The sequence below is a fragment of the Streptomyces sp. NPDC032198 genome, from assembly GCF_040636975.1.
In the GTDB taxonomy this organism is placed as follows: domain Bacteria; phylum Actinomycetota; class Actinomycetes; order Streptomycetales; family Streptomycetaceae; genus Streptomyces.
In genome coordinates this window covers 57,672-113,111 of sequence record NZ_JBEZVL010000002.1, presented here as the reverse complement: position 1 = coordinate 113,111, position 55,440 = coordinate 57,672, and the positions used below count along the sequence as shown (strand labels likewise).

55 protein-coding genes, 5 tRNA genes and 1 other RNA gene (2 of these 61 running past the window's edge) are annotated in these 55,440 nt (G+C 71.0%); 30 read left to right on the top strand and 31 right to left on the bottom strand.

From position 1 onward, the window contains the following. The 5 genes from AB0E78_RS05640 to AB0E78_RS05620 all read left to right on the top strand — a co-directional run. On the top strand, positions 1–343 hold the final stretch of the coding sequence (locus AB0E78_RS05640; RefSeq protein WP_361828732.1) for a HAMP domain-containing sensor histidine kinase. 1,250 nt of this gene lie to the left of the window's left edge; 343 of the gene's 1,593 nt are visible here — the last part of the coding sequence; its start codon lies off the left edge, out of view; it ends in the stop codon at positions 341–343. Positions 344–369: 26 nt separating this feature from the next. Further along, a complete protein-coding gene (locus AB0E78_RS05635) occupies positions 370–1,731 on the top strand; it encodes a bifunctional glycosyltransferase family 2/GtrA family protein (RefSeq protein WP_361828731.1) in 1,362 nt (453 codons plus the stop codon). Further along, complete coding sequence (locus AB0E78_RS05630) at positions 1,728–3,932, top strand: glycosyltransferase family 39 protein (protein ID WP_361828729.1); 2,205 nt, start codon at positions 1,728–1,730, stop codon at positions 3,930–3,932. The genes AB0E78_RS05635 and AB0E78_RS05630 overlap by 4 nt, the downstream gene beginning before the upstream one ends. Positions 3,933–4,083: 151 nt before the next feature. Next, a complete protein-coding gene (locus AB0E78_RS05625; RefSeq protein WP_361828728.1) occupies positions 4,084–5,601 on the top strand; it encodes an MFS transporter in 1,518 nt (505 codons plus the stop codon). 96 nt (positions 5,602–5,697) lie between these two features. After that, the gene (locus AB0E78_RS05620) at positions 5,698–6,468 is read left to right on the top strand and encodes a TetR/AcrR family transcriptional regulator C-terminal domain-containing protein (RefSeq protein ID WP_361828726.1); all 771 of its coding nucleotides are present in this window, start codon (positions 5,698–5,700) and stop codon (positions 6,466–6,468) included. Between the two features lie 7 nt (positions 6,469–6,475). Here the strand turns inward: AB0E78_RS05620 and AB0E78_RS05615 are convergent, their stop codons facing one another. The 4 genes from AB0E78_RS05615 to AB0E78_RS05600 form a co-directional block, all read right to left on the bottom strand. Beyond that, complete coding sequence (locus tag AB0E78_RS05615) at positions 6,476–6,937, bottom strand: PPOX class F420-dependent oxidoreductase (RefSeq protein WP_361828724.1); 462 nt, start codon at positions 6,935–6,937, stop codon at positions 6,476–6,478. Between the two features lie 178 nt (positions 6,938–7,115). Next, complete coding sequence (locus tag AB0E78_RS05610) at positions 7,116–7,934, bottom strand: YceI family protein (protein WP_361828722.1); 819 nt, start codon at positions 7,932–7,934, stop codon at positions 7,116–7,118. A 157-nt stretch (positions 7,935–8,091) separates the two neighbouring features. Beyond that, positions 8,092–10,620, bottom strand: a complete 2,529-nt coding sequence (locus AB0E78_RS05605; RefSeq protein ID WP_361828721.1) for an MFS transporter — start codon at positions 10,618–10,620, stop codon at positions 8,092–8,094. Positions 10,621–10,634: 14 nt separating this feature from the next. Continuing rightward, on the bottom strand, positions 10,635–11,114 hold the full coding sequence (locus AB0E78_RS05600; protein ID WP_361828720.1) for a MarR family transcriptional regulator: 480 nt from the start codon (positions 11,112–11,114) through the stop codon (positions 10,635–10,637). A 172-nt stretch (positions 11,115–11,286) separates the two neighbouring features. Between AB0E78_RS05600 and AB0E78_RS05595 the strand changes: the two genes are divergently transcribed. Continuing rightward, positions 11,287–11,487 (top strand): hypothetical protein, encoded by a 201-nt coding sequence (locus AB0E78_RS05595; protein ID WP_361828718.1) that lies wholly within the window; start codon positions 11,287–11,289, stop codon positions 11,485–11,487. 75 nt (positions 11,488–11,562) lie between these two features. Here AB0E78_RS05595 and AB0E78_RS05590 read toward each other — a convergent pair whose 3' ends face one another. From AB0E78_RS05590 to AB0E78_RS05550, 9 genes are all read right to left on the bottom strand, one after another. Further along, the gene (locus tag AB0E78_RS05590) at positions 11,563–12,372 is read right to left on the bottom strand and encodes a hypothetical protein (RefSeq protein ID WP_361828717.1); all 810 of its coding nucleotides are present in this window, start codon (positions 12,370–12,372) and stop codon (positions 11,563–11,565) included. A 90-nt stretch (positions 12,373–12,462) separates the two neighbouring features. Beyond that, complete coding sequence (locus tag AB0E78_RS05585) at positions 12,463–13,323, bottom strand: RNA polymerase sigma factor SigF (protein ID WP_361828716.1); 861 nt, start codon at positions 13,321–13,323, stop codon at positions 12,463–12,465. A gap of 244 nt (positions 13,324–13,567) precedes the next feature. Next, positions 13,568–14,482, bottom strand: coding sequence for an RNA polymerase sigma factor SigF (locus AB0E78_RS05580; protein WP_361828715.1), 915 nt, complete (start codon positions 14,480–14,482; stop codon positions 13,568–13,570). A 243-nt stretch (positions 14,483–14,725) separates the two neighbouring features. Next, on the bottom strand, positions 14,726–15,019 hold the full coding sequence (locus tag AB0E78_RS05575; protein WP_361828714.1) for a Dabb family protein: 294 nt from the start codon (positions 15,017–15,019) through the stop codon (positions 14,726–14,728). Between the two features lie 52 nt (positions 15,020–15,071). After that, positions 15,072–15,251: a hypothetical protein gene (locus AB0E78_RS05570; protein ID WP_190082868.1), complete on the bottom strand. Its 180-nt coding sequence runs from the start codon at positions 15,249–15,251 to the stop codon at positions 15,072–15,074. A gap of 453 nt (positions 15,252–15,704) precedes the next feature. Next, positions 15,705–15,789: transfer RNA gene (locus tag AB0E78_RS05565), tRNA-Ser, on the bottom strand. Positions 15,790–15,858: 69 nt separating this feature from the next. Continuing rightward, the gene (tadA, locus tag AB0E78_RS05560; RefSeq protein WP_361829513.1) at positions 15,859–16,290 is read right to left on the bottom strand and encodes a tRNA adenosine(34) deaminase TadA; all 432 of its coding nucleotides are present in this window, start codon (positions 16,288–16,290) and stop codon (positions 15,859–15,861) included. Positions 16,291–16,386: 96 nt separating this feature from the next. Next, positions 16,387–16,959 carry a hypothetical protein gene (locus tag AB0E78_RS05555; protein ID WP_361829511.1) on the bottom strand — a complete coding sequence of 191 codons (573 nt, stop codon included), beginning with the start codon at positions 16,957–16,959 and terminating at the stop codon, positions 16,387–16,389. Positions 16,960–17,164: 205 nt separating this feature from the next. Continuing rightward, positions 17,165–17,350: a hypothetical protein gene (locus AB0E78_RS05550; protein ID WP_361828712.1), complete on the bottom strand. Its 186-nt coding sequence runs from the start codon at positions 17,348–17,350 to the stop codon at positions 17,165–17,167. Between the two features lie 138 nt (positions 17,351–17,488). Here AB0E78_RS05550 and upp point away from each other — a divergent pair, with 138 nt between their 5' ends. Further along, on the top strand, positions 17,489–18,124 hold the full coding sequence (gene upp / locus AB0E78_RS05545; RefSeq protein WP_135331553.1) for a uracil phosphoribosyltransferase: 636 nt from the start codon (positions 17,489–17,491) through the stop codon (positions 18,122–18,124). A gap of 3 nt (positions 18,125–18,127) precedes the next feature. Here the strand turns inward: upp and AB0E78_RS05540 are convergent, their stop codons facing one another. Both AB0E78_RS05540 and AB0E78_RS05535 read right to left on the bottom strand, forming a co-directional pair. Continuing rightward, positions 18,128–18,775, bottom strand: coding sequence for a LytR C-terminal domain-containing protein (locus AB0E78_RS05540; protein WP_361828711.1), 648 nt, complete (start codon positions 18,773–18,775; stop codon positions 18,128–18,130). 113 nt (positions 18,776–18,888) lie between these two features. Beyond that, positions 18,889–19,185: a type II toxin-antitoxin system VapB family antitoxin gene (locus tag AB0E78_RS05535; protein ID WP_003955420.1), complete on the bottom strand. Its 297-nt coding sequence runs from the start codon at positions 19,183–19,185 to the stop codon at positions 18,889–18,891. A gap of 258 nt (positions 19,186–19,443) precedes the next feature. On the opposite strand from AB0E78_RS05535, the gene AB0E78_RS05530 reads away from it, so the two are divergent. Continuing rightward, positions 19,444–20,973 (top strand): helicase HerA-like domain-containing protein, encoded by a 1,530-nt coding sequence (locus tag AB0E78_RS05530; RefSeq protein ID WP_361828710.1) that lies wholly within the window; start codon positions 19,444–19,446, stop codon positions 20,971–20,973. 41 nt (positions 20,974–21,014) lie between these two features. On the opposite strand, the gene AB0E78_RS05525 is transcribed toward AB0E78_RS05530, so the two are convergent. From AB0E78_RS05525 to AB0E78_RS05515, 3 genes are all read right to left on the bottom strand, one after another. Then, positions 21,015–21,191 (bottom strand): hypothetical protein, encoded by a 177-nt coding sequence (locus tag AB0E78_RS05525; RefSeq protein WP_361828709.1) that lies wholly within the window; start codon positions 21,189–21,191, stop codon positions 21,015–21,017. A 63-nt stretch (positions 21,192–21,254) separates the two neighbouring features. Next, the gene (locus tag AB0E78_RS05520) at positions 21,255–21,569 is read right to left on the bottom strand and encodes a hypothetical protein (protein ID WP_361828708.1); all 315 of its coding nucleotides are present in this window, start codon (positions 21,567–21,569) and stop codon (positions 21,255–21,257) included. Positions 21,570–21,748: 179 nt separating this feature from the next. After that, entirely contained in the window at positions 21,749–22,333 is a 585-nt protein-coding gene (locus tag AB0E78_RS05515) for an HhH-GPD-type base excision DNA repair protein (RefSeq protein ID WP_361828707.1), read from the bottom strand. Positions 22,334–22,527: 194 nt separating this feature from the next. Here AB0E78_RS05515 and AB0E78_RS05510 point away from each other — a divergent pair, with 194 nt between their 5' ends. Further along, on the top strand, positions 22,528–24,129 hold the full coding sequence (locus AB0E78_RS05510) for an ABC-F family ATP-binding cassette domain-containing protein (protein WP_361828705.1): 1,602 nt from the start codon (positions 22,528–22,530) through the stop codon (positions 24,127–24,129). A gap of 22 nt (positions 24,130–24,151) precedes the next feature. Here the strand turns inward: AB0E78_RS05510 and AB0E78_RS05505 are convergent, their stop codons facing one another. Next, positions 24,152–25,354: a cation:proton antiporter gene (locus tag AB0E78_RS05505; RefSeq protein ID WP_361828704.1), complete on the bottom strand. Its 1,203-nt coding sequence runs from the start codon at positions 25,352–25,354 to the stop codon at positions 24,152–24,154. 165 nt (positions 25,355–25,519) lie between these two features. Between AB0E78_RS05505 and AB0E78_RS05500 the strand changes: the two genes are divergently transcribed. Beyond that, positions 25,520–26,455: a PrsW family intramembrane metalloprotease gene (locus AB0E78_RS05500; protein WP_361829509.1), complete on the top strand. Its 936-nt coding sequence runs from the start codon at positions 25,520–25,522 to the stop codon at positions 26,453–26,455. A 45-nt stretch (positions 26,456–26,500) separates the two neighbouring features. On the opposite strand, the gene AB0E78_RS05495 is transcribed toward AB0E78_RS05500, so the two are convergent. Next, positions 26,501–27,721 (bottom strand): SPFH domain-containing protein, encoded by a 1,221-nt coding sequence (locus AB0E78_RS05495; RefSeq protein WP_361828702.1) that lies wholly within the window; start codon positions 27,719–27,721, stop codon positions 26,501–26,503. Positions 27,722–27,732: 11 nt separating this feature from the next. Continuing rightward, the gene (locus tag AB0E78_RS05490) at positions 27,733–27,987 is read right to left on the bottom strand and encodes a hypothetical protein (protein ID WP_361828701.1); all 255 of its coding nucleotides are present in this window, start codon (positions 27,985–27,987) and stop codon (positions 27,733–27,735) included. A gap of 212 nt (positions 27,988–28,199) precedes the next feature. Here AB0E78_RS05490 and AB0E78_RS05485 point away from each other — a divergent pair, with 212 nt between their 5' ends. Continuing rightward, positions 28,200–28,775 (top strand): GNAT family N-acetyltransferase, encoded by a 576-nt coding sequence (locus AB0E78_RS05485; protein WP_361828700.1) that lies wholly within the window; start codon positions 28,200–28,202, stop codon positions 28,773–28,775. Here AB0E78_RS05485 and AB0E78_RS05480 read toward each other — a convergent pair. Further along, on the bottom strand, positions 28,733–29,662 hold the full coding sequence (locus AB0E78_RS05480; RefSeq protein WP_361828698.1) for a LysR family transcriptional regulator: 930 nt from the start codon (positions 29,660–29,662) through the stop codon (positions 28,733–28,735). The genes AB0E78_RS05485 and AB0E78_RS05480 overlap by 43 nt on opposite strands. Before the next feature lie 125 nt (positions 29,663–29,787). Here AB0E78_RS05480 and AB0E78_RS05475 point away from each other — a divergent pair, with 125 nt between their 5' ends. The 5 genes from AB0E78_RS05475 (at position 29,788) to AB0E78_RS05455 (ending at position 33,802) form a co-directional block, all read left to right on the top strand. Then, on the top strand, positions 29,788–30,276 hold the full coding sequence (locus tag AB0E78_RS05475; protein WP_361828697.1) for a cupin domain-containing protein: 489 nt from the start codon (positions 29,788–29,790) through the stop codon (positions 30,274–30,276). A gap of 14 nt (positions 30,277–30,290) precedes the next feature. Beyond that, positions 30,291–31,004, top strand: a complete 714-nt coding sequence (locus tag AB0E78_RS05470; RefSeq protein ID WP_361828695.1) for an AfsR/SARP family transcriptional regulator — start codon at positions 30,291–30,293, stop codon at positions 31,002–31,004. A gap of 153 nt (positions 31,005–31,157) precedes the next feature. Continuing rightward, complete coding sequence (locus AB0E78_RS05465; RefSeq protein ID WP_361828693.1) at positions 31,158–32,567, top strand: FAD-binding oxidoreductase; 1,410 nt, start codon at positions 31,158–31,160, stop codon at positions 32,565–32,567. Positions 32,568–32,589: 22 nt separating this feature from the next. Next, complete coding sequence (locus tag AB0E78_RS05460; RefSeq protein ID WP_361828691.1) at positions 32,590–33,420, top strand: alpha/beta hydrolase; 831 nt, start codon at positions 32,590–32,592, stop codon at positions 33,418–33,420. A gap of 94 nt (positions 33,421–33,514) precedes the next feature. Beyond that, the gene (locus AB0E78_RS05455) at positions 33,515–33,802 is read left to right on the top strand and encodes a hypothetical protein (RefSeq protein ID WP_361828690.1); all 288 of its coding nucleotides are present in this window, start codon (positions 33,515–33,517) and stop codon (positions 33,800–33,802) included. A 114-nt stretch (positions 33,803–33,916) separates the two neighbouring features. Here the strand turns inward: AB0E78_RS05455 and AB0E78_RS05450 are convergent. After that, positions 33,917–34,004 (bottom strand) — tRNA-Ser (locus tag AB0E78_RS05450). A gap of 153 nt (positions 34,005–34,157) precedes the next feature. Between AB0E78_RS05450 and ffs the strand changes: the two genes are divergently transcribed. The 6 genes from ffs to AB0E78_RS05420 all read left to right on the top strand — a co-directional run bounded on the left by ffs (position 34,158) and on the right by AB0E78_RS05420 (position 43,705). Next, positions 34,158–34,256, top strand: an RNA gene (ffs, locus tag AB0E78_RS05445) — signal recognition particle sRNA small type. 42 nt (positions 34,257–34,298) lie between these two features. Next, entirely contained in the window at positions 34,299–36,659 is a 2,361-nt protein-coding gene (locus AB0E78_RS05440) for a DNA polymerase III subunit gamma and tau (RefSeq protein WP_361828688.1), read from the top strand. A gap of 662 nt (positions 36,660–37,321) precedes the next feature. Then, entirely contained in the window at positions 37,322–38,575 is a 1,254-nt protein-coding gene (gene purD / locus AB0E78_RS05435; RefSeq protein WP_361829507.1) for a phosphoribosylamine--glycine ligase, read from the top strand. A 425-nt stretch (positions 38,576–39,000) separates the two neighbouring features. Then, positions 39,001–40,824 (top strand): hypothetical protein, encoded by a 1,824-nt coding sequence (locus AB0E78_RS05430; protein WP_361828686.1) that lies wholly within the window; start codon positions 39,001–39,003, stop codon positions 40,822–40,824. Positions 40,825–41,229: 405 nt separating this feature from the next. After that, positions 41,230–42,723, top strand: a complete 1,494-nt coding sequence (locus AB0E78_RS05425) for a N,N-dimethylformamidase beta subunit family domain-containing protein (RefSeq protein WP_361828685.1) — start codon at positions 41,230–41,232, stop codon at positions 42,721–42,723. An 85-nt stretch (positions 42,724–42,808) separates the two neighbouring features. Continuing rightward, entirely contained in the window at positions 42,809–43,705 is an 897-nt protein-coding gene (locus tag AB0E78_RS05420) for a phosphoribosylaminoimidazolesuccinocarboxamide synthase (RefSeq protein WP_361828683.1), read from the top strand. An 80-nt stretch (positions 43,706–43,785) separates the two neighbouring features. On the opposite strand, the gene AB0E78_RS05415 is transcribed toward AB0E78_RS05420, so the two are convergent. The 8 genes from AB0E78_RS05415 to AB0E78_RS05380 all read right to left on the bottom strand — a co-directional run bounded on the left by AB0E78_RS05415 (position 43,786) and on the right by AB0E78_RS05380 (position 48,396). Next, positions 43,786–43,861, bottom strand: a tRNA-Gly gene (locus AB0E78_RS05415). Positions 43,862–43,884: 23 nt separating this feature from the next. After that, complete coding sequence (locus tag AB0E78_RS05410; protein WP_361828682.1) at positions 43,885–44,493, bottom strand: response regulator transcription factor; 609 nt, start codon at positions 44,491–44,493, stop codon at positions 43,885–43,887. Further along, positions 44,490–45,791: a histidine kinase gene (locus AB0E78_RS05405; protein ID WP_361828681.1), complete on the bottom strand. Its 1,302-nt coding sequence runs from the start codon at positions 45,789–45,791 to the stop codon at positions 44,490–44,492. The genes AB0E78_RS05410 and AB0E78_RS05405 overlap by 4 nt, the downstream gene beginning before the upstream one ends. A gap of 58 nt (positions 45,792–45,849) precedes the next feature. Next, complete coding sequence (locus tag AB0E78_RS05400; RefSeq protein ID WP_361828680.1) at positions 45,850–46,644, bottom strand: ABC transporter permease; 795 nt, start codon at positions 46,642–46,644, stop codon at positions 45,850–45,852. Then, positions 46,641–47,594 carry an ABC transporter ATP-binding protein gene (locus AB0E78_RS05395; RefSeq protein ID WP_361828679.1) on the bottom strand — a complete coding sequence of 318 codons (954 nt, stop codon included), beginning with the start codon at positions 47,592–47,594 and terminating at the stop codon, positions 46,641–46,643. The genes AB0E78_RS05400 and AB0E78_RS05395 overlap by 4 nt, the downstream gene beginning before the upstream one ends. Positions 47,595–47,727: 133 nt before the next feature. Next, a tRNA-Gly gene (locus AB0E78_RS05390) sits at positions 47,728–47,803 on the bottom strand. Positions 47,804–47,882: 79 nt separating this feature from the next. Then, positions 47,883–47,954 (bottom strand) — tRNA-Gly (locus tag AB0E78_RS05385). 124 nt (positions 47,955–48,078) lie between these two features. Further along, positions 48,079–48,396, bottom strand: a complete 318-nt coding sequence (locus AB0E78_RS05380) for an Lsr2 family protein (protein ID WP_344522189.1) — start codon at positions 48,394–48,396, stop codon at positions 48,079–48,081. Between the two features lie 344 nt (positions 48,397–48,740). Between AB0E78_RS05380 and purS the strand changes: the two genes are divergently transcribed. From purS to AB0E78_RS05340, 8 genes are all read left to right on the top strand, one after another. Then, entirely contained in the window at positions 48,741–48,992 is a 252-nt protein-coding gene (gene purS / locus AB0E78_RS05375) for a phosphoribosylformylglycinamidine synthase subunit PurS (RefSeq protein ID WP_135332092.1), read from the top strand. Further along, on the top strand, positions 48,989–49,669 hold the full coding sequence (gene purQ / locus AB0E78_RS05370) for a phosphoribosylformylglycinamidine synthase subunit PurQ (protein ID WP_361828676.1): 681 nt from the start codon (positions 48,989–48,991) through the stop codon (positions 49,667–49,669). Before purS ends, purQ begins: the two co-directional genes overlap by 4 nt. After that, positions 49,669–51,918 carry a phosphoribosylformylglycinamidine synthase subunit PurL gene (purL, locus tag AB0E78_RS05365; protein ID WP_361828675.1) on the top strand — a complete coding sequence of 750 codons (2,250 nt, stop codon included), beginning with the start codon at positions 49,669–49,671 and terminating at the stop codon, positions 51,916–51,918. The genes purQ and purL overlap by 1 nt, the downstream gene beginning before the upstream one ends. Before the next feature lie 126 nt (positions 51,919–52,044). Continuing rightward, positions 52,045–52,551, top strand: a complete 507-nt coding sequence (locus AB0E78_RS05360; RefSeq protein WP_361828673.1) for a helix-turn-helix domain-containing protein — start codon at positions 52,045–52,047, stop codon at positions 52,549–52,551. A gap of 24 nt (positions 52,552–52,575) precedes the next feature. After that, positions 52,576–53,415, top strand: coding sequence for a M23 family metallopeptidase (locus AB0E78_RS05355; RefSeq protein ID WP_361828671.1), 840 nt, complete (start codon positions 52,576–52,578; stop codon positions 53,413–53,415). Between the two features lie 5 nt (positions 53,416–53,420). After that, positions 53,421–54,059, top strand: a complete 639-nt coding sequence (locus AB0E78_RS05350) for a TetR/AcrR family transcriptional regulator (RefSeq protein ID WP_361828669.1) — start codon at positions 53,421–53,423, stop codon at positions 54,057–54,059. Positions 54,060–54,068: 9 nt separating this feature from the next. Then, a complete protein-coding gene (locus AB0E78_RS05345) occupies positions 54,069–54,860 on the top strand; it encodes a sterol carrier family protein (RefSeq protein WP_361828667.1) in 792 nt (263 codons plus the stop codon). A gap of 117 nt (positions 54,861–54,977) precedes the next feature. Further along, positions 54,978–55,440, top strand: the 5' portion of a protein-coding gene (locus AB0E78_RS05340) for an META domain-containing protein (protein WP_361828665.1). The gene runs 353 nt beyond the window's last position; only the first 463 of its 816 coding nucleotides appear in the window; its start codon is at positions 54,978–54,980; its stop codon lies beyond the right edge, outside the window.

Genomic DNA, 55,440 nt, shown 5'->3' with positions numbered 1-55,440 from the left:
CACCGCCCGCGTGCGGCGGGCCGGTACCGGCGTCTGCCTGGAGGTCGAGGACAACGGCCCCGGCATCGCCCCCGCCCTCCTCCCCCACGTCTTCGAGCGCTTCGCCCGCGGCGACGCATCACGCTCCCGCAACGCCGGGTCCACCGGGCTCGGTCTCGCCCTCGTACAGGCCATCGTCACGGCACACGGCGGCGGTGTGACGGTGGACAGCGTGCCGGGCCGGACCGTGTTCACGGTGACGCTGCCCGCCGTGTCCGACGATGCGGCGGGCCAGGTCAGCGGCGCCGGAAGCGATGTCGGGAACGGCTCACAGGCGGGCCACAGGCTCACCACACAGCCCTGACAGACCACTTGGCGAATGTCGGTGTCATGCAAACCGACTCTTTCCCGGGCGGCGCTTGCTCGGTCCCTCTGCCGGCGCGGGCCCACCTCCCCGCCGGGCGGCGCGATGTGCCCGTCCTGGACATCGTGATCCCCGTCTACAACGAGGAGAAGGACCTTCAGCCGTGTGTGCGGCGCCTGCACGACCATCTCGTACGCACCTTCCCCTACCCCTTCCGCATCACCATCGCGGACAACGCGTCCACGGACCGCACCCCCGAGGTGGCGGCGCAGCTCGCCGTGGCGAGCGAAGAGGTCCACTACACACGCCTCGAGCAGAAGGGGCGCGGGCGGGCCCTGCGCGCCGTGTGGTCCGCCTCGGACGCCCCGGTCCTCGCCTATATGGACGTCGACCTGTCCACCGACCTCAACGCGCTGCTCCCGCTGGTGGCGCCGCTGATCTCCGGCCACTCGGACCTGGCGATCGGCTCCCGCCTCTCCCGCAGCTCGCGGGTGGTGCGCGGCCCCAAGCGGGAGTTCATCTCGCGCAGCTACAACCTCATCCTGCGCGGCTCCCTCCAGGCCCGCTTCTCGGACGCCCAGTGCGGGTTCAAGGCGATCAGGGGGGACGTGGCGGGGGTGCTGCTCCCGCTGGTCGAGGACACGGGGTGGTTCTTCGACACCGAGATGCTGGTGCTGGCCGAGCGCGCGGGCCTGCGCATCCACGAGGTGCCGGTCGACTGGGTCGACGACCCGGACTCCACGGTCCACCTGGTCAGGACGGCCACGGACGACCTCAAGGGGGTGTGGCGGGTCGGGCGCGCCCTCGCGATCGGCGCGCTCCCGCTCGACCGCCTCGCGCGCCCCTTCGGGGACGACCCGCGCGACCGGCAGCTGACCGGCGTACCGGGCGGCCTCGCCCGCCAGCTGGTCGGCTTCTGCGTGGTCGGCGCGCTCTCCACGCTCTTCTACCTGCTCCTGTACTCCGGCTTCCGTACGTTCTCGGGCTCGCAGGTGGCCAACGCGCTCGCCCTGCTCGTCTCGGCGGTCGCCAACACGGCGGCCAACCGGCGCCTGACCTTCGGGGTGCGCGGCCGGGACCGTGCGATGCGCCACCAGGCACAGGGACTCGTGGTGTTCGGCATCGGCCTCGCCCTGACCAGCGGCTCGCTGGCCGCACTCGGCGCGGCTTCCGGGGACCCGTCGCACTCCACGGAACTCGCCGTGCTGATAGCCGCCAACCTCGCGGCGACGGTCCTGCGGTTCCTGCTCCTGCGGGCCTGGGTCTTCCCCGAGCGGCGGGACGCCGCGGCGGCCCCCGTGCTCCGTTACGAGCAACTCCCGCACGAAGAACAGCAGTTCCGCGTCACCGCAGCCGCGGACACCCACGACCCGAGGAACGCGCGATGACGACCATTCACCCCGATCACCCGGCGCATCCGGCGTCCCCGCCACCGGCCGCACCGCCCCACGAGGGCGCGGGCCACCGACGGGCCGCGGCGGGCGGCTTGCCCGCCCGTGCCTGGCGCGGCCGCCCCGACGACCCGCGCTGGGCGCGACCCGCCTTCCTGGGCCTGCTGCTCGCGACCGCCGTCCTCTACCTCTGGAACCTCAGCGCCTCCGGCTACGCCAACTCCTTCTACTCCGCGGCCGTCCAGGCGGGCAGCCAGAGCTGGAAGGCGATGTTCTTCGGCTCGCTCGACGCGGGCAACGCGATCACCGTCGACAAGCCCCCGGCCGCGCTCTGGCCGATGGCCCTGTCCGTACGCGTCTTCGGGCTCAACTCGTGGGCGGTGCTCGTCCCGCAGGTGCTCATGGGCGTCGCGACGGTCGGTGTCCTGTACGCCGCCGTGCGCCGCCGCTTCAGCCCGGCGGCCGGGCTCATCGCGGGCGCGGTGCTCGCGCTGACACCCGTCGCGGCGCTGATGTTCCGGTTCAACAACCCGGACGCGCTGCTCGCGCTCCTGATGACCGTCACCGTGTACTGCGTCCTGCGCGCCCTGGAGCACGGCCGCACCAAGTGGCTGGTGTGGGCAGGCGTCGCGGTCGGTCTCGCCTTCCTGGCCAAGACGCTGCAGGCGTTCCTGATCCTGCCGCCGCTGGCGGTCCTGTACGCGGTGTGCGCACCGGTGCGGCTGCGCAAGCGCTTCGGCCAGCTCGCCCTCTCCGGGCTCGCGATGGTCGTCGCGGGCGGCTGGTGGGTCGCGATCGTGGAGCTGTGGCCCGCGTCCTCACGTCCGTACATCGGCGGCTCGCAGAACAACTCCTTCCTTGAGCTGACCTTCGGCTACAACGGTCTCGGCCGCATCAGCGGCGACGAGACCGGCAGTGTCGGCGGCGGGGGCGGCCCCGGTGGCGGCGGAGGCGGCAGCCAGTGGGGCGAGACCGGGCTCGGGCGGATGTTCAACTCCGAGGTCGGCAGCCAGATCTCCTGGCTGATCCCGGCCGCGCTGATCCTGCTCGTCGGCGGCATCGTCCTCACCGGGAAGGCCCGCAGGACGGACACCGTGCGTGCGGCGTTCGTGGCGTGGGGCAGCGCGCTCCTGATGACGGCGGCCGTCTTCAGCTTCATGGCGGGGATCTTCCACCAGTACTACACGATCGCCCTCGCCCCCTACATCGCGGCGCTGATCGGCATGGGTGCCACGGTCCTGTGGGAGGAGCGGGCCAAGTGGTGGGCGGGCGCGCTGCTGGGCGCGGCCGTCGCGGGCACGGCGTGGTGGGGGTACGTCCTGCTCGGCCGGACCCCCGACTACCTGCCGTGGCTGCGCTGGGCGGTGCTGATCGGCGGCCTCGTGGGCGCACTCGGGCTGCTGATTGCGGCCCGTCTCGGGCGGCAACTGGCGCTCGTGGCGGTGGGCCTGAGCTTCGCCGCGTCCGTGGCGGGGCCGGTCGCGTACACCCTCTCCACCGTGAACAGCGCGCACACCGGGTCGATCGTGACCGCGGGCCCGGCTTCGGCGGGGCGGATGGGCGGCGGTCCCGGCGGGGGCGGTGGCCCTGGCGGTGGCGGAGGCGGTGGGATGCAGCCGCCCGGCCAGAACGGCCAGCAGGGCGGCCAGAACGGCAGGCAGGGCGGCAACGCCATGCAGCCCCCGACCGGCGGCCAGAACGGCGGCGGCATGGGCCGGCCTCCGGGCCAGAACGGCCAGTCCCAGCTGGGGAAGCAGGGGAGGCAAGGCCAGCAGCAGGGTGCCCGTACCGGTGAGCGCGGCGGCATGGGCGGAGGCGGCGGCATGGGCGGCCTCCTCGACGGCGCCCAGGTCAGCGCCAAGGCGAAGAAGCTCCTGGAGACGGACGCCGGGGACTACACCTGGTCGGCGGCGGCCATCGGCTCGCAGAACGCCGCGAGCTACCAACTCGCCACCGGCGACCCAGTGATGGCCATCGGCGGCTTCAACGGCAGCGACCCGTCCCCGACCCTCGCGCAGTTCAAGCAGTACGTCGAGGACGGGAAGATCCACTACTTCATCTCGGGCGGTGTCATGGGAGGCGGCATGGGCGGCGACAGCGGCACCGGCTCCAAGATCAGTTCCTGGGTGCAGGACACCTTCAAGAAGGTCACGGTCGGCAGCGCGACCTTCTACGACCTGACCCAGCCGAAGAGCTGACGCACCCCGTCGTACGAGGGGCCGGCCGCACCCTGCGGCCGGCCCCTCACGCACGCCTGCCGAAAATCGTCTTGTACGGCGTACAGGAGATGCTCTACGGTGTACATCGCTGACCACTCGTACACCGTATAAGTAGTAGTAAGGAGAGGGTATGACGGCAACGACGACCGCCGGAACCCCCACCGCCCAGCAAGGGCACCCCCAGCGCTGGCTGATCCTCGGCGTCATCTGCCTCGCCCAGCTCACCGTCCTCCTGGACAACACCGTCCTGAACGTCGCCATCCCCTCCCTCACCAAGGAACTGGACGCGTCCACGGCCGACATCCAGTGGATGATCAACGCCTACTCGCTCGTCCAGTCCGGCCTGCTGCTCACCGCGGGCAGCGCGTCCGACCGCTACGGCCGCAAGAAGATGCTCACCGCGGGCCTCGCCCTCTTCGGTATCGGCTCGCTGGTCGCGGGCCTCGCCCAGTCCTCGGCGCAGCTCATCGCCGCGCGGGCCGGGATGGGCATCGGCGGCGCGCTCCTGATCACCACCACGCTCGCGGTGGTCGTGCAGATCTTCGACGACACCGAGCGGATGAGGGCGATCGGCCTCTGGTCGACCGTCAACTCCCTCGGCTTCGCGCTCGGCCCGCTGATGGGCGGCGTCATGCTCAACCACTTCTGGTGGGGCGCGATCTTCCTCATCAACATCCCCGTCGTGATCGTCGCGCTGGCCGCCGTGGTCAAGCTCGTCCCCGAGTCCAAGAACCCGCAGGGCGATCGCCCCGACCTGCTCGGCGCGCTGCTCTCCACCATCGGCATGGCCTCGGTCGTGTACGCGATCATCTCCGGCCCCGAACACGGCTGGACGTCGACGCAGGTGCTCGTCGCGGCCGCGGTGGGCGTGGTCGTCCTCGGCATCTTCGTCGTCTGGGAGCTGCGCATCCCGTATCCGATGCTGGACATGCACTTCTTCCGCAACCAGAAGTTCATCGGCGCCGTCGCGGGCGCCATCCTGGTCGCCTTCGGCATGGGCGGCTCGCTGTTCCTGCTCACCCAGCACCTCCAGTTCGTGCTCGGCTACGAGCCGTTGGAGGCGGGCCTGCGGACGGCGCCGCTCGCGGTCACCGTCGTCGCGCTCAACCTCACCGGCCTGGGCGCACGCCTCCTGAAGAGGACGAGCACCCCCGCGACGATCGCCATCGGCATGAGCCTGCTCTCCGCGGGCCTCGCCGCGATCGCCGTGCTCGGCGGTGACAACTACGCCGGGATGCTGGCCGGTCTCATCGTGATGGGCGCGGGCATCGCGCTCGCCATGCCCGCCATGGCCAACGCGATCATGAGCGCCATCCCGCCGGAGAAGGCGGGCGTGGGCGCGGGCGTCAACGGCACGCTCGCGGAGTTCGGCAACGGTCTGGGCGTCGCCGTCCTCGGCGCTGTCCTGAACTCACGGTTCGCCTCGCTCGTCACCGTCTCCGCGGTCTCGCTGCCCGCCGCGCTTGCCGCGGCGGGGTCGGACGCCGAACGCGCGAAGATCTCCGACGCCTTCTCCTCGGGTCTGGAGACCAGTCAGCTGGTGGGCGCGGTGGCCGTGCTGCTCGGGGGCATGCTGGCGGCCGCGTTGCTGAAGCGCGCGGAGAGGGCAGACTCTGCCAAGGCGGACCCGGCCGCGGCGTCCGCATAGCATCGGCGGGTGGGTGGCGGACTGGCCAATTCCGGTCTGTCGCCCGCCCCGGACGACCGGTATCGGTACAAGAGCTCAGGACCAGAAAGGTGCGCCATGGCGAAGGCAGCCGATCGCGCGAAGCGCCCCGCGCGGACCAGCGTCTGGCTGGAGGGCAAGGCCCCCCGGAACGGCGCGGGCCGCAGGAGCGATCAGCCGTCGGGCCTGGACCGTGAGCGCATCACCGAGGCCACGGTCCGCCTCCTGGACGAGGAGGGCCTCGCCAAGTTCTCCATGCGCCGCCTCGCCGCGGACCTGAACGTCACGGCGATGTCCGTGTACTGGTACGTCGACACCAAGGACGACCTCCTCGAACTGGCCCTGGACGCGGCCGCCGGGGAGATGGCCCTGCCGGACGCCGACGCGGTCACGGCCGAACGGTGGCGCGAGGTGCTGCGTGAACTGGCCGAGGAGTACCGGGGGCTGCTGGTCCGGCACGCCTGGGTGTCACCGCTGGTCGGCAACTTCCTCAACATCGGTCCGAACTGGCTCAAGTTCGCCCTGACCGTGCAGGAGGTGGTGCGCAGGACCGGCCTGCCGGCGGAGAAGCAGGCCGGGGCCATCGCCGCCGTCTTCCAGTTCGTCTACGGGTTCGGCACCGTGCAGGGCCACTACATCGCGCGGTGCGCGGCGGCGGGGCTCACTCCCGGGGAGTACTTCAAGGAGGCCATGGGCGCGGTCCATGACCACCCGGAGGTGGAGAAGACCCTGCACAGCGCCTCCGACATGCTGGAGGCGCGGGGCGGGACCACGGTCGAGGAGATGTGGGAGCTGGACTTCAAGGTCGCGCTCGACCTGCTTGTGGCGGGCATCGAGGCGATGCTCTAGCGGGCGGCTACGCCTTCGCCGCGGGGAAACCGCCCGTGGCCACCGGGCCCCACCGCTCCGGGGTGATCCGGATGATGGACTTGCCCTGCTTCACCATCGCCTCGCGGTACTCGTCCCAGTCCGGGTGCTCGCCCGAGATGTTCCGGAAGTACTCGACGAGGGGCTCCACCGACTCCGGGGAGTCGATGACCTCCGCCGTCCCGTCGATCTGCACCCAGGGCCCGTTCCACTCGTCGCTCAGCACCATGATGCTGACCTGCGGATTCCGCTTGGCGTTCCGCGTCTTGGCCCGCTCCGGGTAGGTGGACACCACGATCCGCCCGGAGTCGTCGACCCCGCAGGTCAGGGGGGATCCCTGCGGGGTTCCGTCGCCACGGGCGGTGAGCAGGACCGCGCGGTGGCGCGGGCGAACGAAGTCCAGCAACTCATCGAGGGACACGGTGGTGTTGGTCGCGATGTTCGGTGCCATGGCTCGCACCCTACGCCGGGGCGGCGCGAGGGAACGTGCCTCTCCCGCCCACCCGCCCGATTGCCCGCAGTCGGCAGCGAGACGCGAGGGGACGTGCCGGCGGACATACCGGCGCGGCCCCGCACCCACAGACGGACCAGCACCGCACCCGGCCCCGGCACCCGCCCCGCCCGGCCCCCTAGACCTGCGGCAGCGCATCCCCCTGGACCGTCTGGATGTCCAGTTCCACCCTGAGCGTCGTGCCGATGGCCGAGATGCCCGCCTGGACCACCTGGTTGTAGTTCATGGCGAAGTCCTCGCGGCGCAGTTCCGCCGTGGCGCGGAACGCCGCCCGGGTCCCGCCCCAGGGATCCGCGCCGGTGCCGAGGTAGCTCAGGTCCAGGTCGACCGGGCGTACGACACCGTGCATGCCCAGCTCGCCGTGGACCGTCCAGCGGTCAGGGCCGGCGGGCGTGAGGCCGGTGGAGCTGAAGGTGAGCTCCGGGTACTGGTCGACGTCCAGGAAGTCGGGCGACTTCAGGTGGCCGTCCCGCATGCCGTTGCCAGTGTCGATGGACGCCGACCTGATGACCGCCTCGACGCGCGACTTCTCCACGTCCTCGGCGATCTCCACCCGCCCGCCGAACTCGGTGAACCGGCCGTGCACGCTGGTGATCCCCAGGTGCTGCGCGGTCGCGCCCACGGTCGAGTGCGCCGGGTCGATGGTCCACGGCCCGGGCGGCGGCAGCTCCGTGCCGCCCTGCCGGGCGAGGACGATGTTGCCGACCTCGGCGCGGCCGCTCGCCGTGACGAGCGCGGTCGAGGCCACGGGGGCGTAGCCGACCGCGGTGACGATGACGGTGTACGGGCCCGGAGGCAGGGCCGTCGCGTCGCGCACGGCTCCCTCCCCGTCCGCCGCGGCCCGCAGCACCTGCGTACCGGTCATGTCGGTGAGGGTGACGACCGCGTGCGATACCGCCCACCCGTCACGTGTGCGGATCCGAGCGCTGAGTCCCATCCCGTTTTCTCCTTGCCAAGCTCAAAAAGAGTGCGGCCCCCGGCGGCGGTGACACGGCCGTCCCCTGCCGTGTACGTCACCGCCAACCCGGGGGCCCTTTCCACAACCGGCCCGTGCGCGCTCATCCGCTCGAAGCGCGCGCACGGGCCGGGGTCGACTACTCGCCCGGGTGGGCGAGTTCGATGTCGTGGTCGCCGACGCCCTCACCGGTGACGGTGAGGCCCGTCGCCACCGGCGGGTAACCGGTCGCGATGACCGTGTACTCGCCGCTGTCCAGGTCGGTGAAGGCGTACGCGCCGTCCGACCCGGTGGTGGCGGAGGCCACGACGTTGCCCGCCGCGTCCACCAGCGTGACGCGGGCGTCGTTCAGCGGACCGCCCTTGGCGCGCACGGTGCCGAGCACCTGCGAACCGGCGTTCAGCTCGACCTCGACCCGGGTGACGCCGACCGCGCCGACCTCGACGGGCAGCGCCATCGGGCGGTGCCCCGCGGCGTTCACCGCGATGGTGACCTGGCCGGGGACCAGCTCGGCGAAGGTGAACTCGCCCTGCTCACCGGTGATCCCGGTGGCCAGGACGTCGCCGCGCACGTCGGTCACGATGACCATCGCGCCCGAGACCGGCAGCTTGCCGTCGGAGGCCCGCACCACACCGCTGAGGCCGCTCGTGCCGCTCAGCAGGATGTCGTACGTGAGCGCCTCGTCGGAGACGACGACCGTGGAGGCCTGCGGCTGGAAACCGTCGGCCGAAGCGATCAGCACGTACGAGCCCGCACCGGGAGCGTCGACCGCGTAGGAACCGTCGGCCTGCGCGACCGCACGGCCGAGCTGGCGTCCCCCGAGGGAGATCAGCGTGACCGCGGCCCGCGGGACCGGAGTGCTCTCGGCGCCGCGGACGAAGCCGTGGACCGGAGTGCCGCCGGTGATCTGCGGCGGGGCGTCACCGGTGGCCGACGAGGCCAGCGCGGCGAGCTTCTGCGTGCCGTCGGGACCCGCTTCGGTGTGCGCGCCGACGGAGGCGAGGACCGGCTGCTCCTCGGTGGCCGCGGTGGCCGCGGTGTTCGAGGGGGCGGCCACGGGGGAGTCCGAGGACTCGGCGGCCTGGGCCAGCGCACCGGACGTACGCAACGGGACCTCCTTGATGAAGATCGTGATCAGGAAAGCGAGGAAGGCCAGCGGGGCCGCGATCAGGAAGACGTCGGCGATGCCGTGCCCGTAGGCGCTCTCCATGACCGTGCGGAACGGGGCCGGGAGCTTGTCCAGGTCCGGGATGCCGCCGCCGCCCGTGCCGCCGTGACCCGCCTGCGCGGCCTTCGGGCCGAGGTCGGCCAGGCCGTCCTTCACATAGTCGGTGATGCGGGTCGCCATCACGGCGCCGAGCGCCGAGACGCCCATGGCGCCACCGAGGGAACGGAAGAAGGTGACGACCGAGCTCGCGGAGCCGAGGTCCTCGGGAGCGACCTGGTTCTGCGTGGCGAGCACGAGGTTCTGCATCATCATGCCGATGCCCAGACCCATCAGGGCCATGAAGATCGCGATGTGCCAGTACTCGGTGTCGTAGCGCATCGTGCCGAGCAGGCCGAGACCCGCGGTCAGGAGCGCACCGCCGGCGACCAGCCAGACCTTCCACTTGCCGGTCTTGGTGATGATCTGGCCCGACACCGTCGAGGAGATGAACAGGCCACCGATCATCGGGATCGTCATGACACCGGACATCGTCGGCGACTTGTCGCGCGCCAGCTGGAAGTACTGGCTGAAGAACACCGTGCCCGCGAACATGCCGACACCCACGAAGAGCGAGGCGAGGGAGGCGAGGGTGATGGTGCGGTTGCGGAAGAGCCGCAGCGGGATGATCGGCTCGCTCGCCTTGGACTCGACGAGCAGGAAGAGCAGGCCGAGGACGATCGAACCGCCGACCATGGCGCCGGTCTGCCAGGACATCCAGTCGTACTTGTCGCCCGCGAAGGTCACCCAGACCAGGAGCAGGCAGACGGCCGCCGTGATGAAGAAGGCGCCGCCCCAGTCGACCTTGACGTCCCGCTTCACGACGGGGAGCTTCAGGGTCTTCTGCAGGACGATCAGGGCGATGATCGCGAAGGGCACGCCGACGTAGAAGCACCAGCGCCAGCCGAGCCACGACGTGTCGGTGATGACACCGCCGAGCAGCGGACCGCCGACGGTGGCGACGGCGAAGGTCGCGCCGAGGTAGCCGGAGTAACGGCCGCGCTCGCGCGGCGAGATCATCGCGGCCATCACGATCTGCGCGAGGGCGGAGAGACCGCCCACGCCGATGCCCTGCACGACACGGCAGGCGATCAGCATCTCGGGGCTCTGCGAGAGACCCGCGACGATCGAACCGCCCACGTAGATGATCAGGGCTATCTGGACCAGGGCCTTCTTGCTGAAGAGGTCCGACAGCTTGCCCCACAGGGGCGTGGTCGCCGTCATCGCCAGGAGCGAAGCGGTGACGACCCAGGTGTAGGCGGACTGTCCGCCGCCCAGGTCGCCGATGATTTCGGGCAGGGCGTTGGAGACGATCGTCGACGACAGGATCGCGACGAACATGCCGAGCAGCAGGCCGGAAAGGGCCTCCATGATCTGCCGGTGTGTCATCGGGGCGTTCTCGTCGTGCGACGCTCCGTGCTTGGCGTGGCTGCCCCGCACACCGGATGGTGTGGTTGTTGCCATGGGCTTCCTCTTCGTTACGCGGGTGTACGGGTGGTCTCTTCGACGGGGAGCCGGGCCGAAGCCGCACGGCAGTCCCCGAAGCTGTCGCGCAGTCGCGCGAGCAGCGTGCTGAGCTGGACGACCTCGTCGTCTGACCAGTCATGCAAGTAGTGGGTGAGGGTCCTGATGGACAGGTCGGACAGCTCGTTGACCTTGGCCTTGCCCCCGGGGGTGAGGCGCAGGATCCGGGAGCGCTTGTCGGCGGGGTCGGGATCCCGCTGGATCCACTCCCTCTCGGCGACATGGGCCACGTGGCGACTTGTCACCGACATGTCCACGGCGAGCAGCTCGGCGAGCCTGCTCATCCGCATCTCTCCGTGCCGGTCGAGCAGGATGAGTACGGCGGCGGACCCTGCCGGGCAGTCGTGCGGAAGACCTCTTCCGAGGCCACGCTTCACGGCACCGATGGCGCTGAGCTGTCGGGCCAGCTCCTCGTAATGACGTTGCGCGGCCACGGCACCTCCTATGTTGTTGCTTAGGGCAACGATAGAGACAGTTGGTTGCCGCAGGCAAACTAAAACCGGACCAACGCCCTAAAGACTCGGTAAAGGTCTGGGACCCTGCTCGTAAAGTCCGTGGTCAGCGGGGGTTGGGCCGACCCCCGATGGTTCGCTAGGGTCCTGCGCTATGGCACACAACCCCCAGGGCCCCCAGAACCCCGACCCCGCCGGCAGCACGCAGATGTTCCGCGCGTTCGTCGACGAGTCCCCCCAGGGCCGAGCCCAGCAGCCGGCGGCGGCGCCCGCGGGCCCGCGCATCGGCCTGATCATCGGCGTCGTACTCGCGATCGTGGTGGTGGCGGGGGTGGCCTGGCTGGCGTTCAAGTAGCCTCCCGGCCGCCCCGCCGGGGGCGCGGACGCGGACGCGTCAGGGAATCCCTGGCGCGGGCGCGTCAGAGAACCCCTACTTCCACTTCACGGAGACGTCCCGCGTCTCCACATGCATCCCCAGCGGCACCCGCCACGCCTCGACGCATACGGTCCAGGTCTTCTGCACGGCCTTCCCCGCGTCGATGGGGGCGGGCAGCTTCTGGGTGGACTCGACCGTCGCCCAGTCCACGCCGAGGGCGCCGATGACGTGCGTGCCGAAGGTGACCGTGCCCGAGCGCACCGGTGATCCACCGGTGTTGCGGAAGGAGACGGTCACTTTCTCGCACCAGCGGTCGGCGGCGGGCTTGCGCCGCGGTTCGCCGACGCCGAGCTTCGCGGGACCGCTCGGCTGCGTGCTCGTACCGCCGCCGGGCGCGGAGGGGGTGCCGCTCGCCCCGCCCTCGGAGGGCCCTGTGGAGCCGCCTCCGGAGCTGCCTCCCGAACTTCCTCCCGAACCGCCGGTGCCGCCGTCGGAACTTCCCGCCGTACGGCCGGGCTTGGCGGCGTCGGTCGAGGGATCGCCGCCGACCGGGGTGTCCGAGGAACCCGAACCGGCCTTGCCGCCAGGGGACTTGCCGTCGGAGCCGTCGGAGCCGGGCTCCGCGGAATCGGAGCCGCCGCCGTCACCCTTGGCGTCGGCCGGCTCCCCGCTCCCGTCCAGCGGTACGAGCTCCACGTCGCCGGTGGGTGCAACTCCCTTGCCGGGCGCCCGCTCAGGCCTCGCGGCGGCCGGGCCGGTGGCCACATAGCCGTCGCCGTCCTCGCTGCCGCACGCGGCCAGCAGGCCGCCCAGACACAGGACCGCCGTGGAGGCGCCCAGTACGTTTCGCATGCCACGTCGCATCGCGCCAGTGTGGCTGACGGGTCGTCAATTAGGAACACCGTCAGCAACACCGGTCACTCCGCGCCCTGTTGAAGCCGGGCAGAGCCCGGATCAGTCGGCGATGAGCCCCTCGCGAAGCTGCGAAAGCGTCCGCGTCAGCAGGCGCGAGACGTGCATCTGTGAGATGCCGACCTCCTCGCCGATCTGCGACTGCGTCATGTTGGCGAAGAAGCGCAGCATGATGATGCGGCGCTCGCGCGGCGGCAGCTTGGCGAGCAGCGGCTTGAGGGACTCGCGGTACTCGACGCCCTCCAGGGCGCTGTCCTCGTACCCCAGGCGGTCCGCGAGGGAGCCCTCGCCGCCGTCGTCCTCGGGGGCCGGTGAGTCCAGTGACGAGGCCGTGTACGCGTTCCCGACGGCCAGGCCGTCGACCACGTCCTCCTCGGACACCCCGAGCGCCTTGGCGAGTTCGGGCACGGTCGGCGAGCGGTCCAGCCTCTGCGCCAGCTCGTCGCTCGTCTTCGTCAGCGCGAGCCGCAGCTCCTGGAGGCGGCGCGGGACGCGCACCGACCAACTCGTGTCGCGGAAGAAGCGCTTGATCTCACCGACGACCGTCGGCATCGCGAACGTCGGGAATTCCACGCCCCGTTCGCAGTCGAAGCGGTCGATCGCCTTGATCAGGCCGATCGTGCCGACCTGGACGATGTCCTCCATCGGTTCGTTACGGCTGCGGAAGCGCGCCGCCGCGTACCGGACGAGGGGGAGGTTGAGCTCGATCAGCGTGTCTCTCACATAGACACGCTCCGGGCTGTCCTGGTCGAGTGCGGCGAGCCGCAGGAACAGGGAGCGGGACAGGGTGCGGGTGTCGATGGCTCCGGAAGCCCCGGAAACTACTGGACTCACAAGCGCGTCGGGCGCTGATTCGCTCTTCGTGAGCGTGAGCACCTTCGAGCTGCCCTGGTCTGCGGACATGCCACCCCCTTGAGGTCGCGGACGGTCACGGCGGACGCTCCCGTCGGAGGAACGCAGCCTCCACCTGAATACCGGACGTGGGACTGCGGCAAACGCGGTTCCAGCAGAATGTCACATGTCGGCAACACGCTGTAGTTACATGTCGACAAAGAAGGGTGACATCGATGCAGGAAAGAGGGGGTCTGAGGCATTTCTGCCCGCGAGATCGTCGGGAACCGCCGTCAGGGCAGTCCACTCGATACGGTTACGCCTCGATACGATTTGCGGATCGAAGTCGCGCGAAGCTTCTGGCCAGCAGTCTTGACACATGCATCTGAGAAACGCCCAATTCGGCGCTGATCTGTGATTGCGTCAGATTGCTGTAGTAGCGCAGCAGCAGGATCCGCTGTTCGCGCTCGGGCAGTTGCACGAGGAGATGGCGGACGAGATCGCGGTGCTCGACGCCGTCGAGTGCCGGGTCCTCATAGCCGAGCCGGTCGAGCAGGCCGGGCAGCCCGTCGCCCTCCTGAGCCGCCTCCAACGACGTCGCGTGGTAAGAACGTCCGGCCTCGATACAGGCCAGGACCTCCTCCTCGGTGATCCGCAGCCGCTCGGCGATCTCCGCGGTCGTGGGTGAGCGCCCGTGCGTGGTGGTGAGGTCCTCGGTCGCCCCGGTCACCTGCACCCAGAGCTCGTGAAGACGGCGCGGCACATGGACCGTTCGTACGTTGTCGCGGAAGTACCGCTTGATCTCGCCGACCACGGTGGGCATCGCGAAGGTCGGGAACTGCACGCCGCGCTCGGGGTCGAAGCGGTCGATGGCGTTGATCAGGCCGATCGTGCCGACCTGGACGACGTCCTCCATCGGCTCGTTGCGGCTGCGGAAGCGGGCGGCGGCGTACCGCACCAGCGGCAGGTTGGCCTCGATGAGCGCACCGCGGACGCGGCCGTGCTCGGGGCTGCCCGGTTCGAGCTCCTTGAGCTCGCCGAAGAGCACCTGCGTCAGGGCCCGGGTGTCGGCGCCCCTGCTGCTGGGAGTGCGCGGGGCGGGGTGGGTGTCCTGCGGGTCGCGGGTGTCGTGTGTGTCGCGTGTGTCCAGGAGTCCCGGCGCGCTCGGTGGGCCGGGGCTGCTCGCCTGTGGGGTCACGGGTGGTGCTTCGGGCGCAGTACTGGCCGGCACGGTCAACGCCACCCCTTCTCGGTCAAGCCCAGTCAAGTCCTGTCGAGCTCAGTCAAGATCAGCCGACCCTGGTCAACTCATCCGTCAAAAGCGGTCATAGCATCACAAGACATGTGCACTGTGTGCAAGCACCCGATAACTACGTGTTGAGGGGCAAGTTGGGCCATAAGACGCAGAAAAGCCCCTCACCGTTCCGGTGAGGGGCCGCTTTGCGCGGGGTGGTCGGCGGCTGAGCCGGGTGGCTCAGAACTCGTAGTCGGCGATCACCCACGTGGCGAACTCCCGCCACAGGGCGACGCCCGCCTGGTGGGCGGGGTGCTCGATGTACCGCTTCAGCGCATCGGTGTCCTCGACCGCCGAGTTGATGGCGAAGTCGTACGCGATGGCCCGGTCGGTGATGTTCCAGTCGCACTCCCAGAACGTGAGCTCCGGGATCTGTCCGCCGAGCGTGCGGAAGGCCTTGACGCCCTCGACGACGCGCGGCTCGTCGCGCTCCACACCGTCGTTGAGCTTGAAGAGGACCAGATGGCGGATCATGCGCACTCCTGTGAAGCGGGGAGAGGAGGGTGAGGACGGCGGGCGACGCCGCTCAGTCCTTGCCCCCGTTGGCGACCCACGTCATGAAGTCGCCGATGCTCCGAGCGGCGTCGGAAACCGCCTCGAAGCCTATCTGGACGTAGTCCGCGGCCTTGGCGGGGTCAGTGATGATCACGTAGAGCATGAAGACCACGAGGGCGAAGAGCCCGATCTTTTTCCACTGCACCGCCATGCTCTCGGCCTCCCCTTACCCGCTGCGTCTGTGGCCCCTGTGACGGCGGTGAGTCTAACCCGGCCGGTGCTCACAAGGTCTTTAAGGACCAACGGCCCGGCAGCAGAGGCCCTTTGCCGCGCCGTTCCGAGTGGCGCGAGGCGCAGGATTGGTGATGTGCCCCAGCGGATCTGGCAGGAATCCGCGGGCAAGGGACTGGCCCCACTGCGGGGTCACGCGCCGTCGGCTTCCCCCCGTATGACGGCGCGGACCGGGGGTTCCAGTCCTCATCGGGGGGAGCGGCTTGTCCCCCCGATGCCGTTCCCCCCGTCCAATCGGGACGGAGCCCCGGTGCTTTCACGGCGCCGGGGCTCTCTCGCGTGCGCTCGGGTGCACTCGCCTGCGCAGCCCTTTCGGCCCGGCCCGGGAACGACGAAGGCCCCGTCCTCGCGGACGGGGCCTTCGTATCAAGAGCGGTAGCGGTGGGATTTGAACCCACGGTGAGTTTCCCCACACTCGCTTTCGAGGCGAGCTCCTTCGGCCGCTCGGACACGCTACCGAGAGGAACTCTAGCCCAAAGAAGGCCGTGGTCAGAAATCCGTTCTTCGGAGGGCCTTCGGAGGGCTTCTCAACGCCCGCGGAAGAAGCGGGTGAGCAGTCCGGCGGTCTCTTCAGCGAGGACGCCCCCGATGACTTCGGGGCGGTGGTTGAGCCTTCTGTCGCGCACGACGTCCCATACGGAGCCAGTGGCCCCCGCCTTCTCGTCCCGCGCTCCGTAGACGACCCGGTCGACCCGGGACTGGACGAGCGCGCCCGCACACATCGTGCAGGGCTCCAGGGTCACCACCAGCGTGCAGCCGGTCAGCCGCCACTCCCCGAGCACGGCCGCGGCCCGCCGCAGGGCGAGCACCTCCGCGTGCGCCGTCGGGTCGCCGGTCGCCTCGCGTTCGTTGTGGCCCGCCGCGAGCACCGTCGTGCCGTCCGGGGACAGCACGACGGCGCCGACGGGCACGTCGCCGCCCTGGACGGCCAGTTCGGCCTCGGCCAGGGCGAGCCGCATGGCGGCCCGCCAGCGGTCGCGTACGGGATCGGGTGGTGCTGGTGCTGGTTCGTTGAGGTGGTGGTGGTCGTCGTTCCGGTCGCTCACACGGGGAACCTAGCGGACGGCCTCGAGCACCTCCGCCGCCCCGAGGATCTCGGCGATGTCACTGAGCGCGTCACCGGGCTCAAGGCCGAGCAGCTCCTTCTCGGGCACGCCGAGGTCGATCATGAGCTCCGAGTCGCCGAGGGGCCCCGCGGGCAACGCTTCGCCCGAGGCTTCCCCCGTCTCCTCGTCGTCGGCCGTATCGGGGACGGCGTCGGAGCCGGCGGGTTCGCCGTCCTCCGTGCCGTCCAGGTCGAGGGCGTCCAGATCGACACCCGGATCGTCGGTGCCCGGCTCACGGCCGAGCATCTCGTCGGTGAGCAGGATCTCGCCGTACGAACTCCGGGCGGCCGCGGCCGCGTCCGAGACGTAGATACGAGGGTCCTCCTCACCGTCGACGCGGACGACGCCGAACCAGGCGCCCTCCTGTTCGATGAAGACGAGGACGGTGTCGTCCTCAGTGCTGTCGGCCGTGGCCTCGCGGGCCAGGTCGGTCAGATCCGACAGGGTCTCCACATCGTCGAGCTCCGTGTCGCTCGCTTCCCACCCGTCTTCGGTGCGCGCGAGCAGTGCGGCGAAGTACACCGTGACTCTCCCACTGGTCATAGACAGTGCCGGTTGACGGTTTGGGTGTCCCCCCGGCGAGTTCGGGGAGCGGGGGAGTTGCTGTTCCAAGCCCCGCCCACTCGGAATCGTGGCAGAAACCGCGGCCGGAGGAGAGGTCTTCCGCCCGCTGTGTCCGCGTCGCGTTTCCCGGACGGCTCCCGGATGCCTGCCTGAGAGGTGGCCGCTACCAGCGGAACGTGCGCATACGCATCTGCTGACGCATGCGTGCCGCCCGGGCGCGGCGCGGCTTCACACGGTCCCGGAGCTCGATGGCCTCGGCGCGTTCGCGCAGGAACTGGGCGCGTCGGCGCCGGCGCTCGGCTTCGGTCTCGCGGTCCGGCTCTCGGCCGCCGGGCTCTCTGTCCGGCATGGGCAACACCACCCCAGGTCGTACGTCCACTTTCCCCCGTACGGCGGGTTTGATGCGAGCGCGGAAGTTCCGGGGAGGTGGCGGAGGTGGCCGTAACGGGGGAGACCGGGTGGTCCCGGGCGCGGTTACCGTTGACGCATGCGTATCCACGTCGTCGACCACCCGCTGGTGGCGCACAAACTCACCACGCTGCGCGACAAGCGCACCGACTCTCCGACCTTCCGGCGCCTCGCCGACGAGCTGGTCACCCTGCTCGCGTACGAGGCCACCCGGGACGTGCGCACCGAGCAGGTCGACATCGAGACCCCGGTCACCCCGACGACCGGCGTCAAGCTGTCCTACCCGCGCCCCCTGGTCGTGCCGATCCTGCGCGCCGGGCTCGGCATGCTGGACGGCATGGTGCGGCTCCTGCCGACCGCCGAGGTGGGTTTCCTCGGGATGATCCGCGACGAGGAGACCCTGCAGGCGTCGACGTACGCGACCCGCATGCCGGAGGACCTCTCCGGGCGCCAGGTGTACGTCCTCGACCCGATGCTGGCCACCGGCGGCACGCTCGTCGCGGCCATCCAGGAACTGATCAAGCGCGGCGCGGACGACGTCACCGCCGTGGTGCTCCTCGCCGCGCCCGAGGGCGTCGAGGTCATGGAGCGCGAGCTGGCGGGCACGCCGGTGACGGTCGTGACGGCTTCGGTCGACGAGCGGCTGAACGAGAACGGCTACATCGTGCCGGGCCTCGGCGACGCCGGTGACCGGATGTACGGGACCGCGGAGTAGCGCTCAGCAGTCTTTCTGGCCGTTGGACGTCGAGGACGTCGGCTTGGGTTTGGCGAGTACCGCCAGAGCCTTGTCGGCGTCCTCTTTCTTTGCCAGATCCTTGAACTTCGCGCCCAGGATGAGGTCCACCTCGCCGCTCTTACGGGCGTCCGTGCGGCTCTCGGTGCCCGCGAGCTGCGTGCCGAGGACCGGCAGGGCGGTGTCCGTGGCGGACTTGGCGCCGAGCAGCATGCCGGTTCCCTTGACCTTTTTGTCGTACTCCTTCGGAGCGTTGTCCACCTTGCCGATGGTGAAGCCGCGCTTCTTCAGCTCGCCCGCGACGTCCTTGGCGAGGCCGGAGCGGGGCGTGGCGTTGTAGACGTTGACCTTGATCTGGCCCGGCTTGGGGAGCGCCTTGGGGGCGGGCGGCTCGGCCGAGGGGCCCTGCTTGGGCTTGCAGTCGCTGCGGGCGCTTGCCGCCGTGGCCTTGTCGCCGCCCGTGAAGACGTCGATGAGCTGCAGTGTTCCCCAGCCGATCAGGCCGGCCGCCACGACGGACGCGACCACCGCGAGCACGATCCTGCGGCGGCCACGGGGTCGGCGCATACGCGGATATTTGGCCCCCGTGATGCGGTACTTGCCGCCCATGCCGGGGGGAGTGAGCATGCTCATGGGCGCAGCGTAGTGCGACGACGCCGTGATGCCTACTAAATGATCATTGACTTGGGCTCAGTCCAACCCGAAAGGGTCAATGGCTGAACGGTCGATGAGGGCGATGGCCGCTGTCAGCCCAGTTCGAGGACGCGGGCGTGCAGTACCTGGCGCTGCTGGAGCGCGGCACGGACCGCGCGGTGCAGTCCGTCTTCCAGGTAGAGGTCGCCCTGCCACTTCACCACGTGCGCGAAGAGGTCGCCGTAGAACGTCGAGTCCTCCGCGAGGAGCGTCTCTAGGTCCAACTGACCCTTGGTCGTCACGAGCTGATCGAGGCGGACCGGGCGCGGCGCGACGTCCGCCCACTGCCGGGTGCTTTCCCGGCCGTGGTCGGGGTACGGCCGGCCGTTTCCGATGCGCTTGAAGATCACACGGAAAGCCTACCGGGCAAGGCTCTCCGGGCGCAGCCATGGAGACGGAGTGCGACTCTGGGAAATGACGCCGGAAAGCGGGGCAAAACGGGTACGGCCACGCCGGGAACAGGGGCAGAAGTGAGCGACAGCCAGCCGATGCCGTCCACGACGGAGGGCGCGAAACCCTCTAACGAGTCTTCGCCGGTCGCGGGGGTGACGACCGGAGGGGAGGGTTCCGGTGAGGCGCCGTCTCAGGGGGCGCTGCCTCAGGAGGCGATGGAGATCGTCTCCGGGTATGCCTTCGCGGGGCCCGCGCTGGACCTCGGGGCGCTCCTGTGGGACGGGCAGTGTCTGCCCGACGCCCAGATCCGCATTCCGCTGGCCATGCTCAACCGGCACGGGCTCGTCGCGGGGGCGACCGGTACGGGCAAGACGAAGACCCTCCAGCTCATCGCCGAGCAACTGGCCGCGCAGGGCGTGCCGGTGTTCCTCGCGGACATCAAGGGGGACGTCTCCGGGATCTCGGTGCCGGGGGAGAGCGGCGAGAAGGTCGCCGAGCGGGCGCGGGAGGTCGGCCAGACGTGGGAGGCGACGGGCTTCCCCAGCGAGTTCTACGCACTGGGCGGCATCGGCACCGGTATCCCCGTGCGGGCCACGATCACGAGCTTCGGCCCCGTGCTGCTCTCGAAGGTGCTCCAGCTGAATCAGACCCAGGAGCAGTCACTCGGCCTGATCTTCCATTACGCCGATCAAAAAGGGCTTGAACTGGTCGATCTGAAGGACCTGCGGGCCGTGGTGACGTTCCTGACGTCGGACGAGGGCAAGTCCGAGCTCAAGGGGATCGGCGGTCTCTCCACGGTCACCGCGGGCGTCATCCTGCGGGCGCTGACCGCCTTCGAGGCGCGGGGCATGGGGGACTTCTTCGGGGAGCCGGAGTTCGACACGAGCGAGTTCCTGCGGGCCGCGCCGGACGGGCGGGGCTTCGTGTCGGTGCTCGAACTGCCCGCCGTGCAGGACAAACCGCAGCTCTTCTCGACGTTCCTGATGTGGCTGCTGGCGGATCTCTACAACGACCTGCCCGAGGTGGGCGACGTGGAGAAGCCGAAGCTCGTCTTCTTCTTCGACGAGGCGCACCTGCTCTTCAACGGGGCGTCGAAGGCGTTCCTGGAGTCGATCACCCAGACCGTGCGGCTGATCCGGTCGAAGGGGGTCGGCGTCTTCTTCGTGACGCAGACGCCGAAGGACGTGCCCGGCGATGTCCTCGCCCAGCTGGGCAACCGGGTCCAGCACGCGTTGCGGGCGTTCACGCCGGATGACCAGAAGGCGTTGAAGGCGACGGTCCGGACGTTCCCGAACTCGGCGTACGACCTGGAGGAGACGCTGACCGCGCTCGGCACGGGCGAGGCGGTGATCACCGTACTGAGCGAGAAGGGCGCGCCCACGCCGGTGGCCGTCACGCGGTTGCGGGCGCCGGAGTCGTTGATGGGGCCGGTGGAGGCGGGGGCGCTGGAGGGGGCGGTGAAGGGGTCCTTGCTGTACGGGCGGTATGCGGAGGCGGTCGACCGGGAGTCGGCGTACGAGAAGTTGACTGCGCGTCAGGCGGAGGCGGAGGAGGCGGCTGCGGCGGTCGCCGCGGCGGCGGAGAAGGGTTCCGCGAAGGGCGCTGCGAAGGGGGGCGGCTCCGGGAGTGTGGTGGACCAGGTGGTGGGGAGCGGGATCTTCAAGTCGCTTGCGCGGTCGTTGGGGACGCAGATCGGGCGGGAGATCTCGCGGTCGGTGTTCGGGACGGCTCGGCGCAGACGCTGAGGCCGGGGGGGGGCGCCTGCGCCGGTTGGGGGTGGGTGCCGTCAGCGGTCGTGCTGCCCGGTCTTCTTCTCGGCGCCCTGGTCTTCTTCTTCGACCTGAGCCGGGGCGGCGGCCTCGGGGCTGGGGCCGGAGCTGCGGCTGGGGTGGGTGCTGGGTGAGTTGCGTACGGCTTCGGCGCGGAGGAGGGCGTGCAGGGCCGCGTAAGGGTCGATGGGCATGGGTGTCTGTCCTGTCCTCGGTTCGCTGCTGCTGTTGCTGGTGGTCGCGGTTGGCGATACCTGTCAGCAGCGGAGGACGACGGAACGTGGCGCGGGGACGTGGCTGAGGCCGCGGGTGGGGAGGGGGCGGCTTCGGCGGGGCTCGCGGGGGTGCGCGAGCGGGGTGGCGCCGAGGGCGGGGCGTCTCGTGGTGACGCGGAGTGCGCTGTCGGCGGTGTCCTGATGGGCCTCGCCGTTGGGCTCGGTGGATACGGCCGCGGGTGGGGCGAGGGCGGGGGCGGGGGTGGCTTCGGCGGGGGCGAGGACCGCGCCGAGGAGGACCAGCAGGATGAGGGCACTGCGAAGCCACGCGGGGCGGGGCGACGCGGCACGGCTCATGAGGGGTCATGTCCCCCACGGAACCCCGCTTGCTGTTCCCTGACGCCGAGATCCCCCCTCATGGGCTACGAACACGGCCCGGGGCTGACGCGGGTGCGGGTGCGGTGCGGTGTTGATGCGGGGAACGGGTGGCGGTGGGAGAGGGGGAGGGGCCGGGGTGGATGCGGAGGGCCCGAGGGCTACTTGCCGGTGGACTTGGCCGCTGCCTTGAGTTGTTGTTTGTGGGTGCGGACCCTTTGGAGGGACTCGGGGCCCGTGATGTCCGCCACCGAGCGGTACGCGTCCGGCTCTCCGTACGCCCCCGCCGCCTCCCGCCAGCCATCAGGACGTACGCCCAGCTGCTTGCCGAGCAGGGCCAGGAAGATCTGGGACTTCTGCTTGCCGAAGCCGGGGAGGTCGTTGAGGCGCTGCAGGAGTTCCTTGCCGGAGGGCGCGTTCTCCCACAGGGCGGTGGGGTCGCCCTCGTAGTGCTCCACCAGGTAGGCGCAGAGCTGCTGGATCCGCTTCGCCATCGATCCCGGATAGCGATGCACCGCCGGTTTCGTGGAGAGCAGCGCGGCGAACTCGTCGGGGTCGTACGCCGCGATCTCGTGCGCGTCGAGATCGTCCGCGTTCAACCGCCGCGCGATCGTATGCGGGCCCGCGAACGCCCACTCCATCGGAACCTGCTGGTCGAGCAGCATCCCGACGAGCGCGGCCAGCGGACTGCGGCCGAGGAGCTCATCGGCTTCCGGCTCCTGGGCCAGGTGCAGGGTGACGTCCATGGAGTCGATCATCCCGTGTGGGGGTTCCCTTCGCACCAGCACGAGGGCGGGAGGGGCGTCTGGGGGGAAATGGGAGTGCGGTCACCGGAACCGGCCCATTACCCTCGTCGCATGTCTACGCCCCGCATCTCCTAGCCAGGACACCGGTCTCCACGTCACCCGTGTGTCCATTCGCTACTGCGGAGCGTTACCTCATGATCACCGCCCGACGCATCGACGTCCGCGGCGGCGCCCGGCTACTGCTGGCCGGCGCCTCCTTCCACATCGCCCCCGGCGACCGCATCGGCCTCGTGGGCCGTAACGGCGCCGGCAAGACCACCCTGCTCAAGGCCCTCGCGGGGCAGGCCGCCCCGGCCGCGGGGACTCTCACCCGCACCGGCTCCGTGGGCTACCTCGCCCAGGACCCCGCCGCCGCCGACCCGCACAGCACCGTCACGGCCCGCATCCTCTCCGCCCGCGGCCTCGATCGTGCGGTGCAGGCCCTGCGCGGCGCCGAGAGCGCCATGGCCGGGGCCGAGAGCAGCGCGGAGCAGCAGCGGGCCATGGCCGCCTACGCCCGCGCGGACGACGCGTTCCAGGCGCGGGGCGGGTACGCCGCCGAGGCGGAGGCCGCTCGCGTGGCCGCCGGGCTCGGGCTCCCCGAGCGCGCGATGGACGCGCCGGTGGGCCACCTCTCCGGCGGCCAGCGGCGCCGCGTCGAGCTGGCCCGCATCCTCTTCTCGCGCCACGACACCCTCCTCCTCGACGAGCCGACCAACCACCTGGACGCCGATTCGGTCGGCTGGCTGCGGGGGTATCTGGGGACCTATCCCGGCGGGCTCGTCCTCATCAGCCATGACACCGGGCTGCTCGCGGACACCGTCAACCGCGTCTTCGCGCTCGACCCGGGCCGCGCGGCCGTCGACGTACACAACACCGGCTGGCACACCTACCTCGCCCAGCGGGCGGCGGACGAGCGGCGGCGCGGCCGTGAGCGGGCCAACGCGGAGCGGAAGGCCGCCTCGCTGCGCAGCCAGGCGGAGAAGATGCGCTCGCACGTCGCCACCGCCACCGCGGCGAAGAACATGGCCCGCCGCGCCGACCGGATGCTCGCCGACACCGAGCCCGTGCGGCGCGGCGAGCGGGTCGCGCGGATCCGGCTGCCCGAGCCCGCGCCCTGCGGTCGTACGCCGCTCGGCGCGGTCAGCCTGGTGAAGGCGTACGGGGGCCATCGGGTGCTCGGCGGCGTCGATCTGGCCGTCGACCGGGGCAGCCGGCTGGTCGTCCTGGGGTTCAACGGCGCCGGGAAGACCACCCTCCTGCGCCTCCTCGCCGGGGCCGAACTCCCGGACAGCGGGCGGGTGGTGCACGGTCACGGGGCCCGGCTCGGCTACTTCGCGCAGGAGCACGACACCCTCGACGGCGGGATGACGGTGCGGGAAAATCTCGCTGCCGCCGCGCCCGGTCTGACGGACGGTGAGGTGCGGGGCGTGCTCGGGTCCTTCCTGTTCCGCGGGGACGATGCCGACAAGCCCGCCGCCGTGCTCTCGGGCGGCGAGAAGACCCGGCTCGCGCTCGCCGGGCTCGTGCACTCGGGGGCGAACGTCCTGCTCCTCGACGAGCCGACCAACAACCTCGACCCGGCGTCGCGCGACGAGGTGCTCGGCGCGGTGGGCACGTATCCGGGCGCGATCGTGATGGTGACGCACGACGAAGGGGCCATCGACGCGCTGCGGCCCGACCGCGTGCTGCTCCTGCCGGACGGGACCGAGGACCTCTGGAGCCCGGACTACCGGGAGTTCGTCGCGCTCGCCTAGGGCCGAGACCTTGGCCGGGTCCCTAGCCGGGGCCCGCCCCTGTGGCGTCGAGGACGCGTGGCGAGCGTGCCCGCAGCCTCAGCGCCAGCAGCGGGAAGACGAGCACCGAGACCATCGCCGCCCCGACGAGCGCCGCGGCCTCACCCGCCGTCAGCGCCTTGTCGGCCAGGCCGATCGTGGTGATCGCGACGACGAGCGGCAGGGCCGTGGCGGAGTAGAGCGTGAGGGCCCGCCGGTCGCGTACGTCCAGGTCACGCGGGGCGAGGAAGTACACGGGCAGGCCGCGTACGACGAGGAAGAGGAGGAGGAAGGCGGGGAGCAGGACGAGGGGACGGCCGCCACCGAGCAGGGCGTCCAGGTCGAAATCGATGCCGGTGACGATGAAGAACACCGGCACCAGGAAGCCGAAGCCCATCGCCTCGATCTTCCCGAGGACCACCTCGCTGCTCTCCGGCGCCGCGCCCTGCAGCACGAGCCGGGTGAGCAGGCCCGCCGCGAACGCGCCCAGGAGCGTGTCGAGGCCGAAGGCGTACGAGAGGCCCAGCATCGCGGCGAGCAGCAGCATCACGAAGCGCACCGCGAACTGGCCGCTGTTGTGCAGGGTCTTGGCGATGACCTGCGAGAACCAGGGACGCCTCGGCCGCAGCGCCCAGAAGACCGCGGCGGCCGTGACGGCGGCGAAGGCGGCGAGGACTGCGGTCGACGTGCCGGGCGAGCGGCCGCTCAGGAGCAGGGACATCGCGATGATCGGGCCGAACTCACCGACCGCGCCGAACGCCATCATCACCGTCCCGAAGCGGCCCCGCAGGTCCCCGGAGTCGCGCAGGATCGGAAGCACCGTGCCGAGCGCGGTGCTGGTCAGGGCCGTGCCGATGACGAAGCTCTTGGTGACGGCGCCCCCGGACAGCGCGAACGCGACGCCGAGTCCGAGCGCCAGCGAGACCACCCACGCCCACACCGAACGGCGCAGGGTGTCCCCGCGGACGGCGCCGAACTGGATCTCGTACCCGGCGAGAAAGATCAGCATCGAGAGGCCGAGGTCCGAGAGCACGTCGATGACCTCGTCGTGGTGGGCCCACCCCAGTACGTCGGGGCCGATGAGGATGCCGAGCAGGATCTCGAAGATGACCAAGGGGACGGGCAGCCAGCGGCTGACGCCGTGGGTGAGGAGGGGCGCGAGCACGGCGACGGCCATGATCAGGATGAGCGTCCCCGGCTGCGACATAAGACGTATTTAACCTAGAGTCGGGCGAAACGGACAGTGGGCGTCAACGCATGATCCGAATGCTTCGAAGGGGGATCCCGTCAGATGACTCAGAGGTTGGACACGTCGGCGAGCCGGCCCCCGGGCCCGGACGGTGACAGCCCGGACGGAGGCCCCGCCCCGCAGATGCGCCCCGGTCTCTGGAAGCGCTGCCTCTGGGGTGGCCTCGCCCTCTGGCTGCTCACGGCCGTCATCACCTACGCTACGAAGAACACCAACCTCCTGCCCACCCTCATCCTCCTGGGCAGCTTCCTCGTCCCGGCCGTCTTCGTGCTCTGGGCCTACGAGCGGGACGGACGCGACCTCGGCCTCGGCGTGCTGCTCAACTGCTTCATCGTCGGCGGTGTGCTCGGGGTGCTCGGCGCGTCCGTCATGGAGTACTACCTCCTGCACCCCTCCCTGTGGATCTTCCTCGGCGTCGGTCTGATCGAGGAGGCCGTCAAGCTGGTCGCGCTGATGCTGGTCCTGCGCCGCTTCCGGCAGATCCGCGGCCTGCGCGCCGGTCTGGTGCTCGGCGCCGCCGTCGGGTTCGGCTTCGCGGCCTTCGAGAGTTCCGGGTACGCCTTCAACGCCGCCGTCACGATGCGCGGCCTCGACCTGCGTTCGCTCCTGGAGACCGAGATCCTGCGCGGGCTCCTCGCCCCCTTCGGGCACGGCCTGTGGACCGCGATCGCGGGCGGGGTGCTCCTCAAGTTCCGTGAGCCGGGCGGGCGGTTCCGCTTCACCGGACCGGTGATCGCCACGTATCTCGGTGTCTCACTGCTGCACGCACTGTGGGACTCGATGCACGGCATCGCCATCTGGCTCGTCGCGAGGATCACCAGCACCGGGCTCGACCCCGCGCTCTTCGCGCAGGGCTACATCCCCACCCCCACCGAGCAGCAGAAGCACCTGTTCACGCTCTTCTCCGACGGCGGGCTCGTCCTCGTCTCGCTCGCCGGCATCGGCTGGCTGCTCTCGCTCTCGCGTTCGGTGCGGGGCGGTGGTGGCGGTAGCGGTAGCGGTGGTGCGCGGGGCAGGGGGCGTCGTCCTACGTACGCGAGTGGCCCGCCACCGGGATGACGCCGCCGCGCGGCTGCTCCGGTGGTGGGCCGCCGTGCGCCGGGGCTACTGGATCTCCACGGGGCCGTCGCCCTTTCCGCTGTCCGCCTGACCGCGGGGGGCGGGAGCGCCCAAGTACCGCTTGATGTCGACGGGTTCGCGCTCACCCTGACCCGGCCCACGTCCCTGGCCCTGCCCCTGGGAGGCGGGCGTGGCGAGGTTGTTGCGCACCGAGTCCAGGATCGTCAGGCCCTGCCCGACCAGACCGGCCGCGATCTCGCCGAGCCCGTCCGCGCCGTTCAGGACGTTCACGTTGGCGCCGGAGAGGCCGGTCGCCGCCTCCTTCACGATCAGCGGCAACTGGTCGATCAGCATCCGGTCGAGCGCGACCCGGTCGTACGACGCCGCCGCCTCTGCCTGGATCTTCATCCGCTCGGCCTCGGCGAGGGCAAGGACCCGGATGCGCTCGGCGTCCGCCTCCGCGGGCTTGACCACTTCGGCGACCAGCTGCTGCTGGCGCAACTGGGCGGCGCGCTCGGCGAGTTCCGTACGGGCGCGCAGCACCTCCTGCTGCGCGTGCGCCTCCGCGAGCGGGCCCGCCTGGGAGGCCTTGGCCTGGGCCTGCTCGATCTCGGCGGAGTACTGGGCCTGCACGATGGCGGTCTGGCGCGCGTACTCGGCCTGGTTCCGCGCCGCCTCCTGCTCGGCCTCGGCCGACGCCTGGGTCGCCTGCGCCTGGGCGATCTGGGCCTGGCGCTGGATGGCGGCCTTGTGCGGGGCGGACATGGCGTCGATGTAGCCGGTGTCGCCGTCGTCGATCGACTGGATCTGCAGCGAGTCCACGTGCAGGCCGATCTTCGCCATCTCGGACTTCGACGTGTCGAGGACCTCGGTGGCGAGCTTCTGCCGCTCCGTGACGATCTCCTCGACGGTCATCGAGCCGATGATGGAACGCAGATGACCGGAGAAGATCCGGCCGGTCAGGAGCGACATCTGGTCCTGGTCGGAGAGGAAGCGCTGGCCCGCGTTGACGATGCTCTCCGTGTCGTTGCCGACCTTGAAGGCGATCACGGCCCGCACGGTCAGGGCGATGCCCTGCCGGGTCACGCAGGTCTCGGCGACCTCCGCCTCGCACATGGACAGCGTGAGGAAGCGGGTCTTGCGGAAGATGGGCAGCACGAACTTGCCGTGCCCCGTCACCACCCGGAAGGGGGCGCCGCCAAGTCCTCGCCTCCCGCCGGAGATCAGCATCGCCTCGTCGGGGGCGGGAACGCGGTAACCGAACATCGATCGACTCCTCAACCGGCGTCGCCGGCGCCGTCGCCGGTCAACGCGTCCAACGGATCGGCCCACTTGATGACATCGACCTGGCGGCTGCCGCGCGACTCGATGACGAGTACGGCGGCGCCATGCGGCAGCGGTTCGTCGGACCAGGCGAGAAACGTCTCGGAACCTCCTCGGATCCGCACCAGGACCTCACCCGGTCCCGCGGATCCGCGTGTACCGATGACGAGTTCACCGGTACAGCCGATCACAGCCTCATCCGGCGCCATCCGCGGCCGCCTCCCCCATGTCATGCAGGCTCTGTCTGATCCCGACCTTAGCGCGGGGGGCGCGGGGCGCCCATGTTCGGCGGGGGGTTGCTTGGGGGCGGGGGCCTTGCGGGGCGGCTCCGTGCTCCTCGCCCGGGTACGGGTCCTGCGGGTGCGGCGCCGCTTCCGCCCGTGCCGCCCGAGGCGAGGCTGACCTGTGCTTGCATACCGCAGTGAGCCAAGACCCCGCCCCGCGCACCCGTACCCGCATCTCCGCTCCCACCTCCATCCGCCCCCGCCAAGCCGCCGACCTCGCCGTCTGCGTGGAGGTCCTCGCTCAGGTGCACGCGGCTGACGGGTATCCCACCAACTGGCCCGACCGGCCCGCCGACTGGTTGGCCGGGAGCTCGTTCACGGGAGCGTGGGTCGCCGAGCTCGGAGGCCGCGTCGTGGGCCACGTCGCGCTCTGCCGCAGTACCGCGGACGACGTCGCCCCCGCGCTGTGGAGCGGACGCGAAGGCGTGGCCGTCGAAGAGACCGCCGTGGTCAGCCGGCTGTTCGTCGCGCCGGGGGCCCGCGGGCACGGGATCGGGGCGCGGCTGCTGGCGCGCGTCGCGGCCGAGGCCGGGGAACTGGGGGTGTACCCGGTCCTGGACGTCGTCGAGTCCGACACCTCGGCGACCGCCCTCTACGAACGTGCGGGCTGGCAGTTCCTCGGCACGGGCCGCCAGCGCTGGAGCCTCCAGCAGACCGTCACCGTACGGTGCTACGCCGCGCCGGAAGGGGCGGTCCCGCCGACCCCGAGCTGAGCCACCGCCCCCCGCAGCGCATCCAGCAGGCCCCCCACCGCCGGGCGGTCGGGCGCGGGGCCCCGTACCGCCGCGTAGATCGACCGGACCGGTACCGGATTGCGGACCTCGCGGACGACCACGCCGGAGTGGGGCGTGTCCAGGCCGAGTTCCGGGACGAGGCTGACGCCGAGGCCCGCGGCGACGAAGCCCTGCGCCGTGGCGTAGTCCCCGCTCTCCACCACGAAGTCCGGGCTGAAACCGGCCGCCCCGCACGCATCGAGGATGGGGTCGAGGCAGGGCCCCGGCGACTCGCTCGCGACCCACGGCTCGTCGGCCAGGTCCGTCATCTCCAGGAGGGGCTTCGAGGCGAGGGGATGCCCCATGGGGAGTACGGCGTGGTAGCGGTCGTCCAGGAGATGCTCGAACCGGACGCCGTCCACGCCCAGTTGGCCCGCCGGCCTGACCACCAGAGCGAGGTCGGCCTGCCGGTCCCGCACCGCGGGCATCGGATCGTCGGGATCCGACAGCTTCAACTCGACCTGCACACCCGGCTGCGCCCGCCGCAGCGCGGCAAGGGCCGGGGCGACGAGCAGCGCGCCCGCCGTCGTGAAGTACCGCATCGAGACCCGGCCCGTGCGCCCCGCCCGCAGCTCGGCGAGCGCGGTCTCCGCCTCGGCGATCTGCCGGCCGATCGCGACCGCGTACTCGGTGAGCAGCCGCCCGGCGTCCGTCGCCCGCACCCCGCGCCCGGTGCGCTCCAGGAGGGCGATGCCCGCCTCCTTCTCCAGGGCCGCCATCTGCTGGCTGACCGCGGAGGGCGTGTACCCGAGGTTGCGTGCCGCGGCGGTCACGGAGCCGCTGGTGACCACTGCCCGGAGGACCTGCATGCGCCGCGTATCAAGCATGCAGTCCAGCTTAACTCCGCCCCGGAATCATCAGGCACAACTAACAGGGGCGGCGGGTGGACGGTGGCTAAAGTCAGCACCCACGATCAAGCACCCACGATCAAGCACCTGTGAAGGAGCGGAACATGTCCTACCCGGAGCCCCGCTATCTCGGCGAGGGCGGCGAGATCAACGCGGTGTTCAGACCGGCCGACCAGGAGCCCGAGCTGGTCAGCCCGCACGGCAACCGCACGCACTATCTCGCGACGCACGCCTCCACCGGTGGCGAATTCGGCCTCTACCGGGTGGACATGGCCCCGAAGTCCCCGGGACCGAGCACCCACTTCCACAAGTCGATCTCCGAGTCCTTCTTCGTCCTGTCCGGCCAGGTCAAGCTCTACGACGGCGACCGCTGGATCACCGGCGGCCCTGGCGACTTCCTCTACGTCCCGGTGGGCGGCCTGCACGCCTTCAAGAACGACGGCGACGACCCCGCCTCCATGCTCCTGCTCTTCGCGCCGGGCGCCCCGCGCGAGGAGTACTTCGAGCAGGTGGCGGAGATGGCCCAGAAGGGCGGCAAGGAGTTCGGCGAGTTCCTCGTCAAGCACGACAGCTTCTTCGTCGACGAGCGCTGAGGACCCCTGGCCCCGTGAGAATCTCCCTGCTCGGCCCGGTCGAAGTCATAGCCGACGACGCGACGCCGGTCGCCCTGGGCGGCGTACGGCTGCGCATGCTGCTCGCCAGGCTCGCCCTCGAAGGCGGGCGTCCGGTCACCGTCGACGCGCTCGTCGACGGCCTGTGGGGCGAGCACCCACCGGCTGACGCGGGCAACGCCCTGCAAGCACTGGTGTCCCGGCTGCGCAGGGCCCTGCGCGGTGCCGGGACGGTGGACTCGGTCGCTGGCGGCTACCGGATCGCGGTGGCCACCGGCGCCGTGGACGCGCACCGCTTCGAGGAGCTGGCCGGGCAGGGCAGGCGCGAACTGGCCGCGGGCCGCCCGGGCGAGGCCTCGGCGACACTCGGCGACGCCCTCGCCCTGTGGCGTGGCGCGGCCCTCGCGGACGTCCTGGATGCCCCCTTCGCCCGCCCGGCCGCCAGCCGCCTCGACGATCTGCGGGCCACCGCTGCGGAGGACCGCTTCGACGCGGAACTGCGCCTGGGGCGGTACGCCGACATCCTCGCCGACCTTGAATCGGCGGGCGTGGAGCGTCCGTTGAGCGAGCGAGTCGCCGCCCTGCGGATGCGCGCGCTGTCAGCCGCGGGCCGCACCGCCGACGCGCTCGCCGTGTATGAGCGGGACGGCTGTCAGGTCTTGTCAGGTCCTGTCAGGTCCTCGTGTCAGCCGAGACCGGCGGCGCCGTGAATTGCGGGTCCGGCCCGATGGCGGGACGCTGGAGAGGTCAGCTCTGCGGCTGATGGGGGGCGCCAGGACGCCGGCGCACATCCGCTCACCGACGGCCCGACAGGGGGGAGGCCGGTTGCGTGCAGCGGTTCGCGTCTCGGCAAGGAGCCCGTCATGGACGGCACCACCCTCGAAGACATGAGAGCCGCGCTGCGCGGCCCGGTCATCGGCCCCGCGGATCCCGAGTACGACCGGGCCCGCGCGATCTACAACGCGATGATCGACAGACGTCCGGCCGCCCTCGTGCGGTGTGCGGACGCGGCGGACGTCATGGCCGCCGTCGATTTCGCCCGCGAACGGGGCCTGGAGGTCGCCGTCCGGGGCGGCGGCCACAGCGGCGCCGGGCTCTGCGAGGTCGACGACGCCGTCACCATCGACCTGTCGCCCATGCGCTGGGCCCGCGTCGACCCCGTGGCGCGCACGGCCCGGGTCGGTGGCGGCAGTCAGCTCGGCGACCTCGACCACGCGGCCCACGCCTTCGGTCTCGCCACCCCCGCCGGAATCATGTCGACGACGGGCGTCGGCGGCCTCACGCTCGGCGGCGGCCACGGCCACCTCACCCGCAAGTACGGCCTGACGATCGACAACCTCGTCGCCGCGGACGTCGTGCTCGCCGACGGCAGCTTCGTCACCGCGAGCGAGTCCCAGCACCCGGACCTGTTCTGGGCGCTGCGCGGCGGAGGCGGCAACTTCGGCGTCGTCACGTCGTTCCGCTTCCGGCTGCACCCGGTGGGGGACGTCGTCGCCGGGGCCACCGTGTGGCCGGTCGACCTGACCCGTGACGTACTGCGCTGGTACCGCGATTTCCTGCCGCAGGCGCCCGACGACCTGAACGGGTTCTTCGCCGCGCTCACCGTCCCGCCGGGCCCGCCGTTCCCGGAAGAGATCCACGGCCAGAAGATGTGCGGGGTCGTGTGGTGCTGGACCGGCGACCCGGATGACGCCGAGAAGGCCCTGGCCGCCGTGCGCGAACCGGGCCCGCCCGCCTTCCACTTCAGCGCGCCGATGCCGTACCCGGCGCTGCAGAGCATGTTCGACGAGCTGATCCCCACCGGCCTTCAGTGGTACTGGCGCGGCGACTTCTTCGACCGGATCACGGACGACGCGATCGACGTGCACGCGAAGTACGCCGAGAACCTCCCCACCGACCTGTCGACCATGCACCTCTACCCCGTCGACGGAGCCGCGGCCCGCGTCGACCAGGAGGACACCGCGTGGGGCTACCGCGACGCCGTCTGGTCCGGAGTCATCGGCGGCATAGACCCCGACCCGGCCAACGCGGCGGCGATCAGACAGTGGTGCGTCGACTACTGGGAGGAGCTGCACCCGCACTCCATGGGCGGCGCCTACGTGAACTTCATCGGCGAGGACGAGAGCCACAGCCGCGTGCGGGCCACCTACCGCGACCACTACGCCCGGCTCACCCGCATCAAGAACGCCTACGACCCGGCGAACTTCTTCCACGCCAACCAGAACATCGAGCCGACGCCTACGCCTACGCCTGCGCCTGCGCCGACGCCATGACCTGAGGACGGGGAGAGCCGCCATGCCCGCCGTCGCCGTGCACACGGTCCCCCTGCGGGAGGGGCCGCTCCTCCCGTACGCCGAGGCGGGCGACCCCACGGGCACACCCGTCGTCCTGGTCCACGGTTACGTGGACTCCTGGTGGACGTTCGAGCCGCTGCTGCGGTGCCTGCCCTCCTCGCTGCATGTCTACGCACCCACACAGCGAGGCCACGGGGACGCCGAGAAGCCCCCGGACGGCTATCTCCCCGAGGACTTCGCCACCGACCTCGTCGCCTTCATGGACGGCCTGGGGATCGAGCGTGCCGTGCTCGTCGGCGGCTCCAGCGGAGGGCTACAGGCACGCATCGTCGCGGGCCGCTATCCCGACAGGGTGGCGGGGCTGGTCCTCCTCGGCACCCCGGTCGCTCTCGCCGACAAGCCGGCCGCGGTAGAGATGTGGAAGGTCGTACAGAAGCTGGAGGACCCGCTGGACCGCTCGTTCGCGGACCGTTTCACAAAAGGCCTCATCGCAGAATCCGGCGCCGGATCCGCCGCCGGTTCCGTAGGGCGGGGCTTCCTGGAGACGGTCGTGGAGGAGAGCCTGAAGGCGCCCGCCCGCGTATGGCGGGAGACGCTGCGCGGTCTGCTGGAAACCGACCTGCGGGCGACGCTCTCCGGGATCCTCGTCCCCACGCTGGCGCTCTGGGGCGACCAGGACCCATTCGTGACGCGCGAGGAACAACAGACCGTCCTCGACACGGTCCTCGGCTCCCGCCTGATCGTCTACGAGGGGGTGGGACACGTCGTGCACTGGGAAACCCCGGAGCGCGTGGCACGGGACATCACCGAAGTCGCCACCACCACGGCCTGAGGCCCACCGACAACAGCTGACACCCGCCACCAACCCACCAACCCACCAACCCACCCTCCCCTCACCCCCCCTCACCGAACAAGGAGCAGTAGCCATGGCGATCTTCATGCACGCAGCAGTCCCGGGCATCACCACCGACCAGTACGACGCCCTCAACGCGAAGCTTCAGGAGACGCCCGAGATCTTCGACGGCTGCATCGCGCACGTGTGCGTGCCGAGCGGTGACGGCCTGGACATCTACGACGTCTGGGAGTCCGAGCGGCACATGAACGCCTTCGCCGAGAAGATGATGCCCGTGGCGGCCTCGCTCGGCTGGCCGACCAGCGGAGGCCAACAGCCGGAAACGTCCACCGTCCACAACTACTGGTTCCCCGGAGCCTGACGGCCGAGCACAGAGACCGAGCACAGAGACCGAGCACGGAGAAACGGCCCCACAACGTTGAAGGGCCCCACTGCGAACAGTGGGGCCCTTCAACGTTAGTGCCCGGTGAGGCACTGGCGGAGGATACGAGATTCGAACTCGTGAGGGGTTGCCCCCAACACGCTTTCCAAGCGTGCGCCCTAGGCCACTAGGCGAATCCTCCGCCGCAAACAATACAAGACGTTGAGGAGTGCTCGCGAACCAGATCGGCCTCGGGCTCGAGATCGATCCGAAGATCGCTCGCGAGATCGTCCCGAGGGGGATGCCGGGGCGGGACCGGCGTCGCTTCCGGCCCGGGGGATCCGCTAGGGTGGGTGCCAGCCCCTCACGTGGCGCTATCTGACTGAACTCCCCCAGGGCCGGAAGGCAGCAAGGGTAGGTTGGCTCTGGCGGGTGCGTGGGGGGCGCTTTGCGTTCGCGGTATGTGTTGTCAGTGGGCGCCTATAACCTCGTATGTGTGTCGTCTCTCGCGTTGTACCGCCGCTATCGCCCGGAGTCGTTCGCCGAGGTCATCGGGCAGGAGCATGTAACCGACCCGTTGCAGCAGGCGCTGCGCAACAACCGGGTCAATCACGCCTACCTGTTCAGTGGTCCGCGCGGCTGCGGCAAGACGACGAGCGCGCGCATCCTGGCCCGCTGTCTCAACTGTGAGCAAGGTCCCACCCCGACACCCTGCGGCGAGTGCCAGTCCTGCAAGGACCTGGCGAGGAACGGCCCGGGTTCGATCGACGTCATCGAGATCGACGCCGCTTCGCACGGTGGCGTGGACGATGCGCGTGATCTGCGCGAGAAGGCCTTCTTCGGGCCGGCGAGCAGTCGCTACAAGATCTACATCATCGACGAGGCCCACATGGTCACTTCGGCGGGCTTCAACGCCCTCCTGAAGGTCGTCGAGGAGCCGCCTGAGCATCTGAAGTTCATCTTCGCGACGACGGAGCCCGAGAAGGTCATCGGGACGATCCGGTCGCGTACGCATCACTATCCGTTCCGGCTCGTTCCGCCCGGCACGCTCCGGGAGTACCTGGCCGAGGTGTGCGGCCGGGAGCAGATGGCCGTCGAGGAAGGTGTGTTCCCGCTGGTCGTGCGGGCCGGTGCCGGGTCCGTGCGTGACTCGATGTCCGTCATGGACCAGCTCCTCGCGTCCGCGGCGACGGACGGTGTGACGTATGCCATGGCGACGTCCCTTCTCGGTTACACGGACGGGTCGTTGCTCGACTCCGTGGTGGAGGCCTTCGCCTCGGGGGACGGCGCGGCGGCCTTCGAGATCGTCGACCACGTCATCGAGGGCGGCAACGACCCGCGGCGCTTCGTCGCCGATCTGCTGGAGCGGCTGCGGGACCTGGTGATCCTCGCGGCGGTTCCGGACGCGGCCGAGAAGGGGCTCATCGACGCCCCGTCGGACGTCGTGGAGCGGATGCAGGCGCAGGCGGGCGTCTTCGGCGGTGCGGAGCTCAGCCGCGCGGCCGACATCGTGAACGAAGGCCTCACGGAGATGCGGGGCGCGACATCGCCCCGGCTGCAGCTGGAGCTGATCTGCGCCCGCGTGCTGCTTCCGGCGGCGTACGACGACGAGCGCTCGCTCATGGCCCGCCTCGACCGGCTGGAGCGTGGCGGCAACTTTGTGGCGGGGGCGCAGGTGGGGGGCGGGTCTGGTCCTGGTGCCGGTCCTGGTTCCGGTCCCGGTCCTGGTTCCGGTCCCGGTCCTGGTTCCGGTTCCGGTCCCGGTCCCGGTCCCGGTCCCGCGATGGGGTACGTCCCTGGGCCTGACGCCCATGTGGGCATGCAAGGGGGCGGGGCCGCGGCGGCTCGGGCGGCTGTGCGGGGTGGTGGCGGTGGGCAGGGTTCTGCTGCTCCGGTGCCTGAGGCTGGGGTTCCGGCGGGTGCGCCGCCGGTTGCTGCGCCCTTGCAGGCGGCACCTGCTCCTTCTCCTTCTCCGGCTCCTTCTCCGGCTCCGGCTCCGGCACCTGAGGCTCCGGCTGCCCCCGCGCCGTCCGGTGAGCGGCGTCCCGGTGGGTGGCCCACGGCTTCGGCTCCGGGCAGTGGCCCGAAGCAGGCCGAGCCCGCCGCTTCCGCTTCCGCTCCTTCGGAGGCCCCGCGTCCGGGTGGCTGGCCCACGGCTGCGGCGGCGGGCGGCGGTACTCCGGCTCCGGCTCCGGCCCAGGCTCCGCAGCAGTCCGCTCCGGCGGCCCCTGCCCCTGCCCCGGCGGCGGCTCCGGCCATGGCGGCGGCCCCGGTCGGCGGGCCCGACCCGCGGACCCTGTGGCCGAACATCCTCGAGGCGGTGAAGGGGCGCCGCCGCTTCACCTGGATCCTGCTGAGCCAGAACGCCCAGGTGGCGGGCTTCGACGGGACGACACTGCAGATCGGCTTCGTGAACGCGGGGGCGCGGGACAACTTCGCCAGCAGCGGCAGCGAGGAGGTGCTGCGGCAGGCGTTGTCCGAGCAGTTCGGGGTGCAGTGGAAGGTCGAGGCGATCGTCGACCCCTCGGGGGGCTCGGCGCCGCCGCCCGCGGCGGGCAACTTTGGGGGCGGCGCGACGCCTCCGCCTGCGCGGCCGGCTCCGCAGCAGCATCAGCAGTCGCCTCCGCCCGCGCCGTCCGCCGCGAGCCGGGCTGCTTCTGCCCCTGCGCCGGCCCCGGCTCCCGCTCCGGACCCGGCTCCGGCTTCGGAGCGACGTGTCCCGGACCACGTCTCCCCGGAGGACGACACCTGGGCCGACGACGACCCGGACCTGGTCGAGTCGGCCCTGTCGGGCCACGACCTGATCGTCCGCGAACTGGGCGCAACGATCGTCGAGGAATTCAACAACGAGCCCTGAGGCGGCGCTGCGCTGCCCTGGGGCGAGTGATCCACCCGGGCCTTGGCCCGCGCGCCCGATTACCTGGCAGCGTCCCCCGGCCGTGGGGGCAGGTGCGTCCGCCGGGCTCGGCGCCGCGCCTGTCGTGTGTCGCCGCTTCGCGGCGGATGTCGTCACCGCGTTGTGGGGACGGGTGTGTCGGTCGGCTTCGGCGCCGCGGCTGTCGTGTCGCCGCTCCGCGGCGGATTTTTCCCGCCCGCCCACCCGATTACCCCGCAGCCCCACCCCGACGTAGGGGTCACTGCGGCGTCGGGCTCTGCCCCGCCGCATCTCCTACGCCCAGAACGGCACCGCCGGGCAATCGGGCGGGTGGGCGGGAGAGATTCGCCGCGCCGCGGCGGCCTGGTCCGGACACGGCCCGCAGCCGAAGGCACAGCACCCGCAACTCGAAGGCACAGCACCCGCAAGCCGAAGGCGTGGCCCCGCAGCCCCGGCGAGCCAACGGGAGGCAGAGGTCCCGCAGCCCCAGCCGGCCCGCAGCCCCAGCCAGCCCCAGCCCCAGCCCGCCCGCACCCCCGCGAGCCCCAAAAGCCGCCGCAGCTGGAGGAACGTACAAGCAAGGGCGGGGGTCCCGATGGGGTGGCCGTACGAAGGTGGGGGGTGTGGCCGCTAGGCTGGCGGGCGTGAAGGTCCTTGTCATCGGCAGTGGTGCCCGCGAACACGCCCTGTGCCGCTCTCTGTCCCTCGACCCCGACGTCTCCGCCCTGTACTGCGCCCCCGGCAACGCCGGCATCGCGGACGTGGCCGAGCTGCACCGGGTCGACGCCCTCGACGGCAGCGCGGTGGCCGCCCTCGCCACCACCCTCGGCGCCGATCTGGTGATCGTGGGCCCGGAGGCGCCCCTGGTCGCCGGAGTCGCCGATGCCGTGCGCGACGCCGGGATCCCCTGCTTCGGGCCCTCCCGGGAGGCCGCCCAGCTGGAGGGTTCCAAGGCCTTCGCCAAGGACGTCATGGCGGGCGCCCAGGTGCCCACCGCCCGGTCCTACGTCTGCACGACCGCCGAAGAGGTCGACGAGGCCCTCGCCGCCTTCGGCGCTCCGTACGTCGTCAAGGACGACGGCCTCGCCGCAGGCAAGGGCGTCGTCGTGACCGACGACGTCGAGGTCGCCCGCGCGCACGCGCTGGCCTGCGACCGCGTCGTCATCGAGGAGTTCCTCGACGGCCCCGAGGTCTCCCTCTTCGCCATCACGGACGGCATCACCGTCGTCCCCCTGCAGCCCGCGCAGGACTTCAAGCGCGCGCTCGACGGGGACGAAGGGCCGAACACCGGCGGCATGGGCGCGTACTCGCCCCTGCCCTGGGCCGACCCGAAGCTGGTCGACGAGGTCATGCAGAGCGTGCTCCAGCCGACGGTCGACGAACTGCGCCGCCGGGGCACCCCGTTCTCGGGGCTGCTCTACGCGGGCCTCGCGATCACCAGCCGCGGCGTACGCGTCATCGAGTTCAACGCCCGCTTCGGCGACCCCGAGACGCAGGTCGTCCTCGCCCGCCTGAGGACCCCGCTCGCCGGAGTCCTGCTGGCCGCCGCGAACGGCACCCTCGTCGACCTGCCTCCGCTGCGCTGGAGCGACGACGCCGCGGTCACCGTGGTCATCGCCTCGCACAACTATCCGGAGACCCCGCGCACCGGCGACCCCATCGAGGGCCTGGGCGATGTCGCGGCACAGGATGCCCCGGACGCGTACGTCCTGCACGCGGGGACGAAGCGCGACGGCGACGCCGTGGTCAGCGCGGGCGGCCGTGTGCTCTCCGTGACGGCCACCGGCACGGACCTGACCGAGGCCCGCGAGCGCGCGTACGAGGCGCTGTCCCGCATCCGCCTCGACGGCTCCCAGCACCGTACGGACATCGCTGCGAAGGCGGCCTCGGAGGCGTAACCGAGGTCACCGGGGCCGCCAGGAGGCACCTGCGAAGGTCCCCCCGGACCCCCGCGCGCCCACTGCCAGACGCCCGCGCGACGCCCGCAAGACGCCTTCAGGCCCCGGATCCGACCCTGGATCCGGGGCCTTGTCGTCATCCACCTCTGCCCAAAGCCATTCCATCGAGTGACCGCTGGCCCATCCGGCTGACGATGCCCGGCACCCCAACTAGGGTGCGGCGCAAGCGGTTCAGGTGCCCAGAGCCAAACAGACCACCGGCATTGCGATGTCAGTGGCGGGTGCCACAGTGGGGGAGTGAGCAAATCCATCGGCGGCTGCCGTCCGCCCGTACTCCCGGCCCCCGGCCGGGCAGCAGGCGGCGCAGGCAGCAGGGGGTGACATCGGTCGTGTCAGGTACGGCAGGTTCGGGTGTGGAGGTGGGCGTGCAGTCCGCACGTTCCCAGGCGCTCGCCGTGCTGCGGATCCGCAGCAGGGCGCTGGCCGTCGCACTGCTGCCCGCGGCCGTCGCCGTCGTGCTGATCGCGGGCGGAGTCACGGGCCATATGAGCGGCGGGAGTTGGGATGTCGCGCGCGTCATCGTGACGGCTTTCGCCGCCCTCGTCCTGCTCGCCGCCGCGGGCGTCGCGCTCGTGGTCGCGCGGTCCAGGCCCGCCGTCAGCCCGACCGTCCCGATCGCCGAGGGATCGGCCCCCGATCTGTATCGCCTGGTGCGCGACCTCGCGGACCGGCTCGACGTGCCCGCGCCCTCGGCGATAGCGCTCACCCCGGACTGCGACAGCTGGCTCGAGGACCGCACGCACCCCGCGCACGGCCCGCCCGCGGAGGCCTCCGGCCGGCCGTCGGCGAAGGACGAGGGCAATGGCGTACGGGACGGGCGCCCCGCCCCGCGTCGCCAGACCCCCGCGGCTCCGGTGCTCGTCATCGGCTCCCCGTTCCTGTGGTGGATGCGGGTCGGCGAGCTGCGCGCGGTGCTCGCACCGGTCGTGGCCGGCACGGGACCCTCGGCGCACCCCGACATAGCCGCGGCCCGGCGCTTCATCCGCGGGCTCGACGCCGCGGTCGCGGTCACGTCCGCTCCCGGACGCGGTCCGCTCGTGCGTGCGGTGCTCGGCGGTGCCGGCTGGGTGACGCGGCTGCTCCTGCGGAGCTGCCGGGGGCACGCGGGCGAGATGGAGCGCGGGGTGGCGGCAGCCGCCGCCGAGCGCGCCCAGGCCGTGGACTACGGAGTGCGGATCGTCGCCCAGGAGCAGGTGGGCCTGGCGTATGCCGGGTGGGACCGGCTCCTGACCAAGGTGGCGCTGCCCGCCTGGCGGATGGGCCGCTGGCCGTCGCGCCTCGACGCGGGCGTCGTCTCCGCCCTCACCGAGCTCTCCCGCAGGGACCGCCTGGCCGAGGGCTTCACGTCCCGCCTGGGCGAGCGGCCCGCCTGTGACCTCCTGGAGGAGCCGGGGTCGGTGGACGAGGCGGCTTCGCTGCTCGCCGCCCGCCTCTTCCACGGCGGGCCCGCCGAGCAGAGCCAGGACTGGGCGCCGGTGGCGTGGCAGGAGTATCCGGACGAGGTCGTCGACCGCAAGTGGCGCATGGACGCCGCCCGTCTCCACCGCGTCCTGGACTCCCTGGGCGTCAGCGACTCCGCGGACGCGGCGGCCGCCGGCTCCAAGGGGCCGACGCTGGGCCGCGTACTGGACCACCTCACGGCGGAAGCGGCCGAGGGGGCCGAGGCTGCCGAGGAATCCGGCCCTGCTCTGGTGCCCCACCCCACTCCCGGCGCCGACGAAGCCACGGTCATCGACGCCATCGAGGCGTCCGCCGCCACCGAAGACCCCCTGGACGGCGAGGAGTCCATCGACGGCCCCGGCGGTCTCCTGGCCGCAGGCCTCACCGCGGAGATGGCCCGTGAGGAAGCCGCCGCCCCGCCCCGCCCCGCGCCCACGGGGCAGGGCCCGGACGACACGCTCTGGGACGACGGGATGCTGCCGCTGTTCCCGCTCCAGCCGCCGCGTACGGGGCGGGAGTTGCTGGCCGATCACGTCACGGCACTGGTCTGCTGCGCGGCTGTGGACACGGCGGGCGCCGCCCCCGGTCTCGACTGGCTGGACGGCCCGTCCCTCCTGGTCGACGGCGAGCGCGCGGCGGACCTCACGCCGCACGTCCGGAGCCTCGTGGAGGACGGCGACTCCATCCCGCTGCGCGGCTGGCTCGCCCGCCTTGGCGTCCGCCCGGAGAAGCCGGTCCGCCTGGTCTGAGCCGAGGCCGTCGGCCGCACGGCTCACGGCACGGGCCGCAGCACGGCTCACGGCACGGCTCACGGCACGGGCCGCAGCACGGCTCACGGCACAGGTCACCGCACGGCACAGTTCCCGCCCCAGACCGCGCCCGTCCCGCCCCGGACCGCGCCCGTCCCGGGTCTCACACCACGCCCCACTCCCCGCTCCCCGGAACGCTTCCTTCCGTTCTCGTCGATTAGCGACGAACGGTGACGGAGTGCGTGCGTAATGTGATGTGCTGGGATCGACCGTCGATCCGGACATGCCAGCAACAGCAACTCGCACCGCACAGCAACCCGCACAGCACGACAACCCGCACGGCACAGCGACTCGCACCGCACAGCGCAGGGCAATCTCGGGGGAGCAGCGAGGGAGGGGACACACATGGGGTCGGAGCAGATCCGCAGGTGGGAATCGGGCGCCCTGGCGCACGCCGTGACCGACCCCTTCGGGCAAGGGCCCCTGCCCTGGCTCCGAGGCCCCGAGCACTACTTCGACGACACGGGCCAGGTCGTCCCCTGGTACATCGACCACGCCCCGTCCCCCGGCGCACGGAACATCCCCGCCCCCCGCGACCGGCCCCGTACGAACGGCCCCCGCACCGCCGACGACGTGCACGGCCAGATCAAGGGCTTCGCGTCCACCGGCGCCGCCGCACCCGGCGAGGCGATCGACTTCCACGTGACGGTGGACCCGCCCCAGCAGTTCAGCGTCGACATCTACCGCATCGGACACTACGGCGGGGACGGCGCGAGCAAGATCAGCACGAGCCCGCGTCTCTCCGGCATCGTCCAGCCGCCCCCGCTCGCCGCCGACCGCACGGTCTCCTGCCACCACTGGTGGCTCTCCTGGCGGCTGCAGATCCCGAGTTACTGGAGCGTCGGGGCGTATGTGGCGGTCCTCACCACGGTCGACGGCTACCGCTCGCACGTCCCGTTCACGGTCCGCGACGACCACCGCGCCGATCTGCTCCTGCTGCTCCCGGACATCACCTGGCAGGCGTACAACCTCTATCCCGAGGACGGCCGCACGGGCGCGAGCCTTTACCACGCGTGGGACGAGAAGGGCCGCCTCCTGGGCGAGAGCGAGGCCGCCCACACGGTCTCCTTCGACCGTCCGTACGCGGGCGCGGGCCTGCCCCTGCACGTGGGCCACGCCTACGACTTCATCCGCTGGGCCGAGCGGTACGGCTACGACCTCGCGTACGCCGACACCCGTGACCTGCACGCGGGCCGCATCGATCCGACCCGCTACCGGGGCCTGGTCTTCCCGGGCCACGACGAGTACTGGTCGTCGAACATGCGCCGCACCACGGAGCGGGCCCGCGCGCACGGCACGTCCCTCGTCTTCCTCTCCGCCAACACCATGTACTGGCAGGTGGAGTTGGGCCCTTCCCCGTCCGGTGTGGAGGACCGTCTGCTGACCTGCCGCAAGCGCCACGGCCCCGGCAAACCGGCCCTCTGGCGGGAGCAGGACAAGGCCGAACAGCAGCTCCTCGGCATCCAGTACGCGGGCCGGGTCCCCGAGCCCGCCCCGCTCGTCGTGCGCAACGCCGACCACTGGCTGTGGGAGGCGACCGGCGCGCACGAGGGGGACGAGATCGCGGGCCTCGTCGCGGGCGAGGCCGACCGCTACTTCCCGCGCACCGCGCTGCCGGAGCACCAGGGCCGCATCCTCCTCGCCCACTCTCCGTACGAGGACTCCGACGGCGTCACGCGCCACCAGGAGTCGTCCCTCTACCGCGCCCCGTCCGGCGCCCTGGTCTTCGCCTCGGGCACCTTCGCCTGGTCCCCGGCGCTCGACCGCCCCGGCCATGTGGACACCCGGGTCCAGCGGGCCACGGCCAACCTCCTGGACCGCATCTGCAAACGGGACTGAGCGCCCGCCGACATCCCCCTGGCCGAGAGCCGCCTCCCCATGCGGGAGAATCAGCAGCATTCAGTCATAACCACGGGGAGGAACCGTGTCCGGATTCGTAGAAAAGCCCGAGCCGCTTCAGGTGCCGGGCCTGGTGCACGTGCACACCGGCAAGGTGCGCGACCTGTACCGGAACGAGGCGGGCGACCTCGTGATGGTCGCGAGCGACCGCATGTCCGCCTACGACTGGGTGCTGCCCACGGAGATCCCTGACAAGGGCAGGGTCCTCACGCAGCTCTCCCTGTGGTGGTTCGACCAGCTCGCCGATCTCGTCCCGAACCACGTCATCTCCACCGACGTGCCGCCCGGCGCCCCCGCCGAGTGGGAGGGCCGCACCACGGTCTGCAAGTCCCTGGAGATGGTCCCGGTCGAGTGCGTCGCCCGCGGCTATCTCACGGGCTCCGGCCTGGTCGAGTACAACGACTCGCGCACCGTCTGCGGCCTCGCGCTGCCCGACGGCCTGAGCGACGGCTCGGAGCTGCCCGCACCGATCTTCACGCCCGCCACGAAGGCGGCGGTCGGCGAGCACGACGAGAACGTGAGTTACGAGGAAGTGGCCCGTCAGGTGGGTGCCGAGACGGCGGCCCAGCTCCGCCAGGCAACCCTCGCGGTCTACGGCCGGGCCCGTGACATCGCCCGCGAGCGCGGCGTGATCCTCGCCGACACGAAGTTCGAGTTCGGCTTCGAGGGGGAGACGCTGGTCATCGCCGACGAGGTGCTGACCCCGGACTCGTCCCGCTTCTGGCCCGCCGACAGCTGGCAGCCGGGCCGCGCCCAGCCGTCGTTCGACAAGCAGTTCGTCCGCGACTGGCTGACCTCGCCGGCCTCCGGCTGGGACCGCAAGAGCGAGCAGCCGCCGCCCCCGCTCCCGCAGGACGTGGTGGACGCCACGCGCGCCAAGTACATCGAGGCGTACGAGCGCCTGACCGGCACTCCCTGGTAGCGGAACGCGGCGGTACACCTCGGTGTGCCGCCGCACACGAAGAAACCCCCGGCGCCGTGAGGCACCGGGGGTTCTTTCCGTGGAGCGGACGACCAGGTTCGAACTGGCGACCTCAACCTTGGCAAGGTTGCGCTCTACCAACTGAGCTACGTCCGCGCTGCGCCGAAGCGCGAGCCCAACTATACCCAACCTCGCTCGCGTGCGAGACGCACCGCGGCATGCCGGTTCTCGGCCCCGATCTTGGTGGCGGCGGACGAGAGGTAGTTCCGGACCGTTCCCTGGGACAGCGAGGCCCGCTCGGCGATCTCCGCGACGGGCGCACCGTCGGCGGCGAGTTCGAGCACCTCGGCCTCGCGGACGGTCAGCGGGGAGTCCCCGGCGGAGATCGCGTCGGCGGCCAACTCCGGGTCCACATAGCGGTTACCGGCATGAACGGTGCGGATGATCTCGGCGAGGCGCTGCGCGCTCACGGTCTTCGGGACGAAGCCCCGTACCCCCACCGCGAGTGCCCGCTTGAGATGACCCGGTCTGCCATGACTCGTCACGATCATGGTGCGGCAGTCCGGGAGTTCATCGCGCAGAGATGTGGCCACCATCACACCGTCGGCGCCCGGCATCTCCAGGTCGAGCACGGCCACATCGGGCCGGTGCGCCCGCGCCATGGCGAGGGCCTCGGGTCCGGTGGCGGCCTCGGCGACCACGACGAGGTCGTCCTCCAGTGCGAGGAGCGCGGCGAGGGCGCCACGGATGAGGTGCTCGTCGTCGGCGAGCAGCACACGCAGGCTCATCGCGTGACCCTTTCGGCTTCTTCCTGGTGGTGACGGCCGTCCTGGGGGCGGTCCTTCGGGCGACCGGCATCCTGCCGGGGGCGGGCCAGCGGCACCTCCGCGACGAGGCGGAACCGTCCCTCGCCGGAGGTGAGGTCCAGCGTCCCGTCCACCGCGGCGAGCCGCTCCCTGAGCCCGGCGAGACCGGAACCCTTCCTGCCGTCCGGCGCGGCCTCGGGCACCCCGTCGTTCTCGACGGCCAGGGACGTACGTTCATCGGTGATCGTCAGGGTGATGTCGCACCGCCGCGCGTCCCCGTGCCGCAGCACATTGGTGGTCGCCTCGCGCACGACCCAGCCCAACGCGGACTGCACCGGGACGGAGAGCCCCGCGGACGGCCCGGTGACCCGGCAGTCGATCCCGGCCGCCTCCAGAACTCCCTGCGCACCGGCGAGTTCGACCGCGAGGTCGGCCTCCCGGTAGCCCCGCACCACTTCCCGCACCTCCCGCTGCGACTCCTGGGCGATCCGCTGCACCTCGACCATCTGGTCGACGGCTTCGGGCCGCCCCCGCTTGGCCAGCTGCACGGCGAGCTCGCTCTTCAGGGCGATGACCGCGAGGTTGCGCCCCATCACGTCGTGCAGGTCCCGCCCGAACCGCAGCCGCTCCTCGGCCACCGCGAGCCGCGCCTCGACCTCGCGGGCCCGGTCGGCCTCCCACATCACGGCGAGCGTCCAGGCGCCGCAGCGCGACGAGAGCAGGGAGACCAGCGTGCCGAGGGCGATCACCACAGCCGTGCCCACGAGCCGCCCGTCGTGCACGCCGATCGCGGCGAACGCCGCCAAGGTGGCGGCCGCGATCACGGCGAACCGGATGAAGAACGTACGGATCGGTACGGCGAAGGCCAGCGACTGTCCGTAGGGCATCACGGCGAACATCGTGGCGAGGGTGAGCGTCTCGGTCTCGACCCCGCGCACGGCCTGCAGGGCGACGACGAGGCCCAGCGTCGTGACCATCAGCGCGAGTGACACGGCGAGGTCGCGGCGCGGAGGCTGCGCGCGCTTCAGGAAGTGGTCGAGCGAGCGGCGCATCGTGCGGTTGACGTGGACGCACTGCAGGACGGCCGCCAGGAGCAGCGAGCAGCCGAGGGCCAGTGGGAGGGGCCCCTGCCGCACGGCCGCGAGCAGGGGCACCGAGCCCCAGCTGAGGAGGAAGATCCAGGGCATGGCGTGCCACATGGCCATGGACTGGAACTCGACCTTCTCGATCTTGCTCCGCTCGTGCCAGCCGCGCTTCAGCCCCTGGATTCGGCCGACCACGTCATGACCCCCTTCTCGAATTCTCGGCTTCCGCACTTCCGCGGCTTGTGCCACTTCCTCAGCGCCGCGGCTCCCAGCGGAACCACCGGCGTACAGCAAACACCGAGACCGCGGTCCAGGCCACCGCGGTGGCCAGGGCGGCCAGGGTGTCGGCGCCGGAGAGCTCGCCGGTCCAGCCGCCGCGCACCAGCGTGATCACCGGCGAGAGCGGAAGAAGCTCGCAGACCGAGGCCAGCTTGTCGGGCATGACCTCGAAGGGGATGAAGAGACCGGACCCGAACATCGAGCCGAACGCCAGCGGCATGGCCATGACCTGCGCGGACTCCACGGACCTGCTGAGGCTCGCGGTCACCGCGCCGAGGGCGCTGAACATCACCAGGCCGAGCAGCACGCCGATGACGGCGAGATGCGGCGCGCTCGGCGCCCCCGTGTCGAGCAGGACCGTACAGCCGATCGCCAGGACGACGGCCTGGACCACTCCGATGGCGACCGACGGCAGGGCGGCCCCGGCGAGGATCTCCGGGTCCCGCAGCTCACCGGTGCGCAGCCGCTTGAGGACCAGCTCCTCGCGGCGGGCGGCATAGACGGCGGTCAGTGCCGAGTAGACGGCGAAGAGCAGGGAGAAGCCGATGGCGCCGGGCACCACCACGGCTCCGACCGAGAGGCCGGCGCCCTTGAGGTCCATGCTGTCCGCGCCCTGGCGCAGGCTGAACGGCATCACGACCGGCACGAACAGGGCGGCGAACAGCGTGCCCTTGCTGCGCCCGAGCAGCGTCAGCTCGGCCCGCGCGAGCGCGGCCATCCGCCGGGCGGGAGTCGACACCGCTTGTGGGGTTGCCGTAAGGGCGCTCATGCCACCGTCTCCTTCTCCGCGGCGCCGGCCGCGCTCTCGGCGTCCCGCGCGATACGCAGGAACGCCTCCTCCAGCGATGCGGCCCGTACGTCGAGCCTGCCGAGCTCGACGTTCGCGTCCCGCGCCCACAGCAGCAGTCCCGTGGCCGCCCGCTGCAACTCGTGCGTACGCAGCCGGACCCGTCCGCCGACGATCTCGTGGTCGCTCACCCCGAGATCGTTGAGCGGCGGCAGGTCCCCGACGAAGTACCCGGCCGGGAGTTCGAAGGAGACCTGCGAGGGCTGCTCGGCCACCACGTCGGCGACCCGTCCTTCGGCCGCGATCCGGCCCTCGTGCAGGATCGCGAGCCGGTCGGCGAGGTTCTCGGCCTCTTCGAGGTAGTGCGTGGTGAGCAGCACGGTCGTGCCGTTGTCGCGCAGGGCCCGCACCAACTCCCAGGTCTCGCGGCGCCCTTCGGCGTCGAGTCCGGTCGTCGGTTCGTCGAGGAAGAGCACCTCGGGCTGCCCGATGAGGGCGGTGGCAAGGTCGAGCCGCCGCTTCTCGCCGCCGGAGAGCATCTTCACGCGTACGCCGGCCCGCTTGCCGAGGCCCACCATGTCCAGGGCTTCGGCGGCGGGACGGGCGCCGCTGGTGCAGGCGGCCCACATCCGGATGGTCTCGGCGACCGTCAGCTCGGAGGGGAAGCCGCCTTCCTGGAGCATCACACCGATCCGGTGGCGCACGGCGCCCCGCTCGGCGTACGGATCGTGCCCGAGCACCCGCACCCGCCCCCCGGCGGGTGCGGCGAGCCCTTCGAGGAGTTCGACGGTGGAGGTCTTGCCCGCCCCGTTGGTCCCGAGCAGCGCGAAGAGCTCACCTCGTCCGACGGAGAAGGAGACTCCCCGGACCGCCTCGAAACCGCCCCCGTACACGCGCCGCAGATCGGTCACGTCGATCACTTGGTCAGTCATGGGAAAAGCGTCCCCCGGCCGCGAGCGCCGGAGCAGTGCGCGCTGTCACCGGCTCGCATGACAAATGTCAGAAGGAGAGGGCGGGGTGACATACGAAGAAGGCCCCGGTCGCTATGACCGGGGCCTTCTTCGATGGAGCGAACGACGAGGTTCGAACTCGCGACCTCAACCTTGGCAAGGTTGCGCTCTACCAACTGAGCTACGTTCGCATTGCCTCCGACCAGCTCTCACTGATCGGCGCGAGCACCAGCCTACCGCACTCGAAAGAGTGGTCGGTAAGCCTTGCAGAGCGGGTGACAGGAATTGCACACTGCGCCTTCCCCCTGGAAGGGGGATGTTCTACTACTGAACTACACCCGCAAGACTCCGTGAGGTTCGGGCCTTTCGGCCTTGCCCCTCGGCGTGGTCCAAACTCTAGCCGACCGGCGGGGGTGCAGGTCAAGTCGGTTGCCGAGGGGCCCTCCTGGCGGGCCGTCCGCCCAGGTCAGTTGGCTGCCTCGAAGGCCTCGTAGACCTTCTTGGGGATGCGGCCGCGCGGCGGCACGTCCATCTGGTGCGAGCGGGCCCAGGCGCGGACGGCCGCGGGGTTCGCCGCCACCGTCGTGTGCTTGAAGGCCTTGCCGGACTTCGACTGCTTGCGGGCCGCGTCCAGGTACGGGGCAAGTGCCTTGCGCAGTTTCTTGGCATTGGTTTGATTGAGGTCGATCTCGTACGACTTGCCGTCAAGACCGAAGGCGATCGTCTCCGCCGCATCCCCGCCGTCGATGTCGTCAGAGAGAGTGACCACGACACGCTGCGCCACGAATATCGGTCCCTTCGTGCGGCTCTACCGCGTTGACGTGCGGTGATGCCGACTGTCCGGCTGTTATGGGCACTGTTATGTGCAAAGCATCGGCTAATGCCATTTCCTTTGTACAGTGCCCGGCAATGCATTGTGAAGCCCGACTAAATCCGCCCGCGTGTCCGGATGCAATGGCGATGCGTGATCTTTTCCTGGATTTTTCGCGAAGGTGCCCCGTTCGATACACGAGTATGAGTCGGAACGTGACCGTCATCACGTAGGTTTCTACGAATCTACGCGAGTAGAATTTTTGTGCGGGTAGTCTGAAGGGACCGCTCAGCCAGCACCACACACCGGGAGTGCCAGTGGCACGCGTCGTAGTCGACGTCATGCTCAAGCCGGAGATCCTCGACCCCCAGGGCCAGGCGGTGCAGCGTGCACTGCCGCGCCTCGGATTCAAGGGGATCGCCGACGTACGTCAGGGAAAGCGCTTCGAACTCGAGGTGGACGGGCCCGTCGATGACGCGGCCCTCGCCCGTATCCACGAGATGGCGGAAACCTTCCTCGCCAACACCGTGATCGAGGACTTCTTCGTAAAGGTGGAGGAAGAGAAGTGACTGCCCGAATCGGAGTCGTCACTTTCCCCGGAACCCTCGACGACCGCGACACCCAGCGTGCCGTCCGCGTCGCCGGCGCCGAAGCCGTGCCGCTCTGGCACCGCGACAAGGACCTGAAGCAGGTCGACGCCGTGGTCCTTCCCGGTGGATTCTCGTACGGCGACTATCTGCGGGCCGGGGCCATTTCGCGGTTCTCGCCCGTCATGGAGTCGGTCATCGAGCAGGCGAAGGCGGGCATGCCGGTGCTCGGCATCTGCAACGGCTTCCAGGTGCTCACCGAGTCGCACCTGCTGCCCGGCGCGATGCTGCGCAACAACCACCTGCACTTCATCTGCCGCGAGCAGAAGCTGCGGGTGGAGTCGGACCGAACCGCCTGGACCGCCGACTACACGGCGGGCCAGGAGATCCGGATCCCGCTCAAGAACATCGACGGCCAGTACACGGCCGACGAGCGGACCCTGGACATGCTGGAGGCCGAGGGCCGCGTCGCCTTCCGGTATCTGGAGGGCAACCCCAACGGCTCGCTCCGTGACATCGCCGGCATCACCAACGAGGCGGGCAATGTCGTCGGCCTCATGCCGCACCCCGAGCACGCCGTGGAGCCGCTGGTCGGGACCGGCCGCACCGACGGCCTCGGATTCTTCACCTCGATCCTGAAGAAGCTGGTCAACGCCTGATGACTCTGGACACCGTCAAGCACGCGGCGGAGACGCCCGACGTCAAGCTGCCCTGGGCCGAACTGGGCCTGAAGGAAGACGAGTACGCGCGCGTACGCGAGATCCTGGGCCGCCGTCCGACCGGCGCCGAGCTCGCCATGTACTCCGTCATGTGGTCCGAGCACTGCTCGTACAAGAGCAGCAAGGTCCACCTGCGCCAGTTCGGCGAGAAGGCCCCCGAGAACGACGCCATGCTGGTCGGCATCGGCGAGAACGCCGGTGTCGTCGACGTCGGCAACGGCTACGCGGTCACCTTCAAGGTCGAGTCGCACAACCACCCGTCGTACGTCGAGCCCTACCAGGGCGCGGCCACCGGTGTCGGCGGCATCGTCCGCGACATCATCGCGATGGGCGCGCGCCCGGTCGCGGTCGTGGACCCGCTGCGGATGGGCGCCGCCGACCACCCCGACACGAAGCGTGTCCTTCCGGGTGTCGTCGCGGGCATCGGCGGCTACGGCAACTGCCTGGGCCTGCCGAACATCGGCGGCGAGCTCGTCTTCGACGCCTGCTACCAGGGCAACCCGCTGGTCAACGCCGGTGCCATCGGCGTCATGCGGCACGAGGACATCCACCTCGCCAAGGCTTCAGGCCCCGGCAACAAGGTCATCCTCTACGGGGCCCGCACCGGCGGTGACGGCATCGGCGGCGCCTCGATCCTGGCCTCCGAGACCTTCGACGACACGAAGCCGTCGAAGCGTCCGGCCGTGCAGGTCGGTGACCCCTTCCAGGAGAAGCTCCTCATCGAGTGCACCCTGGAGGCCTTCGCCGAGAAGCTGGTCGTCGGCATCCAGGACCTCGGCGCCGCGGGCCTCTCCTGCGCGACCTCGGAGCTGGCGTCGAACGGCTCCGGCGGCATGCGCGTCGAGCTGGACGACGTACCGCTGCGCGACTCCACGCTCACTCCCGAGGAAATCCTCATGAGTGAGTCGCAGGAGCGCATGTGCGCGGTTGTCGAGCCCGAGAAGGTCGAGCGCTTCCTCGCGATCTGCGAGAAGTGGGACGTCATCGCCACCGTCGTCGGTGAGGTGACGGACGGCGACCGGCTTGAGATCTTCTGGCACGGCGAGAAGATCGTCGACCTCGACCCGCGCACCGTCGCCCATGACGGCCCGGTCTACGAGCGCCCCTACGCCCGGCCGAAGTGGCAGGACGCCCTCCAGGCTGACGACGCCAACAAGCTTGCGCGTCCGGCGAGTTCGAAGGAACTGCGCGACCAGGTGCTCGCGGTCGTCGCGTCGCCGAACCAGGCCTCCAAGGCGTGGGTGACGGATCAGTACGACCGCTTCGTGCAGGGCAACACGGTGCTCGCGCAGCCCGAGGACTCCGGCATGGTCCGCATCGACGAGGAGACCGGCCTCGGTGTCGCCCTCGCGAATGACGGCAACGGCCGCTACTCGAAGCTCGACCCGTACGCGGGCGCGCAGCTGGCCCTGTCGGAGGCGTACCGCAACGTCGCCGCGACCGGGGCCCGCCCGCTCGCCGTCTCGGACTGCCTGAACTTCGGTTCGCCCGAGGACCCGGACGTGATGTGGCAGTTCGCCGAGACCACCCGTGGCCTCGCCGACGCCTGCCAGATCCTGGGCACCCCGGTGACCGGCGGCAACGTCTCGCTCTACAACCAGACGGGCGAGGCGGCGATCCACCCGACGCCCGTCGTCTCCGTCCTCGGTGTGATCGACGACGTCGCGCGGCGCACGCCGATGGCCTTCGCCGAAGAGGGCCAGCTGCTCTACCTGCTCGGTGACACCACCGAGGAGTTCGGCGGTTCGGCCTGGTCGCAGGTCGTCCACGACCACCTCGGCGGGCTTCCCCCGAAGGTGGACCTGGAGCGCGAGCGGCTGCTCGCCGAGATCCTCATCTCGGGCTCGCGCGACGGCATGATCGACGCGGCGCACGACCTCTCGGACGGTGGCCTCGCGCAGGCCGTCGCCGAGTCCTGCCTCCGCGGCGGGAAGGGCGCGCGCCTGGTCGTCCCGGACGGGCTCGACGCGTTCACCCTCCTGTTCAGCGAGTCGGCGGGGCGCGCGGTCGTGTCCGTCCCCCGCTCCGAGGAGCTGCGCTTCACCGACATGTGCGGGGCGCGCGGCCTGCCCGCGACGCGGATCGGTGTGGTCGACGGGGACGCGGTGGAGCTCCAGGGCGAGTTCACGCTGACGCTGGACGAGATCCGCGAGGCGCACGAGGGGACCCTGCCGGGGCTCTTCGCCTGATCGACTCCCTCCGACAGCCCCCGCCCGGACCTGGTCCGGGCGGGGGCTTCGTCGTTTCCGGGGCCGCAGCCGCCCCCTGAGGCTCGCAGCTTGCACGAGATTACGTAATTACGTAATCTCGCACTCATGGATCTGGAAGAGCGCGTCGCCGAGCTCGAACGGCGCATGGCGGAGCTGGAGAGCGCGGGCCCGGCCGCGCCCGCCGTGGGAGAGGGCGACTTCTGGGCCCTCGACGCGCTGAAGGCACGGCACCCGGTGTCCGACGACGCGGACGGCGCCGTCATGTTCACCGGCTCGGTGCGCGTGCCGACGGGACATCGCTACGAGTGGCAGTACGGGCTGCTCACCGAGACGGTGTTCGAGGGCGACTGGGCGGAGACGGCGGAGTCGTTCGCCGCGCTCGGCCATCCCGTGCGGCTGCGGCTGCTGCGGGAGATCCTCGGCGGTCTGCGCACCGCCGCCGATCTCGCCGCGCTCGACGACGTCGGCACGACGGGCCAGATCTACCACCACCTGCGCCAACTGACCGGCGCGGGCTGGCTGCACACCACGGAGCGCGGCCGGTACGAGGTGCCTGCCGGACGGGTGGTGCCGCTGCTCGTGGTGCTCACGGCCGCGCGCCCCGTGACCTGAACTGCTATGTACCAGGGGGAAGTCATGTCCGTAGACCGACGCAAGGCTGTCGCGCTCGTCCAGCATGGGCTGTGGGTGGTCTTCTTCGTCCAGGTCGCCGTCGGGTTCTTCGTGGACCTGCCCTACAACTACTGGCTGAGCTGGCTGCCCGCGCTCGGCGCGATCGCCATCAGCCTGGTCACCTCCCGCTCGGCCCGGCACGCGATAGCGGCGCGGCCCCCGGCCCCGGTCGAGGTCACGGCCCCGGTCGCCGGCCGCTGGTCCGCCATCAACAGCCCCGCCGACAAGGTGCCCAGCCATGGCACGCACCATCTCGGGCAGACCTACGCCATCGACATCGTGGCCGAGCCGGAGGAGGGGCCGAAGCGTCCCGTCCCGGTGTGGTTCTGGCCCATCGCTCACCGCAACCAGGCCTACCCCGCCTTCGGGGCGCCGCTGCACGCGGTGGCCGACGCCACCGTCGTGCACGCCGAGGACGGCCAGCGCGACCACCTCAGCCGCAGCTCCCTGGCCGGGGTCCTGTACTTCTGGCTGATCGAGGCCGTCGGCCGGACCATCGGCGGAACCCGCCGCGTCGTCGGCAACCACATCGTCCTCGACCTCGGTGAGGGGACGTACGCCATGTACGCGCACGTCCAGCGCGGGTCGCTCGCCGTCCGCGCGGGGGACAAGGTGGCGGAGGGGCAGACGCTCGCCCGCTGCGGCAACTCCGGCAACTCCACCGAACCCCATGTGCACTTCCAGCTCATGGACGGCCCCGACCTGGACACCGCGCGCGGTGTGCCGTTCCGCTGGCGGGGCATCGGGGTGCCCGCCAACGGTGAGACGTTCACGGTGCGGGAAGAGGCCACCCCGGTACCGTGACCTGCATGACTGAGGAGTTGGGGCTGCGCGCGCGCAAGAAGAAGCAGACCGCGTCGCGGATCTGGCGGGTCGCGGTGGACCTCTGCTCCGAGCGGGGCTTCGATCACGTCTCCGTGGCGGAGATCGCCGAGGCGGCCGAGGTGTCGAAGATGACCGTCTTCAACTACTTCGGGACCAAGGAAGGCGCGATCGTCAGCCCCATGGAGGAGCACGTCGGCGACCCGGCCCGCGCGGTGCGCGAGCGGCGGCCCGGCGAGTCCGCGGTCGCCGCGATGCGCGGGCAGTTCCTGGAGCAGATCGCCGGGCGCGACCCGTCGATCGGCCTCAGCGGCGACCCGCGCGCCCTCAAGGTGCGCCAGCTCATCAGTGAGACACCGACCCTCGCGCACCGCATGGTGATCTTCCACATGCGCAGCGTCCAGCTCCTCGCGGACGCCCTCGCCGAGGAGACGGGCGACATGCTCCTCGCGCGGGTCGCCGCCTCCCAGCTCATCGGCGCCCGGAACGCGCTCATCGTGGACAACCACCAGCGCACCCTCGTGGGCGATCCGCTCGACGAGATCGCCAAGGACTGCGCGGAGGCCACCGAGCGGGTCTTCGGCCAGGTGGAAAAGGGTCTCCAGGGGTACCCCGGGAAGAATTAGGCTCGGCCCATGCCTCCGGCCAAGAAGCGCACGCGTGCGTACGACCCCGCCAAGATCCGCACCGCCGTGCGCACCCAGTTCGGGAACGTACGAGAAGCCGTCCTCGCCCTGGAACCCGAGCAGCTCGCCCTGCCGACCCGGCTCGGCGACTGGACCGTCCGCGAGCTGGCCGCACACCTCACGATGGGCATCGGCGCCGTCACCCGATTCCTCGCCATGCCGGAGCCCGCGGCTCGCGAACTCGCCCTGCTCGACTGGCCGTTCGCGACCGCCTCGGCCGCGGCGCAGGTCGACGAGGCGTCGCGCGGGCTCGCCGCGCAGGACCTCGACGAGCTGTACGCGCGCACGCTCTCCGGCTTCGACGATGCGCTGCCCGAGGTCACCGCGGGCCGCCTCACGCCCACCCGGTTCGGCGCGATGACCCTCGACGACTTCCTGGTCACCCGCACCGTCGAACTCATCGTCCACACCGACGACCTGAACGACGCGGTGCCGGGGTTGGACATCCCGTACGACCGGCAGGCCCTGGCCGCCTGCACCCGGCTGCTCGCCGACGCCCTCGCGGTGAAGGCCCCGGGCGGCGCCGTCGAGGTCAGGATCCCGCCGTTCGCCGTGGTCCAGTGCGTGCAGGGCCCCCGGCACACCCGAGGCACCCCGCCGAACGTCGTCGAGACCGACCCGCTGACCTGGATCCGCCTCGCGACCGGGCGCACGGACTGGAAGACGGCGCTCGACGCGGCGAAGGCCAGTGCGAGCGGGGAACGGGCCGACCTGGCGGATCTGCTGCCGGTGATGAGCTAGCCGGTCGGTCTCGGCGGCCCCTTCTCGGCTGGCTCGGCGGCCCCGTCTCGGCCGGCTCGGAGGCCGTTTCGGCCAGGGGAAGGGAACCAGATCCGCCACTTCCTCCGTCACACCGCCATGCAGACGCAACGACTGACTCCGACCGTCATGGCCCTGGCCGCCGCGGGCATGCTCACCGCGTGCGGCACCGAGACCGGCTCGGGCAGCGGGTCCGTCGGGTCCCGACCGGCCATCACCGGCGTCCACTGGAGCGTCGAGAGCCTCACGGTGAACGGCAAGAAGCAGCAGGCCCCGGCCGACGCCCACGTCGAGATCAACGACAAGGGCAAGGCCGAGGGCAACTACGGATGCAACGGCTTCACGGCCGATGCGTCGGTGGACGGCGACACCGTCGGCTTCGAGAACGCCGTCTCGACCAAGCGGGCCTGCGCGAAGCGGGACGCGCAGGACTTCGAGAACACCTTCAAGCAGGCCCTCGGCAACGGCGACCTGAAGGCCGCGGTGGACGGCGACAAGCTGACGCTCACCACCGGCAAGGGAGACAGCGTGGCCCTCACCTCGGAACCGGACGCCCCGCTGA

Bases quoted from the DNA above. Each gene is read 5' to 3' on its own strand.
- AB0E78_RS05575 (WP_361828714.1), bottom strand. From the start codon at position 15,019: ATGATCCGCCATCTGGTCCTCTTCAAGCTCAACGACGGTGTGGAGCGC.
- AB0E78_RS05620 (WP_361828726.1), top strand. From the start codon at position 5,698: ATGGCGAAGGCAGCCGATCGCGCGAAGCGCCCCGCGCGGACCAGCGTC.
- AB0E78_RS05425 (WP_361828685.1), top strand. From the start codon at position 41,230: ATGGGGTCGGAGCAGATCCGCAGGTGGGAATCGGGCGCCCTGGCGCAC.
- AB0E78_RS05625 (WP_361828728.1), top strand. From the start codon at position 4,084: ATGACGGCAACGACGACCGCCGGAACCCCCACCGCCCAGCAAGGGCAC.
- AB0E78_RS05475 (WP_361828697.1), top strand. From the start codon at position 29,788: ATGTCCTACCCGGAGCCCCGCTATCTCGGCGAGGGCGGCGAGATCAAC.
- AB0E78_RS05520 (WP_361828708.1), bottom strand. From the start codon at position 21,569: ATGAGCCGTGCCGCGTCGCCCCGCCCCGCGTGGCTTCGCAGTGCCCTC.
- AB0E78_RS05480 (WP_361828698.1), bottom strand. From the start codon at position 29,662: ATGCTTGATACGCGGCGCATGCAGGTCCTCCGGGCAGTGGTCACCAGC.
- AB0E78_RS05350 (WP_361828669.1), top strand. From the start codon at position 53,421: ATGACTGAGGAGTTGGGGCTGCGCGCGCGCAAGAAGAAGCAGACCGCG.
- purL (WP_361828675.1), top strand. From the start codon at position 49,669: ATGACTCTGGACACCGTCAAGCACGCGGCGGAGACGCCCGACGTCAAG.
- upp (WP_135331553.1), top strand. From the start codon at position 17,489: ATGCGTATCCACGTCGTCGACCACCCGCTGGTGGCGCACAAACTCACC.
- AB0E78_RS05515 (WP_361828707.1), bottom strand. From the start codon at position 22,333: ATGGACGTCACCCTGCACCTGGCCCAGGAGCCGGAAGCCGATGAGCTC.
- AB0E78_RS05585 (WP_361828716.1), bottom strand. From the start codon at position 13,323: ATGTCCGCAGACCAGGGCAGCTCGAAGGTGCTCACGCTCACGAAGAGC.
- tadA (WP_361829513.1), bottom strand. From the start codon at position 16,290: ATGCGGCTCGCCCTGGCCGAGGCCGAACTGGCCGTCCAGGGCGGCGAC.
- AB0E78_RS05410 (WP_361828682.1), bottom strand. From the start codon at position 44,493: ATGAGCCTGCGTGTGCTGCTCGCCGACGACGAGCACCTCATCCGTGGC.
- AB0E78_RS05395 (WP_361828679.1), bottom strand. From the start codon at position 47,594: ATGACTGACCAAGTGATCGACGTGACCGATCTGCGGCGCGTGTACGGG.
- AB0E78_RS05490 (WP_361828701.1), bottom strand. From the start codon at position 27,987: ATGGCGCCGGATGAGGCTGTGATCGGCTGTACCGGTGAACTCGTCATC.
- AB0E78_RS05465 (WP_361828693.1), top strand. From the start codon at position 31,158: ATGGACGGCACCACCCTCGAAGACATGAGAGCCGCGCTGCGCGGCCCG.
- AB0E78_RS05630 (WP_361828729.1), top strand. From the start codon at position 1,728: ATGACGACCATTCACCCCGATCACCCGGCGCATCCGGCGTCCCCGCCA.
- AB0E78_RS05525 (WP_361828709.1), bottom strand. From the start codon at position 21,191: ATGCCCATCGACCCTTACGCGGCCCTGCACGCCCTCCTCCGCGCCGAA.
- AB0E78_RS05495 (WP_361828702.1), bottom strand. From the start codon at position 27,721: ATGTTCGGTTACCGCGTTCCCGCCCCCGACGAGGCGATGCTGATCTCC.
- AB0E78_RS05530 (WP_361828710.1), top strand. From the start codon at position 19,444: ATGGAGATCGTCTCCGGGTATGCCTTCGCGGGGCCCGCGCTGGACCTC.
- AB0E78_RS05570 (WP_190082868.1), bottom strand. From the start codon at position 15,251: ATGGCGGTGCAGTGGAAAAAGATCGGGCTCTTCGCCCTCGTGGTCTTC.
- AB0E78_RS05550 (WP_361828712.1), bottom strand. From the start codon at position 17,350: ATGCCGGACAGAGAGCCCGGCGGCCGAGAGCCGGACCGCGAGACCGAA.
- AB0E78_RS05605 (WP_361828721.1), bottom strand. From the start codon at position 10,620: ATGGCAACAACCACACCATCCGGTGTGCGGGGCAGCCACGCCAAGCAC.
- AB0E78_RS05455 (WP_361828690.1), top strand. From the start codon at position 33,515: ATGGCGATCTTCATGCACGCAGCAGTCCCGGGCATCACCACCGACCAG.
- AB0E78_RS05500 (WP_361829509.1), top strand. From the start codon at position 25,520: ATGCGCCCCGGTCTCTGGAAGCGCTGCCTCTGGGGTGGCCTCGCCCTC.
- AB0E78_RS05595 (WP_361828718.1), top strand. From the start codon at position 11,287: ATGGCACACAACCCCCAGGGCCCCCAGAACCCCGACCCCGCCGGCAGC.
- AB0E78_RS05540 (WP_361828711.1), bottom strand. From the start codon at position 18,775: ATGAGCATGCTCACTCCCCCCGGCATGGGCGGCAAGTACCGCATCACG.
- AB0E78_RS05590 (WP_361828717.1), bottom strand. From the start codon at position 12,372: ATGCGACGTGGCATGCGAAACGTACTGGGCGCCTCCACGGCGGTCCTG.
- AB0E78_RS05345 (WP_361828667.1), top strand. From the start codon at position 54,069: ATGCCTCCGGCCAAGAAGCGCACGCGTGCGTACGACCCCGCCAAGATC.
- AB0E78_RS05355 (WP_361828671.1), top strand. From the start codon at position 52,576: ATGTCCGTAGACCGACGCAAGGCTGTCGCGCTCGTCCAGCATGGGCTG.
- AB0E78_RS05610 (WP_361828722.1), bottom strand. From the start codon at position 7,934: ATGGGACTCAGCGCTCGGATCCGCACACGTGACGGGTGGGCGGTATCG.
- AB0E78_RS05360 (WP_361828673.1), top strand. From the start codon at position 52,045: ATGGATCTGGAAGAGCGCGTCGCCGAGCTCGAACGGCGCATGGCGGAG.
- AB0E78_RS05505 (WP_361828704.1), bottom strand. From the start codon at position 25,354: ATGTCGCAGCCGGGGACGCTCATCCTGATCATGGCCGTCGCCGTGCTC.
- AB0E78_RS05635 (WP_361828731.1), top strand. From the start codon at position 370: ATGCAAACCGACTCTTTCCCGGGCGGCGCTTGCTCGGTCCCTCTGCCG.
- AB0E78_RS05400 (WP_361828680.1), bottom strand. From the start codon at position 46,644: ATGAGCGCCCTTACGGCAACCCCACAAGCGGTGTCGACTCCCGCCCGG.
- AB0E78_RS05615 (WP_361828724.1), bottom strand. From the start codon at position 6,937: ATGGCACCGAACATCGCGACCAACACCACCGTGTCCCTCGATGAGTTG.
- AB0E78_RS05460 (WP_361828691.1), top strand. From the start codon at position 32,590: ATGCCCGCCGTCGCCGTGCACACGGTCCCCCTGCGGGAGGGGCCGCTC.
- AB0E78_RS05510 (WP_361828705.1), top strand. From the start codon at position 22,528: ATGATCACCGCCCGACGCATCGACGTCCGCGGCGGCGCCCGGCTACTG.